The 56773-nt window shown below is 57.5% G+C and carries 54 protein-coding genes (1 of these 54 running past the window's edge); 30 read left to right on the top strand and 24 right to left on the bottom strand.

All coding sequences use genetic code 11. The features are described 5' to 3' along the window. Positions 1 to 203 precede the first annotated feature (203 nt). Positions 204 to 467 (bottom strand): 30S ribosomal protein S20, encoded by a 264-nt coding sequence (rpsT, locus tag FNL37_RS13250; protein ID WP_013441347.1) that lies wholly within the window; start codon positions 465 to 467, stop codon positions 204 to 206. Between the two features lie 332 nt (positions 468 to 799). On the opposite strand from rpsT, the gene murJ reads away from it, so the two are divergent. The 6 genes from murJ to msrB all read left to right on the top strand — a co-directional run bounded on the left by murJ (position 800) and on the right by msrB (position 7724). Continuing rightward, on the top strand, positions 800 to 2338 hold the full coding sequence (gene murJ, locus FNL37_RS13255; protein ID WP_159356449.1) for a murein biosynthesis integral membrane protein MurJ: 1539 nt from the start codon (positions 800 to 802) through the stop codon (positions 2336 to 2338). Next, a complete protein-coding gene (locus FNL37_RS13260; RefSeq protein ID WP_159356450.1) occupies positions 2338 to 3246 on the top strand; it encodes a bifunctional riboflavin kinase/FAD synthetase in 909 nt (302 codons plus the stop codon). Before murJ ends, FNL37_RS13260 begins: the two co-directional genes overlap by 1 nt. A gap of 73 nt (positions 3247 to 3319) precedes the next feature. Beyond that, complete coding sequence (gene ileS, locus FNL37_RS13265) at positions 3320 to 6127, top strand: isoleucine--tRNA ligase (protein WP_159356451.1); 2808 nt, start codon at positions 3320 to 3322, stop codon at positions 6125 to 6127. Beyond that, positions 6120 to 6575 (top strand): signal peptidase II, encoded by a 456-nt coding sequence (gene lspA / locus FNL37_RS13270; protein ID WP_049821862.1) that lies wholly within the window; start codon positions 6120 to 6122, stop codon positions 6573 to 6575. The genes ileS and lspA overlap by 8 nt, the downstream gene beginning before the upstream one ends. 52 nt (positions 6576 to 6627) lie before the next feature. Then, the gene (locus FNL37_RS13275) at positions 6628 to 7263 is read left to right on the top strand and encodes a sulfite oxidase-like oxidoreductase (protein WP_013441353.1); all 636 of its coding nucleotides are present in this window, start codon (positions 6628 to 6630) and stop codon (positions 7261 to 7263) included. Further along, entirely contained in the window at positions 7239 to 7724 is a 486-nt protein-coding gene (gene msrB / locus FNL37_RS13280; protein WP_015829414.1) for a peptide-methionine (R)-S-oxide reductase MsrB, read from the top strand. Before FNL37_RS13275 ends, msrB begins: the two co-directional genes overlap by 25 nt. A gap of 53 nt (positions 7725 to 7777) precedes the next feature. Here msrB and FNL37_RS13285 read toward each other — a convergent pair whose 3' ends face one another. Continuing rightward, positions 7778 to 8713, bottom strand: coding sequence for a DUF808 domain-containing protein (locus tag FNL37_RS13285; RefSeq protein WP_159356452.1), 936 nt, complete (start codon positions 8711 to 8713; stop codon positions 7778 to 7780). A 108-nt stretch (positions 8714 to 8821) separates the two neighbouring features. Continuing rightward, positions 8822 to 9880 (bottom strand): NAD(P)-dependent alcohol dehydrogenase, encoded by a 1059-nt coding sequence (locus FNL37_RS13290; protein WP_159356453.1) that lies wholly within the window; start codon positions 9878 to 9880, stop codon positions 8822 to 8824. A gap of 129 nt (positions 9881 to 10009) precedes the next feature. Between FNL37_RS13290 and FNL37_RS13295 the strand changes: the two genes are divergently transcribed. Next, positions 10010 to 10348: a hypothetical protein gene (locus FNL37_RS13295; protein WP_159356454.1), complete on the top strand. Its 339-nt coding sequence runs from the start codon at positions 10010 to 10012 to the stop codon at positions 10346 to 10348. Between the two features lie 83 nt (positions 10349 to 10431). Then, entirely contained in the window at positions 10432 to 11007 is a 576-nt protein-coding gene (locus FNL37_RS13300; RefSeq protein ID WP_244948300.1) for a hypothetical protein, read from the top strand. Positions 11008 to 11096: 89 nt separating this feature from the next. Here the strand turns inward: FNL37_RS13300 and FNL37_RS13305 are convergent, their stop codons facing one another. The 7 genes from FNL37_RS13305 to FNL37_RS13330 all read right to left on the bottom strand — a co-directional run bounded on the left by FNL37_RS13305 (position 11097) and on the right by FNL37_RS13330 (position 17907). Further along, complete coding sequence (locus FNL37_RS13305; RefSeq protein WP_159356456.1) at positions 11097 to 12563, bottom strand: catalase; 1467 nt, start codon at positions 12561 to 12563, stop codon at positions 11097 to 11099. 232 nt (positions 12564 to 12795) lie between these two features. Then, entirely contained in the window at positions 12796 to 12906 is a 111-nt protein-coding gene (gene cydX / locus FNL37_RS13310; RefSeq protein ID WP_015829420.1) for a cytochrome bd-I oxidase subunit CydX, read from the bottom strand. 12 nt (positions 12907 to 12918) lie between these two features. Next, positions 12919 to 14067, bottom strand: a complete 1149-nt coding sequence (gene cydB / locus FNL37_RS13315) for a cytochrome d ubiquinol oxidase subunit II (protein ID WP_159356457.1) — start codon at positions 14065 to 14067, stop codon at positions 12919 to 12921. A 9-nt stretch (positions 14068 to 14076) separates the two neighbouring features. Then, on the bottom strand, positions 14077 to 15645 hold the full coding sequence (locus tag FNL37_RS13320; RefSeq protein WP_159356458.1) for a cytochrome ubiquinol oxidase subunit I: 1569 nt from the start codon (positions 15643 to 15645) through the stop codon (positions 14077 to 14079). Between the two features lie 10 nt (positions 15646 to 15655). Further along, a complete protein-coding gene (gene cydP, locus FNL37_RS14165) occupies positions 15656 to 15859 on the bottom strand; it encodes a cytochrome oxidase putative small subunit CydP (protein ID WP_015829423.1) in 204 nt (67 codons plus the stop codon). A 127-nt stretch (positions 15860 to 15986) separates the two neighbouring features. After that, the gene (locus FNL37_RS13325; protein ID WP_041361972.1) at positions 15987 to 16532 is read right to left on the bottom strand and encodes a response regulator transcription factor; all 546 of its coding nucleotides are present in this window, start codon (positions 16530 to 16532) and stop codon (positions 15987 to 15989) included. Next, positions 16525 to 17907: an ATP-binding protein gene (locus FNL37_RS13330; RefSeq protein ID WP_159356459.1), complete on the bottom strand. Its 1383-nt coding sequence runs from the start codon at positions 17905 to 17907 to the stop codon at positions 16525 to 16527. Before FNL37_RS13330 ends, FNL37_RS13325 begins: the two co-directional genes overlap by 8 nt. 116 nt (positions 17908 to 18023) lie before the next feature. On the opposite strand from FNL37_RS13330, the gene FNL37_RS13335 reads away from it, so the two are divergent. The 4 genes from FNL37_RS13335 (at position 18024) to FNL37_RS13350 (ending at position 24501) form a co-directional block, all read left to right on the top strand. Continuing rightward, entirely contained in the window at positions 18024 to 20327 is a 2304-nt protein-coding gene (locus FNL37_RS13335; RefSeq protein ID WP_244948301.1) for a TonB-dependent receptor, read from the top strand. Positions 20328 to 20339: 12 nt separating this feature from the next. Beyond that, positions 20340 to 21602, top strand: a complete 1263-nt coding sequence (locus FNL37_RS13340) for a sialidase family protein (RefSeq protein WP_159356460.1) — start codon at positions 20340 to 20342, stop codon at positions 21600 to 21602. Then, on the top strand, positions 21599 to 22129 hold the full coding sequence (locus FNL37_RS13345) for a thioredoxin domain-containing protein (RefSeq protein ID WP_159356461.1): 531 nt from the start codon (positions 21599 to 21601) through the stop codon (positions 22127 to 22129). The genes FNL37_RS13340 and FNL37_RS13345 overlap by 4 nt, the downstream gene beginning before the upstream one ends. 272 nt (positions 22130 to 22401) lie before the next feature. Beyond that, positions 22402 to 24501: a TonB-dependent receptor gene (locus tag FNL37_RS13350; protein ID WP_170291291.1), complete on the top strand. Its 2100-nt coding sequence runs from the start codon at positions 22402 to 22404 to the stop codon at positions 24499 to 24501. Between the two features lie 97 nt (positions 24502 to 24598). On the opposite strand, the gene FNL37_RS13355 is transcribed toward FNL37_RS13350, so the two are convergent. Both FNL37_RS13355 and FNL37_RS13360 read right to left on the bottom strand, forming a co-directional pair. Further along, positions 24599 to 25873, bottom strand: a complete 1275-nt coding sequence (locus tag FNL37_RS13355) for an HD-GYP domain-containing protein (protein WP_159356463.1) — start codon at positions 25871 to 25873, stop codon at positions 24599 to 24601. Beyond that, entirely contained in the window at positions 25870 to 28824 is a 2955-nt protein-coding gene (locus tag FNL37_RS13360) for an EAL domain-containing protein (RefSeq protein ID WP_159356464.1), read from the bottom strand. The genes FNL37_RS13355 and FNL37_RS13360 overlap by 4 nt, the downstream gene beginning before the upstream one ends. A gap of 300 nt (positions 28825 to 29124) precedes the next feature. Here FNL37_RS13360 and clpB point away from each other — a divergent pair, with 300 nt between their 5' ends. Continuing rightward, the gene (gene clpB, locus FNL37_RS13365; RefSeq protein ID WP_015829432.1) at positions 29125 to 31710 is read left to right on the top strand and encodes an ATP-dependent chaperone ClpB; all 2586 of its coding nucleotides are present in this window, start codon (positions 29125 to 29127) and stop codon (positions 31708 to 31710) included. Between the two features lie 105 nt (positions 31711 to 31815). Here the strand turns inward: clpB and FNL37_RS13370 are convergent, their stop codons facing one another. Then, positions 31816 to 32664: an SDR family oxidoreductase gene (locus FNL37_RS13370; RefSeq protein WP_159356465.1), complete on the bottom strand. Its 849-nt coding sequence runs from the start codon at positions 32662 to 32664 to the stop codon at positions 31816 to 31818. Between the two features lie 92 nt (positions 32665 to 32756). Here FNL37_RS13370 and FNL37_RS13375 point away from each other — a divergent pair, with 92 nt between their 5' ends. The 6 genes from FNL37_RS13375 (at position 32757) to FNL37_RS13400 (ending at position 37871) form a co-directional block, all read left to right on the top strand. Then, a complete protein-coding gene (locus FNL37_RS13375) occupies positions 32757 to 33152 on the top strand; it encodes a winged helix-turn-helix transcriptional regulator (protein ID WP_159356466.1) in 396 nt (131 codons plus the stop codon). A gap of 187 nt (positions 33153 to 33339) precedes the next feature. Continuing rightward, entirely contained in the window at positions 33340 to 34284 is a 945-nt protein-coding gene (locus FNL37_RS13380; RefSeq protein ID WP_244948303.1) for a lytic transglycosylase domain-containing protein, read from the top strand. A gap of 93 nt (positions 34285 to 34377) precedes the next feature. Then, positions 34378 to 34896, top strand: a complete 519-nt coding sequence (locus FNL37_RS13385; RefSeq protein ID WP_244948304.1) for a hypothetical protein — start codon at positions 34378 to 34380, stop codon at positions 34894 to 34896. Positions 34897 to 34993: 97 nt separating this feature from the next. Continuing rightward, a complete protein-coding gene (locus FNL37_RS13390; RefSeq protein WP_159356469.1) occupies positions 34994 to 35413 on the top strand; it encodes a secondary thiamine-phosphate synthase enzyme YjbQ in 420 nt (139 codons plus the stop codon). After that, positions 35413 to 36603 (top strand): iron-containing alcohol dehydrogenase, encoded by a 1191-nt coding sequence (locus FNL37_RS13395; protein WP_159356470.1) that lies wholly within the window; start codon positions 35413 to 35415, stop codon positions 36601 to 36603. The genes FNL37_RS13390 and FNL37_RS13395 overlap by 1 nt, the downstream gene beginning before the upstream one ends. Positions 36604 to 36659: 56 nt before the next feature. Next, entirely contained in the window at positions 36660 to 37871 is a 1212-nt protein-coding gene (locus FNL37_RS13400) for a glycosyltransferase family 4 protein (RefSeq protein WP_159356471.1), read from the top strand. Between the two features lie 29 nt (positions 37872 to 37900). On the opposite strand, the gene FNL37_RS13405 is transcribed toward FNL37_RS13400, so the two are convergent. After that, on the bottom strand, positions 37901 to 39166 hold the full coding sequence (locus tag FNL37_RS13405; RefSeq protein WP_159356472.1) for a murein hydrolase activator EnvC family protein: 1266 nt from the start codon (positions 39164 to 39166) through the stop codon (positions 37901 to 37903). Beyond that, on the bottom strand, positions 39159 to 40715 hold the full coding sequence (gene gpmI / locus FNL37_RS13410; RefSeq protein WP_159356473.1) for a 2,3-bisphosphoglycerate-independent phosphoglycerate mutase: 1557 nt from the start codon (positions 40713 to 40715) through the stop codon (positions 39159 to 39161). Before gpmI ends, FNL37_RS13405 begins: the two co-directional genes overlap by 8 nt. Positions 40716 to 40933: 218 nt before the next feature. On the opposite strand from gpmI, the gene FNL37_RS13415 reads away from it, so the two are divergent. The 5 genes from FNL37_RS13415 to FNL37_RS13435 all read left to right on the top strand — a co-directional run bounded on the left by FNL37_RS13415 (position 40934) and on the right by FNL37_RS13435 (position 43612). After that, a complete protein-coding gene (locus FNL37_RS13415; protein WP_013441382.1) occupies positions 40934 to 41338 on the top strand; it encodes a rhodanese-like domain-containing protein in 405 nt (134 codons plus the stop codon). A gap of 3 nt (positions 41339 to 41341) precedes the next feature. Further along, positions 41342 to 41605, top strand: a complete 264-nt coding sequence (grxC, locus tag FNL37_RS13420; protein WP_015829440.1) for a glutaredoxin 3 — start codon at positions 41342 to 41344, stop codon at positions 41603 to 41605. Between the two features lie 99 nt (positions 41606 to 41704). Beyond that, positions 41705 to 42187 (top strand): protein-export chaperone SecB, encoded by a 483-nt coding sequence (secB, locus tag FNL37_RS13425; RefSeq protein ID WP_013441384.1) that lies wholly within the window; start codon positions 41705 to 41707, stop codon positions 42185 to 42187. Continuing rightward, a complete protein-coding gene (locus tag FNL37_RS13430; protein WP_159356474.1) occupies positions 42168 to 42623 on the top strand; it encodes an SH3 domain-containing protein in 456 nt (151 codons plus the stop codon). The genes secB and FNL37_RS13430 overlap by 20 nt, the downstream gene beginning before the upstream one ends. After that, complete coding sequence (locus FNL37_RS13435) at positions 42623 to 43612, top strand: NAD(P)H-dependent glycerol-3-phosphate dehydrogenase (protein ID WP_013441386.1); 990 nt, start codon at positions 42623 to 42625, stop codon at positions 43610 to 43612. The genes FNL37_RS13430 and FNL37_RS13435 overlap by 1 nt, the downstream gene beginning before the upstream one ends. A 96-nt stretch (positions 43613 to 43708) precedes the next feature. Here FNL37_RS13435 and trmL read toward each other — a convergent pair whose 3' ends face one another. After that, on the bottom strand, positions 43709 to 44173 hold the full coding sequence (trmL, locus tag FNL37_RS13440) for a tRNA (uridine(34)/cytosine(34)/5-carboxymethylaminomethyluridine(34)-2'-O)-methyltransferase TrmL (protein ID WP_159356475.1): 465 nt from the start codon (positions 44171 to 44173) through the stop codon (positions 43709 to 43711). A 96-nt stretch (positions 44174 to 44269) separates the two neighbouring features. Beyond that, positions 44270 to 44953, bottom strand: a complete 684-nt coding sequence (locus FNL37_RS13445) for a ComFC family protein (protein WP_159356476.1) — start codon at positions 44951 to 44953, stop codon at positions 44270 to 44272. 66 nt (positions 44954 to 45019) lie between these two features. Between FNL37_RS13445 and FNL37_RS13450 the strand changes: the two genes are divergently transcribed. From FNL37_RS13450 to bioD, 6 genes are read left to right on the top strand one after another with little or no spacing between them, the layout of a single operon-like run. Then, positions 45020 to 45421 carry a hypothetical protein gene (locus FNL37_RS13450; RefSeq protein WP_013441393.1) on the top strand — a complete coding sequence of 134 codons (402 nt, stop codon included), beginning with the start codon at positions 45020 to 45022 and terminating at the stop codon, positions 45419 to 45421. Then, positions 45414 to 46406 (top strand): biotin synthase BioB, encoded by a 993-nt coding sequence (bioB, locus tag FNL37_RS13455; protein ID WP_013441394.1) that lies wholly within the window; start codon positions 45414 to 45416, stop codon positions 46404 to 46406. The genes FNL37_RS13450 and bioB overlap by 8 nt, the downstream gene beginning before the upstream one ends. Positions 46407 to 46408: 2 nt before the next feature. Continuing rightward, positions 46409 to 47581: an 8-amino-7-oxononanoate synthase gene (gene bioF / locus FNL37_RS13460; RefSeq protein ID WP_159356477.1), complete on the top strand. Its 1173-nt coding sequence runs from the start codon at positions 46409 to 46411 to the stop codon at positions 47579 to 47581. After that, positions 47578 to 48411, top strand: a complete 834-nt coding sequence (gene bioH / locus FNL37_RS13465; RefSeq protein WP_159356478.1) for a pimeloyl-ACP methyl ester esterase BioH — start codon at positions 47578 to 47580, stop codon at positions 48409 to 48411. The genes bioF and bioH overlap by 4 nt, the downstream gene beginning before the upstream one ends. Further along, complete coding sequence (gene bioC, locus FNL37_RS13470; protein ID WP_159356479.1) at positions 48408 to 49298, top strand: malonyl-ACP O-methyltransferase BioC; 891 nt, start codon at positions 48408 to 48410, stop codon at positions 49296 to 49298. The genes bioH and bioC overlap by 4 nt, the downstream gene beginning before the upstream one ends. 17 nt (positions 49299 to 49315) lie before the next feature. Further along, entirely contained in the window at positions 49316 to 50044 is a 729-nt protein-coding gene (gene bioD / locus FNL37_RS13475) for a dethiobiotin synthase (protein ID WP_159356480.1), read from the top strand. Positions 50045 to 50092: 48 nt separating this feature from the next. Here bioD and FNL37_RS13480 read toward each other — a convergent pair whose 3' ends face one another. From FNL37_RS13480 to adk, 7 genes are all read right to left on the bottom strand, one after another. Then, positions 50093 to 50413, bottom strand: a complete 321-nt coding sequence (locus FNL37_RS13480) for a hypothetical protein (protein ID WP_159356481.1) — start codon at positions 50411 to 50413, stop codon at positions 50093 to 50095. 55 nt (positions 50414 to 50468) lie between these two features. Next, positions 50469 to 51131, bottom strand: a complete 663-nt coding sequence (gene nadD / locus FNL37_RS13485; RefSeq protein WP_159356482.1) for a nicotinate-nucleotide adenylyltransferase — start codon at positions 51129 to 51131, stop codon at positions 50469 to 50471. Positions 51132 to 51158: 27 nt separating this feature from the next. Further along, positions 51159 to 52415, bottom strand: a complete 1257-nt coding sequence (locus tag FNL37_RS13490) for a glutamate-5-semialdehyde dehydrogenase (RefSeq protein ID WP_159356483.1) — start codon at positions 52413 to 52415, stop codon at positions 51159 to 51161. Positions 52416 to 52448: 33 nt separating this feature from the next. After that, positions 52449 to 53477 carry a DNA polymerase III subunit delta gene (gene holA / locus FNL37_RS13495; protein ID WP_159356484.1) on the bottom strand — a complete coding sequence of 343 codons (1029 nt, stop codon included), beginning with the start codon at positions 53475 to 53477 and terminating at the stop codon, positions 52449 to 52451. After that, entirely contained in the window at positions 53477 to 54025 is a 549-nt protein-coding gene (locus FNL37_RS13500) for an LPS-assembly lipoprotein LptE (protein ID WP_342353789.1), read from the bottom strand. The genes holA and FNL37_RS13500 overlap by 1 nt, the downstream gene beginning before the upstream one ends. A gap of 3 nt (positions 54026 to 54028) precedes the next feature. After that, a complete protein-coding gene (gene leuS, locus FNL37_RS13505; protein WP_159356485.1) occupies positions 54029 to 56509 on the bottom strand; it encodes a leucine--tRNA ligase in 2481 nt (826 codons plus the stop codon). Between the two features lie 158 nt (positions 56510 to 56667). Next, positions 56668 to 56773, bottom strand: the 3' portion of a protein-coding gene (adk, locus tag FNL37_RS13510) for an adenylate kinase (protein ID WP_013441405.1). 548 nt of this gene lie beyond the right edge of the window; the window shows 106 of its 654 coding nt (coding positions 549-654); its start codon lies beyond the right edge, outside the window — the gene reads right to left on this strand; the stop codon is at positions 56668 to 56670.

Consider the following 56773-nt stretch of genomic DNA (forward strand, 5'->3'; position numbering starts at 1 on the left):
ATTTGTTTTGTTGCGCTTGTTTTTTTGAGATCGTTTCGGGCTTCGTTGCTCGCAGAATATCCTGAAGTCGAATGCGGGTGTATTGGATTGGCGCCATTGAAAAGGATGGCGGGTGATCTGAGTGTGGGGTTCGGGCGCTAACACCCAATAAAAAAGCCGAACATCTGTTCGGCTTTTTTGCTTGCAGCTATGTAGCTTGAATACTATGCCATGGCCTTGATAGAGGCAGACAGGCGGCTCTTATGGCGAGCGGCCTTGTTCTTATGGATGATATTCTTGTCCGCGATACGATCAATCACGCTTACATTTTCGATGTAAGCAGTTTGTGCGGCAGCTTTGTCACCTGCTTCAACCGCTTTGATGATCTTTTTGATCGCGGTGCGCAAAGTGGAACGTAAGCTGGCGTTGTGGGCGCGTTGCTTAACTGCCTGACGGGCACGTTTTCTCGCCTGTGCGCTATTAGCCATGGATAATCCTAATCAAGTTTGTAAATTCGAAGCCGAGCATATTAGCCGTTTTTTTGCCATCGTGCAAGTTGTCTCGCGCATGTTGCGCTTTAGGCTTGCCATGTGGGCATGCTAAAATCATGCGCTTGTATTCATGGCGTTAGGTATGCTGCTGCTATCGGTGTGCCGATGCATTCATTGCCGGGTTTGCGCCTTGGTTTAGACCCCGATGTCCATGAGTGATTTTGCAGGTGTTGGACTTAAAGAGTGGCTTCGCAGGCCACGCGCATTTTATAGATGGCTCCGCGCCAACCCACGGCGGTGGCAGAATATTAATTGAAAATACTGGCGTAATGAACCTCTTAAAAGCTCTGGCTACTGTCGGCAGCATGACCTTTGTCTCGCGCATCCTCGGTTTTGTGCGCGATACGCTGATTGCTCGTGTATTTGGCGCAGGTATATACACCGACGCTTTTTTTGTTGCCTTCAAAATCCCCAATCTGTTGCGTCGCCTGTTTGCCGAGGGCGCGTTTTCGCAGGCGTTTGTGCCTGTGCTGGCCGAATACAAAAACCGGCGCGGCCACGAAGAAACCCGTCTTCTGGTGGATCATGTCGCCACCTTGCTCGGGCTGGCCCTTATCATCGTGACGATATTGGGCATGCTGGCAGCGCCCTGGGTGGTGTATATCAGTGCACCCGGCTTTGAATCCGAGCCGGATAAATTCGCCATGACCGTGGCGCTATTGCGCGTGACGTTTCCGTATATCTTCTTTATCTCGCTGGTCTCGCTGGCGGGCGGCGTGCTGAATACCTATAGCAAGTTTTCCGTACCTGCCTTTACGCCAGTCTGGCTCAATATCACCTTCATTGTGGCCGCGCTGTTTTTTGCGCCTTACTTTGATCCCCCCGTCATGGTACTGGGGTGGGCGGTATTTGCTGGCGGTGTGTTGCAGCTGGTGTATCAAGTGCCATACTTGCGCCAGATCGGTCTCCTGCCCCGAATACGACTCGGGTTGGGTGACGAGGGAGTCTGGCGTATTTTGCGTTTGATGGGCCCGGCGGTGTTTGGTGTGTCGATCGCACAGATTTCCTTGCTCATCAACACCATCTTCGCTTCCTTTCTGCAGACTGGCAGTGTCTCCTGGCTATATTACGCAGATCGCCTGATGGAGTTTCCGACCGGCATTCTTGGCGTTGCGCTGGGGACCATCCTGCTGCCCAGCCTGTCCAAAAGCTTTGCTGACAAGGCCGATGGCGAATACTCGCAATTGCTCGACTGGGGGCTACGCCTGACGTTTATTCTGGCTTTGCCCGCGGCGGTGGCATTGGCGGTGATTGCCGTGCCGCTGGTGGCGAGCCTGTTCCACTATGGCGCGTTTTCCGAACAGGATGTATGGATGACACGGCAGGCCTTGATGGCATACAGCCTGGGGCTGCTTGGCCTGATTCTGGTCAAGGTGCTGGCGCCTGCGTTTTACTCGCGGCAGGACATTAAAACCCCAGTGAAGATCGCCATTTTTACCCTGCTGGCGACGCAGGCGATGAATCTGCTGTTCATCGGTCCATTCAAGCATGCCGGGCTGGCACTGGCCATTGGGCTGGGCGCTTGCCTGAATGCCGGGCTGCTCTATTTTTACTTGCGCCGAGCCAATATCTACAAGCCGCAAGCTGGCTGGTGGATGTTCATGTTCAAGCTGCTGGTCGCGGTTTCCGTGATGGGCGGCGTGTTGTATGTCGCCATGGGCGACAACCAGCACTGGATGCACCTCAAGTTGCTGGCCAAGCTGACTTCCGTGACTATGCTGGTAGCGTTGGGGGCGGTTTCTTATTTTGCTGCGCTCTGGCTGATGGGCATACGGCCCAAGGACTTCATGCGGCGGGTGGCTATCTGATGCGGGTATTCCGACATTTTCCTGCAAGCGGAGAGCGCCCCCCGGCAGCGCTGGCGATAGGCAATTTTGATGGCGTACACCTTGGCCATCAGGCCTTGTTGCGCCAGCTGGTGCAAGTGGCGGCGGCGCGAGGTTTGCAACCTGTGGTGATGACCTTTGAGCCACATCCGCGTGAATTTTTTACGCCTTTACAAGCGCCAGCGCGCCTGACTTCGCTGCGGGAGAAGCTCGAACACTTTATCGAGGCCGGTGTGGCAGATGTCTATGTTTGCCATTTCAATCAGCGCTTCGCCGCGCTGGAGGCTTCTGCCTTCATGCAGGATATTCTGCGTGGGCAATTGAATGCCGAAGCCATACTGGTGGGCGATGACTTCCGCTTTGGTGCGCGGCGCCAGGGTGGGCTGGACGATCTGCGCCAGGCCGGCTTTGCACTGGAAAGCGTGCCAGAGATTCAACTGGATGGCGATCGCATTTCCAGCACGCGCGTGCGTCAGGCGCTGCATGACGGCGACTTGCCCCTGGCGAGTGCCTTGCTGGGACGTTACTACAGCATCAGCGGCAAGGTGGTACATGGTCGCAAATTGGGGCGCCAGCTGGGATTTCCCACTGCAAACATACACATGCGGCACGAACGGCCTGCACTGACCGGGGTATATGCGGTAAAATTGGATGGTTTGCCGGGTGTGGCCAATCTTGGCGTGCGCCCGACCATTGCCGGAACCCCGCGCCTGAGTCTTGAGGTCCATTTGCTGGATTACAGCGGCGACCTTTACGACCGCCATGTCCATGTCAGCTTTCTGAAAAAGCTGCGTGATGAAATGAAGTTCCCCGGGCTGGATGCGCTCAAGCTGCAAATAGCGCTGGATAGTGCCCAGGCCCGCACCTTTTTTGCAAGCCAGGGTGGCTGATCAGGGTGCCTGATTTTTTATAATACCGTTTCACTTTTGCAAACCATACGGCTCAACTTAAAGATACGCGTTCATGACCGACGAAACCAAATACCCGCTTAACTTGCCGGAAACCAGCTTCCCCATGCGTGGCGATCTCGCCAAGCGTGAGCCAGGCTGGCTGAAAGCCTGGCAGGATAAAAAACTTTACCAGCGCATCCGCAAGGCACGTCAGGGCAAGCAGAAATTCATCCTGCATGATGGCCCGCCTTATGCCAACGGGGATATTCATATCGGTCATGCCGTCAACAAAATCCTGAAGGACATCATCGTCAAATCCAAGACCCTGAGCGGTTTTGATGCGCCCTATGTGCCGGGCTGGGATTGCCACGGCCTGCCTATCGAGCTGATGGTGGAAAAACAGCACGGCAAGAATATTGATCCTGCCCGTTTCCGCGAGTTATGCCGCGAATATGCCAAGGAACAGATCGAGCGCCAGAAGAAGGATTTCATCCGTCTGGGCGTGCTGGGCGATTGGGATCATCCTTACCTGACCATGGATTTCAAAACCGAGGCCGACATCATGCGCGCCTTGGGCGAGATCTATCAGAATGGTTACCTGTATCAGGGCAGCAAGCCCGTGCACTGGTGTGTGGACTGCGGCTCTGCGTTGGCCGAAGCCGAAGTGGAGTACGAGGATGTCAATTCGCCAGCCATTGATGTGGGGTTTCGCTTTGTTGACAACGCTGCGCTGAGTGCCGTTTTTGATACGCCATTGGACGGTGAGGTGTATGCCGTCATCTGGACGACAACCCCCTGGACCCTGCCTGCCAATCAGGCAGTGAGCGTGCATCCGGAGCTGGACTATGATGTGATCCGCACCAGCAAGGGCCTTGTGGTGTTAGCGCATGCCCTGGCTGAGGCTACGCTCAAGCGTTATGGCGAAGAAGACGCGACTACGCTGGGCAGTTGCAAAGGCTCAAGCCTGATGGGCTTCATGCTGCAGCACCCTTTCGATAATCGCCAGGTGCCGGTGATCACGGGGGAGCATGTCACCACTGATGCTGGTACCGGCCTCGTGCATACGGCAGCTGCCCATGGTAACGACGACTGGCTGGTGATGCGCGCCCATTACCCTAACGAAAAGCCATTGGTGCTTATCGGTGGCGATGGCAAATTCTTCACTAGTGACTTGGTGGAATTGGAGGCCATTCGCGGCCTCACTCGTCAGGAAGCCAACAAGGTCATCCTCGCCAAGTTGCAGGAAAACGGCGTGCTGTTTGCCAGCGCCCGACTGAATCACAGCTTCCCGCATTGCTGGCGCCACAAGACGCCGCTGATGCAACTGGCGACGCACCAATGGTTTATCGGCATGAATGCCCAGGACAAGAGCGGCACCAGCCTGCGTGAACATGCCAATCAGGCGGTCGATGCCACCGAGTTCTTCCCGACATGGGGTCGTGCGCGCCTGGAAGCCATGATCAAGAATCGTCCGGACTGGTGCGTGTCGCGTCAGCGCAACTGGGGCGTGCCCATGCCTCTGTTCGTGCACAAGGAAACCGGCGAACTGCATCCTGACACCATGCGCCTGCTGGAAACCGTCGCGCTGCAAGTGGAACAACAGGGCGTCGAAGCCTGGTTCTCGCTGGATGGCGCTGCTTTCCTCGCCCAGCATGCGCCGGACAATGCCGGGCAATACAAAAAAGTCACCGATACCCTGGACGTCTGGTTTGATTCTGGCGCCACGCATGCGGCCGTGCTGAAGCGGCGTGAAGAGCTGCGTAGCCCGGCTGATCTGTATCTGGAAGGCTCGGACCAGCATCGCGGCTGGTTCCAGTCCAGCCTGCTGACGGGGTGTGCCATCGATGGCCGCGCGCCGTATAACGCCTTGCTGACACATGGTTTTGTCGTGGATGGCGCTGGTCACAAGATGAGCAAATCCAAGGGCAATGTCGTCGCGCCGCAAAAGGTGATGGACACCTATGGCGCCGATATCCTGCGTCTGTGGGTGGCTTCCACCGATTACTCCGGCGAGCTGACCATCTCCGATGAAATCCTGAAGCGCGTGGCCGAAGGCTATCGTCGCATTCGCAATACCTTGCGCTTCCTGCTGGCAAATCTGGCTGACTTTGATGCCAGCAAGGATTTGCTGCCCGTGGATCAATGGCTGGAAATCGACCGCTACGCGCTGGTGCTGACCACGCAACTACAGGAATCCATCGTCAAGGATTACGACAAGTATGAGTTCCACCTCGCGGTGCAGAAATTTGTCGGCTTCTGCTCAGAAGACCTGGGCGGTTTCTATCTGGATATCCTGAAGGATCGTCTCTACACCACCGGCGCCAGTTCGCATGCACGCCGCGCCGCGCAGAGCGCGCTCTACCATATCACGCACGGGCTGATGCGCCTGATGGCGCCTATCCTCAGCTTTACCGCCGATGAAATCTGGCAGACGCTGGGCTTGAGCGCGGACGATAGCGTGTTTGAGGAAGAGTGGTACACGCTGCCTGCGCATGGCATGAGCGATGAGGATATCCGTGCCTGGGGAGACATCACACAGGTGCGTTCACTGGCCAACAAGGCGATTGAAGAAAAGCGCGCTGCTGGCCTGGTAGGCTCCTCGCTGCAGTCTGAGCTGGATATTTATGCCGATGGTGCCGTGCATGCCTCGCTGGCCCGCCTGGGCGATGATTTGCGTTTTGTGCTGATCACCTCGCGCGCGACCTTGCATCTGCGTCAAGGCGGCCCCGTTGAAATTCAGGTAGCGCCAAGCGCGTATGCCAAGTGCGATCGTTGCTGGCATTACCGCGCTGATGTCGGCGCGCATGCTGAGCATCCGACCCTCTGCGGCCGCTGCGTCAGCAATCTGTTTGGTGCCGGTGAGCCGCGTCAGCATGCGTAAATGGCTGGCGCTTAGCGCGGCGGTCATTGCGCTCGATCTCTACACCAAGCATCTGGTGGTCAAGGCATTTGCTTATGGCGAGCATCTGCCGATTACCTCGTTTTTTGATCTGGTGCGGTACCACAACGAAGGCGCGGCATTCAGCTTCCTCAGCCAGGCGGGCGGCTGGCAGCGTGTGTTTTTCAGCGCGATTGCCCTGATTGCATCGGGCATTATCCTGTTCATGCTGCGCCGCCATCCCACACAGAAACTTTTCTGTTTTGCGCTGGCCCTAGTATTAGGCGGGGCGCTGGGCAACCTGTATGACCGACTGACGCTGGGCTATGTGGTGGATTTCCTGTTCTTCCATTACCAGAGTTTCTATTGGCCCGCGTTTAATGTGGCCGATTCGGCGATCTGCGTGGGCGTCGCCCTGTTGATTCTGGACAGCTTCAAAAAGAAGTCCTGACCCTCTTTTCTAACCGACGGCCCCGGGCGGGCTAGTCCACAGGAGCCATCACATGCCGGATTGGGAAAAACTCATTGCTGCCAAAGTCGCCGTCGCCAAGCGCGGCTTGCAAAAGCCGGGCAAGGTCAGCGCCAACGCGCGCATTCCTGCCGGGCAGACCGAGGTCAGGAATTTCCCCGTGCTTGATCTGGGCATCCAGCCTGATATTCCCTTGAATGAGTGGTCATTGCGCGTTTTTGGCCTGGTGCAGCATGACATCACGCTGGATTGGGCTGCCTATCAGGCCATGCCGCAGATAGAAGACGTATCGGACTTTCACTGCGTTACCCGCTGGTCGCAACTGGATATGGAATGGGCTGGTATATCAGCCAGCGAACTGTTGCTGCGCGCTGGCCCCTTGCCTGAGGCTGGCTTTGTGACCTTGCATTGCTACGATGGCTACACCACCAACCTGCCGCTGGAAGCCCTGCTGGATGATGATGTGATCATTGCCCACAGCGTGTTTGGTCAGCCGCTGAGTATTGAGCATGGCGGGCCGGTGCGATTGGTCGTGCCCAAACGCTATGCCTGGAAGAGCCCCAAATGGCTGAAGGCTATTGAACTGCATGCGGAAGACCGTCCCGGTTTCTGGGAAGTGCGTGGATATCACAACGAGGCGGACCCATGGCTCGAACAGCGCTTCGGTTAAAACTGATCGAAACCCTGATGGCAAAACGTCAGGCTGATCGTGAGGAGAACATCATGGCAACTGTCATCAAAACCGATGAAGAATGGCGCGCCCAGCTGACGCCATTGCAATATGAAGTCACCCGCAAAGCCGCTACCGAGCGTCCTGGCACCGGTGAATATGCGTTTCGCTTTGAGCCCGGAGTGTATCGCTGTGTGTGCTGTGGTACGCCGTTGTTTGCTTCGGATACCAAGTTTGATGCGGGCTGTGGGTGGCCCAGCTATTTTGAGCCACTAGACCCGGCCAACGTGCGTGAGAAGCGCGACATCAGCCATGGCATGATACGCACCGAGGTGCTGTGCAATGTCTGCGATGCGCATCTCGGACATGTGTTTCCCGATGGCCCCAAGCCTACCGGGCTGCGCTATTGCATCAACTCTGCTTCGCTAAGCTTCGAGCCTTTGCAACCCGTTCAGGGCTGAGCATTCCTCAGTCCTGTTCGTGGTTTTCATAAGACCTGCCGCCTTCACGCAGATTACTTGCGGCGTATCAGCCGCTGAATAATAGTCACCACCAGCACGATCAATCCGCCTGCCACGATGCCGGTCAGGGCATCCAGTGCAATCGTCGCCAGCAAGGCAACCGCATTGCCTGCACTGGCACTGACCGTGCTTTGCACATCTGCCGCGAGGTGATGCAGCCAGGGTAAGCCATGCGCCAGTATGCCACCGCCCACCATGAACATCGCCGCGGTACCCACCACGGAAAGTGTGCGCATCAGCCATGGCGCCCCTGCCAACAGCAAGCGACCCAGGCTGCGGCTGAATGCGGCCCATAACGACGCTCCACGACGCTGTGCCAGATAAAGCCCGCCATCATCCAGTTTGACGATACCCGCCACCAGACCATACACGCCGACTGTCATGATGACCGCGATGCCGGTGAGCACCGAGATTTGCTTGGCAAGAGTGGTTCCAGCCACTGTCCCCAGCGTGATGACAATGATCTCTGCCGACAGGATAAAGTCGGTACGCACCGCACCCTTGATCTTGTCGCGTTCAAAACTCACCATATCAACAGCGGGGTCGCTCAGTGCCTGTGCTTGTGCAGCGTGTCGGGTTTTTTCTTCAGCACCGTGCAGGTATTTGTGCGCGATTTTTTCAAAGCCTTCAAAACACAAAAATGCGCCCCCCAGCATGAGCAGGGGCGTGATGGCCCAGGGCAAAAATGCGCTGATCAACAACGCCGTCGGCACCAGTATCAGCTTGTTGATGAAGGAGCCCTTGGCCACGGCCCACACCACGGGCAGTTCGCGGTCAGCTTTTACTCCGGCCACCTGCTGGGCATTGAGCGCCAGGTCATCGCCCAGTACCCCGGCGGTTTTCTTGGCAGCTACCTTGGTCATGACGGAAACGTCATCCAGGATGGTGGCAATGTCGTCGATCAGGGTGAGCAAGCTGCTACCGGCCATAATGTTGTCCTGTGTATCAATGGATCCGCCAGTGTACCTGAATGTCGGGCAGATAATAAAAAGCCCCCGGCGCATGGCGGCGGGGGCGGGCAATGCATCGCTTTTTTATCAGGCGGCCTGTTTCAGGCTGGCAAGATCAATCACAAAGCGGTATTTCACGTCACTCTTCAACATGCGTGCAAACGCATTCTCGATGTCCTGGATTTTGATCAACTCAATGTCCGAGGTGATATTGTGCTCGGCGCAGAAATCCAGCATCTCCTGGGTTTCGCGCAAACCGCCAATCAGGGAGCCTGCCAGCGAGCGACGCTTGAAGATCAGGTTGCCGACATTCGGTGTGGGGTGAGGGCTATCCGGCACGCCAACCAGGCAATGCGTGCCATCACGCTTCAGCAGCGCCGTGTATTGATCCAGATCATGCGGTGCGGCCACGGTGTTCAGAATGAAATCAAAACTCTGTGCGTGCTTGGCCATCTCTTCCGGGTTTTTGGAGATCACGACTTCATCCGCACCCAGGCGCTTGGCATCTTCCACCTTGCTGGCTGAGGTAGTGAACAGCACAGTGTGAGCGCCGAAGGCATGCGCAAACTTCACGGCCATGTGACCCAAGCCGCCGAGGCCGACCACACCGACCTTTTGACCCGGGCCGACCTTCCAGTTGCGCATGGGGGAATACGTAGTAATGCCAGCACACAGCAAAGGCGCGACTGCTGCCAGGTCCAGTTTTTCCGATACCTTGAGCACAAAACGCTGCTCCACCACGATCAGGTTGGAGTAACCGCCATAGGTGGATTGCCCGGGCATTTGCTTGTCCGGCGAGTTGTAGGTAAACACCGCGTGGTTACAGTATTGCTCCAGGCTGTCTTCACAATCCGGGCAGCTGCGGCACGAGTCCACCAGACAGCCCACACCGGCCAGATCCCCTGCCTTGAACTTGGTGACGGCGCTGCCGACCTTGGTCACGCGGCCAACAATCTCATGCCCCGGCACCATGGGGAAAGTTGAGTTACCCCATTCATCGCGTACCTGGTGCAAATCCGAGTGGCAAACGCCGCAAAACAGGATCTCGATTTCGACATCATTGGCACCTACCTCGCGACGTTCGAAATTAAAAGGGGCCAACGGCTTCTTGGGATCGTAAGCGGCATAACCAATTGCTTTTGCCATGGGGATAACCTCCGCAGAATTATTAGAAAACAGAACAGACTGTGCCGAACGGCACAACTTCATGTGGGACAGTATGCAATAGTCTGATGTTCCAATAAATGATGCAGTCTTGAAATCAGAATTCCGGAAATGGAAACAATCTTGGATGACATGTGCGAGTGCTGGACGTCTGCTTTGAAATCCATGCCACGCTTCTGTTTTTACATCGGCCTGCTGTTTTTGCAAACTGCGTGCGGCATTGAACCCCATATCAATTGTACGGATGCTAAAAAAGTGCATGTAGGCATGAGGCAGGCAGACGTGGTAAAGCTGCTGGGAGACCCTTACTTTGTCAGTCTCAGCAAAGACAACGTGGTGTTTGGCTGGCAGGACAAAGAGGATATACGGCTGGTGAAAAACAGTCTGCAAATCCACATCAACCCGCAAACCGGGCTTATCAACAACATCGAAGGGACATGTGCGCAATGATCAGGATAATCTGCATTTTGATGGCAGCCGCGTGCATTAGTCTTCAGTCCGCGCTGCCTGCGTTCGCGGAAACTGTGGTGGGAATGCCATTCAATGTAAAGGGTGAGCGTCTCGATGTGACGCCGCCAGCTGGCTGGAAAATCGTCTGGATGGAGGGCGACCCCAAAGGCGAGTATTTCGTGGAATACGCGCCGCCAGGAGAAGATGTCGAAACCTGGAAAACCGGGCATCTTTCCATTATCAGAAAACCCTATCCCTCTGCGCAGACCATGAAGGAAATTCGCGATGCCAAACTCAAGGTGGCGGACGTGGCATTGATAGGCATGGTCAAGCGCTTGTCTGGCTCATGTACGGGATATGAGGAGATCACCATGCGGACCACGACGGCCAACGGGCTTTATTCTGCACTCGGCGGCGGATATTGTGGCAAACCGTCCGAAAATGCCCCGCTGGGGGAAGGCGCTTTTGTCGCTTTTTACGAAAGCAAGAATTTCATTTACAAAGTGCAGTACAGCTGGCGTCCTCAATCCGAAGCCGAGAAGCAGAGCTCGCTATGGGCGATTGATGCCGCTCACGCCAAGCTCTATCGTGAGTCCATGAAGTCTGCCGTTCTCTGCGATGAGAGCAAAAAGACCTGCAAGACGCGTTATCTGCCCTGAGTGTATGTATGCCCCACCGTATGGGGGAGCAGCGAAAGTAAAAAAGCCCCGCATCCTTTCTGAATGCGGGGCTTTTTCATGGCGGAAAATTACGAAATAGCGGCAATCGCCTTTTTCACGCCAGCCGCATAAGCCGGGTCGGCTTTTTCAAACTGCGCAAGTACACGCGCCTGAATATCTGCATTGGCTTGCGACAAACCACCGGCAATGTTGTTGAACAACTGTTGCTGCTGATCGTCGTTCATCAAGCGGAAGAGTTCACCGGCCTGCGTGTAATAGTCTTCCTGGCTCTGGTCGTGGTAGCCAATCCATGCTTGCTCCAATACCGGCATCGGCGGTGGTGCAAATTCCGCTGCGGGTACTGGCGCACCTTCGGCTGCCCGATCATTCGGGTAGAAATTCGGCGAGCCGAGGAAGGCATTTTCATGACCATGTGCCGGGCAACCCATGCCTGCCATGGCGCCATCGCGCTGGTAGTGGTTAACCGGGCAACGCGGAGCATTGACGGGCAACTGGTTGGCGTTAACACCCACGCGGTAGCGATGCGCATCCTGATAAGCCAGCAAGCGGGCCTGCAACATTTTGTCCGGCGAGGCACCTACACCAGGCACCAGATTGCTGGGTGCGAAGGCAGCTTGCTCGGTTTCGGCAAAGTAGTTGCGCACATTGCGGTTCAACTCCAGCTGACCAATCTCGATCAAGGGGAAATCCTTGTGCGGCCAGACCTTGGTCAAGTCGAACGGGTTGATGTGATAACCCTTTGCTTCGGCTTCCGACATGATTTGCAACTTCACCGTCCAGCTGGGGAAATCACCGCGATCAATCGCATCCACCAGATCCTTCTGGGCACCAAACGCTGGCATCTTGGCGGCTTCTTCATTGGTCAGGGTTTTGATGCCCTGATTGGTCTTGAAGTGCCATTTGATCCAGTAGCGCTGACCATCCTTGTTCCAGAAGCTCAGCGTGTGCGAGCTGAAGCCGTGCACGTGGCGATACGAAGCCGGGATGCCACGGTCCGACATCAGGATGGTCATCTGATGCAAGGATTGCGGGTGATTGGCCCAGAATTCAAAGGCATTGGCCGGGTTGGGCAAATTGGTGCGCGGGTCTTTTTTCTGGCTGTGGATGAAGTCCGGAAACTTGATCGGGTCATTCAAAAAGAACACGGGCGTATTGTTGCCCACAATATCCAGGTTGCCTTGCGGTGTGTAGAACTTCACGGCAAAGCCGCGGGGATCACGCGCATAGTCACTGGAATCCTGGCCGCCACCTACGGTAGAGAAGCGCAAGAATACTTCGGTCTTTTGCCCCACATCCTGCAAGAAGCTGGCGATGGTGTAATCCTTGAGGCTCTTGCTCAAGGTGAAAGTACCGTAAGCACCGGTGCCGCGGGCATGCACTACGCGCTCGGGGATGCGCTCACGGTTGAAGTGTGCCAGCTTTTCGAAAAGGTAGTGATTGTCAAAGGTCAGTGGGCCACGTGCACCGACACTGATGCTGTTGTTGTCATCGGGTACCGGAGCCCCGGCCGAGGTGGTCAAGATGTCTTTGCTCATTACATTTCTCCTTATCTGGGTTGATAACCTGGCAGTGGCGCCTTGGTATGGGTGCCATAGTAATGAAACTTTATTGATATCTGAAGTTGATTGTTTTGATGTAATCAATAAGTAAAACTGATCAAATAAATCCTACCTGGCTGACTATAAAAAAATAAGGCGGTTTCTCCTAGAGAAACCGCCCACAGCGGAGATGAAACCAGTGATGAATTGAAACGGCAGGCCTGATTAGCTATTCAGTGTCCTGCTCTTCAAATGGTAGCTCCGATTCGAGCCACATGACATTGATGATGCCAAATGCCAGCGCCAGTCCGACGCCCAGTATCCAGGTGAAATACCACATGTGCGTGCTCCTTTAATAGGCAGTATGCGAGTTGTCGCGGATATGCTGTACCGTGATCTTGCCGCGCAGCACGCGGAATACCCAGGAGGTATAGATCAGGATCAGCGGCAGGAAGATCAGGGTCACCACAAACATGATGCCCAGTGTCTTCTTGCTGGAGACTGCATCCCACAAGGTCAGGCTGCTTACCGGATCGGTGCTGGAGGGCATGATGAACGGAAACATGGAGAAACCGGCCGTGAGGATAATCCCCGCCAGCGCCAGGCTGCTGAAGACAAAAGCGCAGCGCTCCCATTTTTTGGCCGCACTCAGCAGGGCCAGCGCAATGCCAGCGAAGCCGACGGTGGGTGCCAGCGTCATCCAGGGATAGGTGCTGTAATTGCTGAGCCAGGCCCCGGCCACTTTTTCTACCGTTTTGTGCAGTGGGTTGATGGCGCTATTTACGTCTGGAATCTGCAGCAGTCTGTAACCCTCAATCCCGGCCGCCAGCCACAGGCCAGCCAGCGCAAACAGAATCGCGCATGTGATGCCGCTGATACGGGCTGCGCGCGCTGCGCGTTTTTGCACTACACCTTCGGTACGCAGTTGCAGGTATATCGCACCGTGCATCAGCAGCATGGTCAGGCTGACCAGCCCGCAGAGCAGGGCAAACGGATTAAGCAATGCCCAGAAGCTGCCGGTGTAAAACGAACGCAGCGTGTCGTCGTAATGAAACGGCAGGCCCAGCAGCAGATTGCCAAAAGCCACGCCAAACACCAGCGATGGCACAAAGCCGCCGACGAACAAGGCCCAATCCCAGCCATTGCGCCATGCGGGGCTTTCCATCTTGCTGCGGTAATCAAAGCCTACCGGGCGGAAAAACAGGGCAAACAATACCAGCAGCAAAGCCACATACAGACCGGAGAAGGCTGCGGCATACACCAGCGGCCACGCCGCAAAAATGGCGCCACCTGCGGTGATCAGCCAGGTCTGGTTACCTTCCCATACCGGGCCCACCGAGTTGATGATGACACGACGCTCGTCGTCGGTTTTGCCCAGAAAGGGCAGCAAGGTGGTCACGCCCATGTCAAAGCCATCCATGATGGCAAAGCCAATCAGCAATACGCCCACAAACAGCCACCAGACCAGCTTGAGGGTTTGATAGTCGATGATTTCGCTCATGATTTTTCCTTAAGCAGCAGCACGCGAAGAAACTTCAAAGTGATAGCGACCGGTATGCAGGCTGGACGGCCCGAGACGCGCGTACTTGAACATCAGGAACAGTTCGATCAGCAACAGCAGGGTATAGAAACCGAGAAAGCCGGCAATGCTGAAATAAAGTTCGCCGGTGTTGAGCGATGACGTTGACAGATGCGTGGGCAGAATGCCGGAAATCGTCCATGGCTGACGGCCCATTTCCGCCACCACCCAGCCCATTTCGGCGGCAATCCATGGCACGGGGATCGCGACCACGGCCAGGCGCAGCAGCCAGGTCTTGCTGGCAATGGTGCGTTTGGCCGAGTAATAAAATGCAGCCCCCAGCATGAACAGCATTAGCACGCCCAGACCGACCATGATGCGGAAACTCCAGAACAGCGCAAATACATTCGGAATGGTATCGGCGGCCGCCAGCTTCACTTGCTCATCTGTCGCATCGACCACATTCGGTGTGTATTTCTTCAGCAGCAGGCCATGGCCCAGATCATCGCGCACGGCGTTAAAAGCGGCAACGGCTTCGGCGCTGGTATCGCCACTTTTCAGTTTCTGCAAGGCCGCGTATGCCACCATGCCGTTGCGGATACGGTCTTCGTTTTCGCGCTTGATATCCACCAGGCCTGTTACCGGCTCATCCAGCGAGCGGGTGGCGATGATGCCCATCACGTAGGGAATCTTGACCGCGTAATCGGTGCGTTCTTCTTTCTGGTTGGGCAGGCCAAACAGGGTGAAGGAGGCCGGTGGCGGTTCGGTATGCCATTCGGCTTCCACCGCGGCCAGTTTTACCTTTTGCACTTCGCCGGTGGCATAGCCGGATTCATCGCCCAGAATAATCACCGACAGGATGGAGGCAAGTCCAAAGCCGGAAGCGACCGCAATCGAGCGCAGGGCAAATGCGGTATCGCGCTTTTTCAGCAGATACCACGACGAAATGCCGAGCACAAACATGGCGGCGGTGGTGTACCCCGCTGCCACGGTGTGCACAAACTTGACCTGGGCTACGGGGTTGAACAGCAGATGCGCGAAATTCGTCATCTCCATGCGCATGGTTTCAAAGTTGAATTCAGCCCCCACCGGGTTCTGCATCCAGCCATTGGCAATCAGGATCCACAGCGCGGAAAGATTGGAGCCAAGGGCCACCAGGAATGTCACGACCAGATGCTGCTTCTTGCTCAGGCGATCCCAGCCGAAGAAAAACAGGCCGACAAAGGTGGATTCGAGGAAGAAAGCCATCAGGCCTTCAATGGCGAGCGGCGCGCCGAAAATATCGCCGACGTAATGCGAGTAATACGCCCAGTTGGTACCAAACTGGAATTCCATGGTGATACCGGTGGTGACTCCCATGGCAAAGTTGATGCCGAACAGCTTGCCCCAGAACTTGGTCATGTCCCGGTAAACCTGCTTGCCAGTCATCACGTATACGGATTCCATGATCACCAGCATCCAGGAAAGCCCGAGCGTCAGGGGGACAAACAGGAAATGGTAGAGTGCGGTGGCGCCGAACTGCAGCCGCGAGAGGTCGACGACTTCTGCCGAGGGTAGCATGACATGACTCCTATTTTGAGGTGCTCATTATTATGCGGGTGACCGCTGCCTGCCTGTCCTGCTTGGCGATGGGGTGTGAAAAGCACGCCCACCAGAGCAGGTAAAGCAGTACTACTTTTGCGAGCAGGATCACCGTAATTTCGATGGCCAGACGACTATATCGGCGATGCGCCTTGAGCGATGTCAGATGCGATATCCAGCGATTATTCATCATTCGGCATAGTAGTTTGGCTGGGCTTATTATAATAGGCCTTATTTAAATATGGTTATTAATTTGGCTCTGATTTGGGCGATATAAAATAAATATATCAATACCTTATGTTTGATAGTTTTTGTGCGAATTACTGGCGCGTGGGGTGTTTGTTCAATTTGCGCTGCAGGGTGCGCCTGTGCATGTTAAGGCTGCGCGCCGTGGCTGAGATATTGCCGTCATGCTCTTTCAGCACGCGCTGTATGTGCTCCCACTCCATGCGGTCTACCGATAAGGGGTTGGCGGCGAGCGGAATGGTGTCATCCGCTTCTTTACGCTCCAGCGCCTGCAGGATTTCATCGGCATCGGCCGGCTTGGCAAGGTAGTAGGTCGCCCCCAGTTTGACCGCCTCAACCGCCGTGGCAATGCTGGCATAGCCGGTCAAGACCACTATGCGGGTTTCTTCATCCAGGGCTTTCAGCTGGCGGATAAGCGTCAGTCCGGAATCCCCGGGCATTTTCAGGTCAAGCACGGCATATTCGGGGGGATTGGCGGTCGCCATGCTCATGGCCTGCACCGCATCATGCGCCACACTGACGGCAAAGCCGCGCCTGGTCATGGCGCGGGCCAGCACGTGGGTAAAAGTTTCGTCATCGTCTACCAGCAGCAGGCTGGGGAGTTCGTCCATCTCACTCATGTGACAATCTCCGTAATGGCAGGCTGACGCTGGTGAGCGTGCCGCCCTGCTCGCGATTGCTGAATTGCAGGCTGCCCCCCAGGCGCTCAATCACGGATTTAGCCAGGAACACGCCCAGCCCCAGGCCGCCCACGCTTTCCCTGTCTGCGGAGGTGTGCATGCTGGATTCCAGATGCACGGCCGCCTTGGTGGTGAATCCCGGCTCCCCCAGCCTTGCCTGTGCCACGCTGTTGAGGCCGGGGCCATTATCAACAATCTGCAGCTCCAGCCAGTCGACTCGCCAGCGCGCATGCACGCTGATGCCATCCGGCGAGGCATCGCCCGCATTATCCAGCAGGTTGCAGATGGCCTGGCTCAAGGCCCGGTCGGCCACAATCTGTGGTGCAGGGTTGCTGCCTTGCTGATCCAGCGCTAGCGGAATGGCCGGGCGCATATCCTGCCAGCGGCTGAAGGTCTCCTGCAAAAACGCATCCAGCGGACGACTCAGCCCTGCCTCGGCACGCAACTCGCCCGCCGAGCCAGAGAGCGAGGACAAAATGCCCTTGCAGCGCGTGATTTCCTTACGCAACAGATCAAGTGATTCTGTCAGTTCGGCATTATCGGTATGGGTTTGCCGTAGCTCTTCGGTGACCACCGCCATGGTGGCAAGTGGTGTGCCCAGCTCGTGTGCAGCCCCGGCTGCCAGGGCGCCGAGCGCGAGCATGCGCTCACTTTCAAGTGCCTGTTCGCGGGCTTCTGCCATCAAGCGATCATACTCGCGCAGACTGCGTGCCATGCGCTCCACAAAAATGGCAATGACGCTGGCAGACACCACAAAGCCTGCCCACATGCCGACCAGATGCACGCTGAATCCGCTCTGGCTGGCGTGCATGTGCATCATGTGCATGTCCATATCCATCTGCGACATGTCCATGCCTGGCATCATGGCCGGCGTGGTCGAAGGTAGCGGCTGATACCAGAACATGAGGCCGCTGTAGCAGGCGATGGCCAGAGAGGCGACCAGCCAGACAAAGCGCGAGGGCAGGGCGACAGCCGCGACAATCAGCGGCAGCAGATACATCCAGACAAAGGGATTGGTATAGCCGCCTGCCTTGTAGAACAGCACACTGAGCACGCCCATATCCAGTAGCAGCTGCATCAGCAATTCAATGTCGGATACCGGCATGGGGTGACGCAAACGCCACCAGGTCATGCCATTCAGCATCAGCATCAGCAGCATGGCGCCCACCACGGTATGCATGGGCAGCGCCACATCGTAATACAGCATGGCAATGGCGGCGGCGGCGCCCAGCACCACGGTCATGACCAGTCGCAGCCTGAGCAGGCGGCGCAGATTGGTACGGGTGGCAAGCGAGGATGACGTGGACGCGAACATGCCGGGGATTCTAACCCAAGTTGGCGGCGCATCGCTGCGGCAAATTGCCACAGCGGGCTTGCTGTATGTGGGCCAGAGGACGATGGGTGCGACAACATGTCGCATGGTGGCGCCGTGTGGCAAACCCTACAATTTCGGACATGAAAACAACTGCCTGCATCATTCACTCACTTGTCTGCGGCGCCCTTGTCACTGGGGCAGGGCCTGCGCATGCCGACCATAACGAAACCGTGGTGCTGGATCCGCTGGAAGTGACGGCCACGCGCAGTGCCACTGAAAGCAACCAGCGCGTGCCCGCGGTCATCGAAAGCGTCACCGCGCAACAGATTGCCGAGACCACTAACGCCGCCACGGCCGCTGAAACCATCAAATACCTGCCCAGCCTGCAGGTGCGCGAGCGCTATATTGGCGACCGCAATGGCATTATCGCCAGCCGCACGGCGGGTACCTTATCCAGTGCGCAAACGCTGCTGTATGCCGATGGCATCCTGCTGTCCAACCTGCTCGGCAACTCCTTTGCCTATCCGCCGCGCTGGGGCATGGTGTCGCCGGAGGAAATCCAGCAGGTGGATGTCATGTATGGGCCGTATTCCTCGCTGTATGCGGGCAACTCCATGGGCGGCGTGGTGAATATCCAGACGCGCATGCCGCAGAAGTTTGAAGCGCATGCCAACATGCAATGGTTCACGCAGCGCTTCGATCTTTATGGTACCAAGCAAAACAACGAGGGCAAGCATGCCAGCGCTTCTGTCGGTAACCGCATCAACGACCTTTCTTTCTGGCTGGGGGTGGATCATCTGGATACCTGGGGCCAGCCCATGCAGTTTGCCGTGGCAACGGCCACCACGGCTGGTGCCGGTACTGCGGTGACTGGCGCCTATCGCGATGTCAGTGAAAAGGGCGTCTCCCGCCTGGTGTTTGGCGCCTATGGCATAGACCACTCGGTGCAGGACAACCTCAAGCTCAAGCTGGCGTATGACATCAGCCCCAGTTTGCAGGCGCGCTATACCGTGGGCTTGTGGCAGCTGGATTCCGATACCCGGGTGGACAGTTATTTGCGCACCGCCAGCGGCGCCGCGTTTTACAACGGCAATGTCAGTATCGGCGGCAATACCTACAGTGTGCGTGGCCTCAACCCCACCGCCGCCAACAGCGTGCATCTGATGCAGGCCTTGCAGTTGCAATCCAAAGCGGATGGCAGCTGGCAATGGCAGCTCGGCCTTTCCGATTACCGCTACAACCGCGATGAAAGCCGTACCTCAACCGCCAACAACCCCACCCTGAGCAGTGTGGGCACGGTGCAGGACATGCAAGGGACCGGCTGGACCGCGGCCGACGCCCAGGGCACCCTGAGTCGCGGTGCACATCAGGTGGATGTGGGCTATCACATTGATCACTATGCCCTGCGCAGCGTGACGGATAACGCCAGCGACTGGAGCAGCGCCACTACCACTACACGCAATAGTGCTTCGCGTGGCGATACCATGACCCAGGGGCTGTATGTGCAGGATGCCTGGCGCTTTGCCCCCCGCTGGAAACTGACAGCCGGCGGCCGCTATGAGGACTGGCGGGCATGGAATGGGCAGAATCAGGCGACCGTGGGCGGCAGCCTGCAAACCAGCGCTTACGCAGACAAGCAGGAGCATGCTTTTTCGCCCAAGCTGGCCCTGAGCTTTGAGCCTGCGCCTGCCTGGAGTTTCAACGCCGCCCTGGGGCGTGCCTATCGCTTTCCTACCGTGAGCGAGCTGTTCCAGAGCATTACCAGTGGCAGCAATCTGGTGCAGGGCAATCCTGACTTGCAGCCGGAGCGGGTGCTTTCAGCGGAGCTTTCTGCCGAGCGGCGCTTTGCCAAGGGCTATCTGCGTGCCACGCTGTTTCAGGAAAACAAGCACGATGCCTTGATCTCGCAAACCGTTACTAACGGGGTTAGTGCCTGTGGCAGCGCTACTTGCAGCTTTATCCAGAATGTGGACCTGGTGCGTACCCGTGGCATTGAACTGGCCACGCAATGGCAGGATGTCTTTGTACATGGGCTGGACCTGGGTGGCAGCCTGACCATGACCGAAGCGGAAATTCTGCGCAATAGCGCCAACCCTGATACCGAAGGCAATCGCCCGCCGCGCATCCCCAATGCCGTCGCCAAGGCAGTGGCGACCTATCATCAGGGGCAGGCGCTGACCTATAGCCTGGCATTGCGCTACAGCGGTCGCCAATACACCTACCTGGATAACAGCGACAGCAACCCCGATACCTATGGCGGCGCCAGTCATTTCTTTTTTGTGGATGTGCGCATGGCCTATAAATTTGCTGACCGCTGGACAGCGGCGCTGGGCGTCGATAATCTCAACAACGACAAGGCCTATGTGTTTCATCCCTACCCGCAACGCACGGCCTTTGCCCAACTCAAGTTTGATTACTGATAACGGATTTGCATGCGCATGCTGATGGTTTTACCGGCAATCTGCCGGGCGATGGTATTGTTTTTGCTGGGTTTGCCAGCACTGCTGGCGGCTAGTCTTGCCCTTGCCCACGAAGGGCACGATCACGGCGCTGCGGCAGCGCCCCTCGCCATATCCCTGGTCTTCGATGCGCAAGGGACCTTATGGCGCGCCTCGGTAAAAGACGGTCATGTGCTGGTGGATAGCTCGCCCGATAAGGGCCAGCATTTTGATACGCCGCGCGTGGTGAATCCTGACGCGCAAAAAATCGGCGTGGATGGCGATGCCAAACCCAAGCTCGCCATCGGTAGCGCAGGCCAGCTCTATGTCACCTGGACGCAAGCCCTGCAAAAACCCTATACCGGCTATATCTGGTTTGCCCGCTCGGTGGATGACGGCAAGCACTTTGAGCCACCGTTTATCGTGCATCAGGACCGCGCCGAGATTACTCACCGCTTTGATGCGCTGGCCGTCAGCCGTGTGCCGGGGCAGGCCCAGGATCGGCTCTACGTCGGATGGGTGGACAAGCGTGATCTGCTGGCGGCGCAGGCCGCAGGTCAGCCCTATGCGGGCGCCGCGATCTATTACGCGGTATCGGACGATGGCGGCGCCAGTTTTGCTGCCGAGCGCAAGCTGGCTGACAGCAGTTGCGAATGTTGCCGCATTGCGCTGGTGACCCCGGATGACGGTTCGGGCGACGCCGTGGCGCTATGGCGCCATGTGTTCGAGGGTGGCGTGCGCGACCATGCCATCGCCAGATTCAATACCAAGCCCGTCGCTGCGGATGCCATCAAACGCGCCAGCTTTGGCAACTGGCAGATAGACGCCTGCCCACACCATGGCCCGGCGCTGGCGCAAGGCGGCGACTGGGGCTGGCACATGGCCTGGTTTGACGGTGGTACGCATAACCGCGAAAAAATGCCCGGCCTGTTTTACGCCCGCATGGACGGCGAAGCCTGGGTGTCTTCTCCCGCCAAACGCATAGGCGATGGCAGCAAGCAGGCTGGGCATCCGGCGCTGATCAGCCGCGGTGATGCGGTATGGCTGGCCTGGCGCGAGATGGAGGCCGATGGTAGCCGCCTTTACCTGATGCGCTCGGACGATGGAGGCCGCAGCTGGGGCCAGGCCGAGCCCATGCTCAGCACCGCCGGCAGTGCCGATTACCCCATGCTGCTCATGCGCGGCACCCAGGTCTATCTGGCCTGGAATACCGCACGCGATGGCCTGCTCTTGAAGGCGCTGGAGACGGCGCCGTGAGCGTGCGTGACCTGGCTGCCATCTGTGGCCGTGCTGCGCGTGGCATGGCGCGGGAGATTGCCCTGATCGGCTTGCTGATGGTGGTATCCGTGGTCGGCAGCCGCTGGGCCATGGCCGCCGACTTTCAGCCCTGGCAAGGGGAGAGCCGCCGGGCGCTTGAGCAGCAATACGCCCGCAAACCCTTTATTCTGGCCTTGTGGTCACTCGATTGTGCCTATTGTGCCGAGGACTTGCGCACGCTGGGCGCCTGGGTCAGGCAGCATCCGCACGTCACCCTGGTTACGGTCAATACCGATATCGGTCAGGCGACGGAAGCCGCAACATTCATCGATGGGCTGGCCTTGCCAGCCCATGCCCGCTGGCAGTTTGCCGGGAACGATGCCGATCGCCTGCGCTACCAACTGGACCCCGCCTGGTATGGCGAGCTGCCGCGCACCTATTTTTACGATGCCCGGCATCAGGTGCAAGCCATCAGTGGGCGGCCAGCCAAAGACTGGCTGGACAACTGGGGCCGCAGCCTGCCCTAGCGGACTCATGGCTACGCGGATATTCATGCGTGGCGCACTTCTTATCCCGAGTTTCCTGATTTCCGCTTTGTCTCCCATCTGAATTGTCTCCCATCTGAATCACTGGCGTTTCTGACAGGCCCGTCCCGTCTGCGCGTGCGACATCATGTCGCATTTTCAATTTCCCCTGCTTCGCTAGAATGCCTGCGCAACATGAGCCTGCGCAACATGAGCCTGCGCCTGCAGGCATGCGATATGAGAAAGACAGGGAGCCTATGAAACAAGCAATCCGCATGAAACATCTGCCATACGCGGTGGCTGTCGCCATCAGCGTGATGAACTGCAACAGCCTGTACGCCGAAGAAGCGACAGTGAAACTGCCCGAGGTGGTAGTCGATGCCAAAAAAGACAGCGAGCCTGTGCGGGCGCGCCCGCTCAATAGTGCAGATATGGTCGAAGTGCTGGCAGCTGAAGGCAGCCTGCAGTTTTACCAGTCGGGTGGAGTGTCGGCCTTGCCGGTGATACGCGGACTCAATGATGACCGCATCAAAATTCTGGTGGATGGCGCCGAGGTGACTGCTGCCTGTGGCAATCACATGAACTCTCCCTTGTCGTATGTTGCCCCGGCCACCGTGGCGAATGCCAGCGTGCTAGCGGGTATCACCCCCGTCAGCCAGGGTGGTGACAGCATCGCAGGGACTATCCTGCTGACGTCGCCCGCTCCGGTGTTCGCCGGGAATGGCGAGACGCTGGTGACCCAGGGCCGTTTCTCCAGCCTCTATCGCAGCAATAACAATGCCTTCAGCACCGCCCTCAGCGCCTCTGTTGCCAATGACAGCCTGAGCCTGGGCTTTACCGGCACCATAGACCGTGCGGGCAGTTACGAAGATGGCCGCGGCAACAAGGTACGCTCCACCCAGTTTGACCGCCGCACGCAAACGGTCAACGTTGCGGCCCGCGGCGAAGACCAGCTGCTGACCGTCAAGCTCACCCATCAGGATGTGCCGTTCCAGGGCTATGTGAATCAATACATGGACCTGATCAATAACCAGTCTGACGCCATCAATATCGGCTATAGCCGCACGTTTGCCTGGGGCGATCTGGATACCCGCATCTACTGGCAGAATGTGAATCACGAGATGGGCTTTTTCTCGAACGAGAAGACCGGCACCATGCCCATGAAAACCAAAGGCGAGGACATGGGCTATAGCATCAAGGCCACGGTGCCGCTGGATGCCATTCATACCCTGCGCATTGGCAACGAAGCCCACCGCCAGAAGCTGGATGACTTCTGGCCTGCTGTGCCTGGCAGCATGATGATGGGCCCGCAGACCTATGTGAATATCAACAATGGTCGTCGCGATCGCGTGGCCGTGTATGCCGAGGTGGCCTCCAGCTGGAGCAATCAGTGGAGCTCGCTGCTGGGCCTGCGCGAGGATGTGGTCCATACCAGCACCGGCGAGGTGCAATCCTACGGCGGCATGATGAACGCCACCGACAATGCGGCAGCCCAGGTTTTCAATGCAAGCAATCGCTCGCGTACCGATCAGAACATCGACGTCACTGCCATGGCGACCTATATCGCCAGCAACACCGCCAGTGTCGATTTCGGCTATGCCCGCAAAAACCGCGCGCCCAGTCTGTATGAACGCTATTCCTGGGGCCGCGGCACCATGGCCATGACCATGATAGGCTGGTTTGGCGATGCCAATGGCTATGTGGGAGACCCCGACCTCAAGCCGGAAACGGCCAATACCATTAGTGCTACGCTTAATCTGCACGATGCTGCCCAGGCCCAATGGCAAGTGAAGCTCACGCCGTATTACACCTACGTGCAGGATTATATTGGGGTGAATCGCATCGGCACCTTCAACCTGGCCAGCGGCGTGCCGCGTGCACTACTGCAATTCCAGAATCAGGATGCCCAGTTTTACGGGGTGGAAGCGGCCTTCAAGCGCAGCCTGTGGGATAACGCACGCTTTGGCCAAGGCCGTATCAGCGGCTCGCTGGGCTGGACGCGTGGCGAGCGCGTCAGCAATGGCGACGATCTCTATAACATCATGCCGTTGCAGTTCAAAGCCTCGCTGGAGCAGCGCATCGGCGCCTGGAGCAATGCCGTGGACCTGCAACTGGTGGACAGCAAAACCGCAGTCGATAGCGTACGCTTTGAGTCCAAAACGGCAGGCTACACCCTGGTGAACCTGCGCACTGGCTATCAATGGAAAAAGGCGCGGCTGGATCTCGGCGTCACCAATCTGTTCGACAAGTTCTACTACCTGCCCTTGGGCGGGGCCGATTATGCCAACTGGAATGCCAATGGCGGGCAGGGGGCAATTGGCCCTGTGGCTGGCATGGGGCGCTCGGTGAATGTGGGCTTGAGCGTGGATTTTTAACGAAAGTCAGGCCAGCATCTGGCCAACAAAAAACGGAGGCGAGTGAGTGACACTCGCCGCCGTTTTTTACACTTGCAGATTCGCCTTGAGCGCAGGGTTAACTTGCGATCTGGTTATCCTTGCTGATGAAATAACTCAGGCGCTTGCGCGGTTTGAGGAAGTGCATCGCGTCCTCTGGTAACTGCGAAGGCTTGAGGCAGAGGCTGATATTTATGCTGGGGTCGTCGCGCAGGTCGATCAGCTGGCTTTCTTCAGTCGATGAAGCCGGGTCATGCACCATGACAAAGGGGCGCAGCGGCTTGTCCATGTTGACTGACACCACAATGCCATGCAGGCCGGTGGAAAGCTGCACCACGCTGCCTGGCGGATACACACCCAGGCATTTGATCAGGCGCTTCAGCAGGCTTTCATCGAACTTGCTGCGCTGGTGGGCAAACATATAGGCCAGTGCTTCATACGGGGTGAGGGCTTTGTTTGTCAGCGCCGGGTTGCACAAGTTGTCGTAGACATTGACGATGGCCAGCAGGCGCGCCAGCAGCGATATGTCGTTCATCTTCAGGCGCTTGGGATAGCCGCTGCCGTCGGCATATTCGTGATGATGCAGGATCAGCTCGACTACTTCGGCCGACATGCCGCACTGTTTGGCAATGCGCGCGCCAATTTCACTATGCTGCTCCATGAAGGATTGCTCGGCCTTGGTTAGCGGCTCGGTTTTCATCAGCAGGCGGTTGGGAATCTCGATCTTGCCGATGTCATGAAACAGTGCAGCCAGGCCCAGGGTGCGGGCAAGTTCTTCCGACATGTCCATGGATTTGGACAGCATCAGCGCCAGCGTCGTTACATTCAGCGGGTGGTTGAAATGCTCATCCCCCGAGCGGTTGCCGCTCATGGCATAAATCGCGATGTCGCTCTCGCCCAGCACCGAGTCCACCATGCCTTCTATCAAGGTGTTGGCCTGCTGCAGGGAGGTCTGGGTTTGCGTCAGGATATTGCGCGTCACCTGCTTGGCCACATTGGCGGCTGCCAGGAATTTCTTTTCGCTTTCATCCAGCGCATGTTGCAGTTCTTGCAGGCGCAAGCCCGGGTCTGGCTGATGCCTGTCATGGGAAACAGGCTCCATGGGCGGCTCCACCAGCGGCCCTCGCGGCGAGAGGATGGGCTCTGGCATGGGCAGGGGGTCGCAATCACTGCGGTTGGGGTCGTAACGCAGGCGTTTGAGGCCAACCTTTTTGATGGTGGCGATCTGCTCTTCATCCTTGAGCTTGAAGTTGCTGAAGGTGAAGGGGTGGTCCATCCAGCCGAGATCCAGGTGGACATACAGTCCGACCCTCAGCTGGTTAACATCGATAAAGTGATTTTGTTGCGGGTTCATTTTTTATTGTTGAGTTGTTCTGCTCGCAAGAGCGCAGTGAATTCGCTGGCAGTGATCGGGCGGCTGTACAGATAGCCCTGACCCTGCTGGCACCCTATTTTCTTTAAAAAGCTCGCCTGTTGCCGTGTTTCTACCCCCTCGGCAATCACGGTAAAGCCCAGGCTCTGCGCCATGGCATTGATGGCGGTGGCAATGGCCGCGTCATCGCTGTTATTGGGCAGGTCGCGCACAAACGACTGGTCAATCTTGATCTTGTCCAGCGGCAAACGCTTGAGGTGGGAGAGCGACGAATAGCCCGTGCCAAAGTCGTCAATCGCCAGCCGCACCCCCAGATGCTTGATGCGATCAAACACATCAATCACATACTCCGTGTTGTGCATGACGGTGCTCTCGGTAATCTCCAGCTCCAGCAGATGCGATTCGCAATCGGTTTCCACCAGAATGCCGTACACGGTATCGGCAAAATTGCTGCGCTGTATCTGCACGCCGGAGACATTGACCGACACCCAGTCGATATCAAATCCCTGGTCGTGCCACTCCTTCACCTGCATGGCCGATTGCCGCAGCACCCATTCGCCGATGGGGATGATTAGCCCGGTTTCTTCCGCCAGCGGGATGAACTTGGCGGGCGATACCACACCCAGCTCCGGGTGTATCCAGCGGATCAGCGACTCGGCGCCGATAATGCGGCCGGTTTCCAGCGAGACCTGGGCCTGGTAATACACTTCAAACTGATCCCGTGCCAGCGCGCGGCGCAGCTGGTTTTCCAGGGTAAAGCGTTCCACCGCGTTCTGGCTCAGGTCGGCGGAGTAGAAGCAATGGTTGTTCTTGCCCTTGTTTTTCACCTGATACATGGCGATGTCGGCAGCCTTGATCAGGCCATCCACATCCAGGCTGTCGTCCGGGTAAACCGAAATGCCGACGCTGGCGCTGATGAACAGCTCGCGGCCATCAATCAGGAATTCATTCTGCAGGCTGCTGATGATCTTCTTGGCGACCTTGGCGGCATCTTCGCGTTCGCGCAGCACATCCATCATCACAATAAATTCATCGCCGCCCAGCCGGGCGACCGCATCGCTGTCGCGCACCGCAGCGCGTATGCGTTGCGACACCTCAAACAGCAGCTTGTCACCCATCTGATGGCCCAGAGTATCGTTGATCGCCTTGAAGCGATCCAGATCGACAAACAGCAGGGCAATCTCGTTCTGCTCGCGCTCGGCATATTTGATGGCATGGTCCAGCAGCTCATGCATCAGGCGGCGGTTGGGCAGGCCGGTGAGCGGATCGCGATTCACCAGCTCATTGAGCCGGCTTTGCGAATGCTTGATTTCACTGATGTCGGCAAACACGCCCACATAGTTGATCACCTTGCCTTCCTCATTGTTAACGGCGGTGAGCGTCACCCATTCGGCATATTGTTCGTTGTTCTTGCGCTGGTTCCAGAATTCGCCACGCCAGCGGCCTTCGCGCGTCAGGGCTTTCCATATCTCGCGGTGCGGCTCGGGTTTTTTCAGGTCGGCTTCCAGCACATTGGGGATATTCCCCAGCACATCATCCTCGGTATAGCCGGTGATGTCGGTAAAGCCCTGGTTGATGGCGATGGTGCGCAGCTCATCATCGGTGATGAAAATGCCTTCAGCCGTGCTTTCAAAGGCGATCTTGGCCTGATGCAAGCGGTGGTCGGAAGATTCGCGCTGAATCGCCACGCCGAAGGAGCGGCCGATGGACATCAGCGCCCCCAGCTCCTGCGAGGTGACGGTCGAGGCCGCATGATCGCGTTCTATCATGATCACACCCCACCAGTGGGCATGCACGAAAATCGGGATGATGACGAAAGACTGGCTATCGTGATTCAGCAGAAAGCGGCGTTCGTCAGGCGGGAAGTCATCGGCATTGCCAAAAATCGGGCTGCCCTGTTGCAGGATGTTGAGCCAGCGGCTGCAACCATCGCGCAGATAATCAATGCAGTGGTAACCATCGCTCAGTGGCTTGAAGCCAGGCGCATTCCAGTGATGCAGCAGTTCGGAAATAGGCGCTTCGGCTTCGATATCGCTGCTGTTTTTCAGCAAGGCTGCCCGGCTGGCATGGGAAGCCAGCCCCAGCAGTTCCAGCACGCCGACGGCGACTTTTTGCCAGGATTCCGAGGAGTGCAGCAGCCAGTCGCAGGAGATCAGCGCATCGAGGATGGCGCTGCGCTGTCGCAGCTGGCTCTCCACCTGCTTGCGGTCGGTGATGTCGCGCCCCAGGGTGACAATGCCATGGCGACTGCCGTCATCATGAAACAGTGGCACCTTGATCACATCCAGCACCCGGTCACCGCCGGGCAGCGGTACGGTTTCTTCTTCCCGCAGCAGCTGGCCGGTTTCCCAGACATATTCATCCGCCGCCTGCCAGTGCTGCATGAAGTCACGCAGATTGGGGTGCGTGAGATCGGCCAGTTCACGGTCGGTCTTGCCCTGGGTGTTGACGCCGTTGAGATGCAGCAGCGAAAGCCCGCTGGTATTGGCATGCAGCCAGCGGCCCGCACCATCTTTCAGGCAGATGTAGTCGGGGCTGGCATCAATCAGCTTGCGCAGCAGATTGAGCATGCTGCGCAGCTCGTATTCGCTGGCAAAGCGTTCGGTGACATCCTGCATGTAAAGCACATAGTCGGCGCCTGCGGTCGCTGGCTCCAGCGTTGCGATCTGCACACAAAAACTTTTGAGCGCATTGCCCACGGCATGCTGCAGGGTGAATTTGAGATTGTTTTTCTGTAGCTCGGCCAGCACGCGCTGACCTATGCTGGCAGGAAGTTTGGCGCGCGACGGGGATTTGAGGCTGAGAATCTGGAGGGCGTATGGGCTGGCGTAGCGAATATGCAGCTTGGCATCAAAAGCAATAACAGCGACTCCATCCATGGCGTGGAGTAGCTGATGAATCAGATCGGACTCTGTCTGTGCGGTCAGTGCCATACCAGAGATACGTAAATCGAGATCATGACAGGCTGGCCCGCTGCACGGCGGCGCGTAATACAGACATACTTCTTCCCCCGGATTGGTCTAAGTTTGCTGCATGACATTCATTTTTAATCAAGCCGTTAAGGCCCTAAATGTCGAATTCTCATGAAGCTTATGGCGCTAAGTTACCACGAGGTCTGTCAGATGAAAACCTTTTATGCTTAAGGATATATCGGCCGGGTGCAGGTAAAACTTGAAATATGGAAAAACCCTCCCATCTATAGGGTATTCAAAATACATGACGAGGAGCAGGAAATGCGTATAGACAAGCTGACAACCAAATTTCAGCAAGCCCTGAGCGATGCGCAAAGTCTGGCTGTCGGCAACGATAATCCCAGCATAGAAGCGCAACACTTGTTGGCAGCGCTGATCAATCAGGAAGATGGCGGCACCCTGTCGCTACTGTCCCGGGCAGGGGTCAATACTGGCAACCTGAAAGGCAGTTTGCAAAAAGCCATCGAGAGCTTGCCCAAGATGGAAGAAAGCACGGGCGAAGTGACCGTGTCGCGTGAGCTGAACAATCTCTTGAACCTGACCGACAAGCACGCGCAAAAACGCGGCGATGCCTATATCGCCAGTGAGATGTTTTTGCTGGCGCTGGCCGAGGACAAGGGTGACACCGGCAAACTGCTGAAACAGGCCGGACTCAATAAATCCGCGCTGGAAGCGGCTATCAACGCCGTGCGCGGTGGGGATCAGGTGAATAGCCAGGAGTCGGAAGGCAATCGCGAGGCGCTGAAGAAATACACCATGGACCTGACCGAGCGTGCGCGCGCTGGCAAACTGGATCCGGTGATCGGGCGTGACGATGAAATCCGCCGTGCGATTCAGGTGCTGCAACGCCGCACCAAAAACAACCCGGTGCTGATCGGCGAGCCTGGCGTGGGTAAAACCGCCATTGTAGAAGGCCTGGCACAGCGCATTGTGAATGGCGAGGTGCCGGAATCGCTGAAGAACAAGCGCGTGCTGTCGCTGGATATGGCGGCATTACTGGCAGGCGCCAAATACCGCGGCGATTTTGAAGAGCGCCTGAAATCCGTGCTGAAAGAGCTGGCACAGGATGAAGGCCAGACCATCGTCTTTATTGATGAAATCCACACCATGGTTGGTGCGGGCAAGGCCGATGGCGCCATGGATGCCGGCAATATGCTGAAGCCTGCGCTGGCACGCGGTGAACTGCACTGCGTGGGCGCCACCACGCTGGACGAATATCGCCAGTACATAGAAAAAGATGCCGCGCTGGAGCGTCGTTTCCAGAAGGTGCTGGTGGATGAGCCCAGTGTGGAGGCGACCATTGCCATCTTGCGCGGCCTGCAGGAGAAATACGAGCTGCACCACGGCGTGGAGATTACCGATCCGGCGATTGTGGCGGCGGCTGAACTCTCGCAGCGCTACATCACCGACCGCTTTTTGCCAGACAAGGCGATTGACCTGATCGACGAAGCGGCCTCGCGCATCAAGATGGAAATCGACTCCAAGCCGGAGGTGATGGACAAACTGGACCGCCGCCTGATTCAGCTCAAGATTGAGCGCGAAGCCGTGCGCAAGGAAAAGGACGAAGCTTCGCAAAAACGCTTTGACCTGATTGAAGACGAGATCAAGCGCCTGGAGCGGGAATATGCCGATCTGGACGATATCTGGAAATCGGAAAAAGCCCAGGTCCAAGGCTCGGCCCATATCAAGGAAGCCATTGAAAAGCTGAAGCAGCAGATGGAAGAAGCCAAGCGCGAAGGCGACTGGCAGCGTGTGTCGGAAATGCAGTACGGCAAGTTGCCGCAGCTGGAAGCTCAGCTCAACAAGGCGGCGTCCGAAGAATTGAATGGCGTGCCGGTGAAAAACCGCCTGCTACGCACCCAGGTAGGCGCCGAGGAAATTGCCGAGGTGGTGAGCCGTGCGACCGGGATCCCCGTGTCCAAGATGCTGCAGGGTGAGCGCGACAAATTGCTGACCATGGAAGACAAGCTGCACGAGCGCGTGGTCGGCCAGGATGAGGCCGTGCGACTGGTGGCCGATGCCATCCGCCGCTCTCGCTCTGGTTTGTCGGACCCGAACCGGCCTTATGGCTCATTCCTGTTCCTGGGCCCGACGGGCGTCGGCAAGACCGAGCTATGCAAGGCGCTTGCCAACTTCCTGTTTGATTCGGAAGAGCATCTGGTGCGCATCGACATGAGCGAGTTCATGGAGAAGCATTCGGTATCGCGCCTGATTGGCGCGCCTCCCGGCTATGTGGGCTACGAAGAAGGTGGCACGCTGACCGAGGCGGTGCGGCGCAAACCTTATAGCGTGATCCTGCTGGATGAGGTGGAAAAGGCGCACCCGGATGTATTCAATGTGCTGCTGCAGGTGCTGGACGATGGTCGCCTGACCGATGGCCAGGGCCGTACTGTCGACTTCAAGAATACCGTCATCATCATGACCTCCAATCTGGGCAGCCAGATGATACAGAGCATGAGCGGCGACGATTATCAGGTGGTGAAGCTGGCGGTGATGGGCGAAGTCAAAACCCATTTCCGTCCGGAGTTCATCAACCGTATCGATGAAGTGGTGGTGTTCCACTCCCTGGGTGAAGCGCATGTGAAGTCGATTGCCGGCATCCAGTTGCAAAGCCTGGCAAAACGCCTGAATGCAATGGACATGCAGTTGGAAGTCACACCGTCTGCGCTGGCAGAGATTGCCGCTGCTGGCTTTGATCCGGTGTATGGTGCCCGTCCGCTCAAGCGTGCCATCCAGTCCGAGATCGAGAATCCGCTGGCGCGGGAAATCCTCAGTGGCAATTTTGCCGCCAAGGATACGATCAAGGTCGAGTACAAGGGTGGCAAGATGTTGTTCAGCAAGGCCTGAGTGCGATAAACCGTGGGTTTGCAACGGTGAGTTGAACCGCAGGCAGTAGAACGAAAAAAGCCGACGTCATGTCGGCTTTTTTCTTGCGCGCTATGTTCAGGCGAATTACAGCGCGGCAGCGATAGCAGTCGCCAGTGGCGTCGTTGGTCGACCGATCAGCTGGCTCAGCTGATGGCTGTCATCAAACAGCGCACCCTTGGAGGCACCCGTATCCGAATCTGCCAGCAGATCGGCGAGAAAGTCGGGCAGTCCGGCATCCAGCAGCGCTTTGGCATAGTCGGCCTGAGGCAGGTTCTCATACGCGATGGCCTTGCCTGAAAGGCGTGTCAGCTCGGCGGCAAATTCCGTCAGGGTATATGCCGTATCGCCTGCGAGTTCGTAAACCTTGCCAGCCTGGTTGGGTGTGCGTAATACAGCGGCGGCCGCTGCGGCGTAATCACTGCGCGTAGCCGAGGCGATTTTGCCGTCGCCTGCGCTGCCCAGCAGCACGCCGTATTGCAGCGCAGGTGGAATGCTGGCGGTGTAGTTTTCGGTATACCAGCCATTACGCAAAATCGCATATGGCAAGCCGGAGGCCTTGAGCGCCTGTTCGGTGGCCACGTGCTCGGCGGCGAGGCCCAGCGGAGAAGTGTCGGCGTGCAGCAGGCTGGTGTAGGCCAGCAGGCTGACATTGGCGCGCTTGGCGGCGGCAATCACATTCTGGTGTTGCGGCAGGCGCTGGCCGACTTCGCTGGATGAAATCAGCAGAATCTGGGTGGCACCGGCAAAGGCGGCATCCAGCGTTGCTGGTTGGGTATAGTCTGCTTGACGCACAACGACGCCGCGGGCGGCGAGGTCGGCCACCTTGGCGGGGGTGCGGACGGCGGCAATAATCTGGTTGGCAGGTACCGAGGTTAACAGCTCCTCAATAACCAGTCGGCCGAGTTGGCCGGAAGCTCCGGTAATCACGATCATGGTAAAACTCCTGTTGGCTTGAAATCAAAGAAAAGGCACAATAACAAACAAGCTAACTTTTAGTAAGTACTTACAGAAAGGTAAGTGTCAGCATGGTGAATCAGGAAACACGACAGGACGAATCGCTTGCCGCATTGATGGAGCGTGGCAACGTGTTTGCCGCGCAATGCCCCTCGCGCGAGGTGCTGAAGCATGTCACCAGTCGCTGGGGTGTGCTGGTGCTGGTGGCCTTGCTGGGCGGTACGCATCGCTTCAGCGATTTGCGCCGCAAAATAGGCGGCGTCAGCGAGCGCATGCTGGCGCAAACCCTGCAATGGCTGGAGCAGGATGGCTTTGTGTTGCGCACCTCTTACCCGGTGGTGCCGCCGCATGTGGAATACAGCCTGACCCCGCTGGGGCAGGAGGTGGGCTTGCGCGTGGAAGCGCTGGCCGACTGGATACAGGAAAAATTGCCGAATATCCTGGCCGCACAACAAGCCGATGCATAGCGCGATGCCGGCCTTTATGCATGGCAATGGCGTAGAATGCTGCAAGCCTTGAGGCGCACTCAAGACTTGCGTTGGCAAGCCGTTCAAGTAGAGCATGCGGCGCATTGGTGTTGGCGGATGTACTGTTCAAATCATGATGGGGTAACGTAAATCAGGCATGGGTAAATTCCCGATGATCTTGGTGTGGATGCTAGGTTTCAGCAGCTTGCCCGCTGGCATCGCCATGGCCGCTGAAAGTGCGTCGTCTGCCAGCCAGACGCAGCAGGCGCGCGCAATGGACGACATTCTGGATAATGAGCCGCCCGTCATTCGCCAGCTGCTGCAGGATGCCAGCCGCCTTGAAACCAGTCTGGACGAGGTGGAAGGTGAATGGCAGGCTGCTCGGTTGTATTGCCAGGCCTCGCGCATGGGCAGTGCCGAGGCGCAATATCGGCTCGGCATGCTGTATGCCTTTGGCAAGGGTGTGCCGCAGAGCCAGGCGCTGGGCGCCTCGCTATTCACTCTGGCATCGAGCCAGGGGCATTTTCAGGCGCAACGCATGCTGGAGACGATTGCGCTTACCTCCAGTGAATTGCCTCCCTGTGTATTGGCCGATGTCGCGCCGGACAAAGCGCCGTTGGACAGTTACGCCGGCAGTGATGCCGGCAGTGATGCCGCCCGTATCGAACAGCACATTGCCAGCCTGCCTGCCAACAAGCGCTGGCTGGTGGGCTTGGTGGATACCCTGGCGCGCTGGCATCAGGTGGACCCCAAGCTGATACTGTCGATTATTGCCGTGGAATCCAATTTCAAGCTGTCTGCCCGCTCTTCCAAGGAGGCCATGGGGCTGATGCAGCTGATCCCCGATACTGCCGAGCGTTTCAATGTGCGTAACGCTTACGATGCCAGCCAGAATATACGTGGCGGCATTGCCTACATGCGCTGGTTGCTGGCTTACTTCAAGGGCGATGTGCGTCTGGCGGTGGCTGGCTACAATGCGGGGGAGCGTGCAGTGGATCGCTATCGTGGCGTTCCGCCCTATGCCGAAACCCGTGCTTACGTAAAGCGAGTAATGGAGTTATACCCGCGCCTGCATCATCCCTATGACGAGCGCGTGGTGGACCCTACGCGCGTGATCATGAAGCAGGGGTAATATCGGCGCTGAAACATTTCACAAGCCCGTGCGTTGGCGATGAATTTTTGAATCGCCGGGCAGTCGAAACACCAATCACTAATTGTTCTGGAGATGAACGTGCAAACAATCAAACAGCTCTGGCTGGCCAGTATGTTAATGCTGCTGGCAGCGTGCGCTACCACCGGCCAGCAGGAACCGCAGGTCAAGCGGATTTCCCCCGAGGAGCTGGAACGCCTGATGCCGAAGCCGGTGCCGAATATCAGTCTGGAAGAGCTGGTGCAGCTTTCCAAAACGACCCCGCCTGATGAGCTGATCGCCAAAATCAAGGCCAGCAATTCGCAGTATGACCTTACGCCCTCGCAATCGGTGGAGCTGAGCAAGCAGGGCGTCAGCCCCAAGGTGCTGGACTATATTTACCAAACCCGTGAAGCCGCCTTGCGCGAAGGCTTTGCCGATGAAATCAACAAGCGTGAAAAAGCCAAGCGCGAAGAACAGGAACGTTTGCGCCGCGAATACCAGCTGCGTTATCAACCCTACTATGACCCTTGGTGGGGCTATAGCTACGGCCCCGGCCCTTACTGGCGTCGTCCTTTCTACGGCCCGAGTTTCCGGTACGGTTACGGCTGGTAATCCTTGCTAGCCGGGCAGGATGAACACAGCGCAGCCGCATTGCCCTGTGTACGTCTTGTCCGGCTTATAATTCTGCTTGATCTCATGGGAGAAGCAGATGCAACAATCATCCACGCACATCACCGTGCGCACGCAGGGCAAGCGCCTGTATGACATCACCCCGCAAGTCACCGACTGGGTCGCCGATACCGGCCTGCAGTCCGGCTTGCTCACGCTTTATATTCAGCACACCTCGGCCAGTATTCTGGTGAATGAAAATTACGACAGCGATGTGCTGGTGGACATGGAAGCCTTTTTTGCCCGCCTCGTGCCTGAGGGCGATCCATTATTCATTCACACCGCCGAAGGGCCGGATGATATGCCGGCTCACGTCCGCAGTGCGCTGACACAGACCAGTATCTCCATTCCCATCCTCAACGGCGCGCTCGCGCTCGGTACCTGGCAAGGCATCTTTCTGTATGAGCATCGCCGCATGTCGCATACGCGCAAAGTGCTGTTGCACGCGATAGGCGAGTAATGCAGATTCCCGCGTTCAATTTTGGCCAGATGCCGCGCATCGTGTTTGGTGCGGGCACCCGGCACCAATTGCCTGCATTGGCGGCTGAGTTCGGCTCACGCATCCTCATCCTTACCGGTGCGCGCTCGTTTACCGCGAGCGATGATTGGCCGGTGCTGCAAACCGCATTGCGCCATGCCGGCTTGTCCTTTGAGCATGCCGTGGTTGATGGCGAGCCCTCGCCGCAACTGGCCGATGCGCTGGCAAGCCAATATCGTGCTGCAGGCATTGAAGTCGTCATTGGCATAGGCGGCGGCAGTGTGCTGGATGCCGCCAAAGCGGTGGCGGGGTTGCTGCGCATCCCCAATAGCGTGATGGATTTTCTGGAAGGCGTCGGGCCGGAATTGCCTTATCGCGGCCCGGAAGTCCCGTTCATTGCCGTTCCCACGACAGCAGGCACGGGCTCGGAAGCCACCCGCAACGCCGTGCTTTCGCAACATGGCGAAGGTGGTTACAAGAAGTCATTCCGGCACGAGCGGCTGGTGGCGAACTATGCCGTGATAGACCCCGATCTGTTGGCGTCCTGCCTGCCTTCCCTGATCGCGGCCAATGGCATGGATGCCCTGACGCAATTGCTGGAGTCGTATGTTTCTACCCGCGCCAACCCGCTCACCGATGCCTTGGCCATGTCTGGCCTGCGGGCGGTGCGCGACAGCTTGTTGCCATGGTTTCGTGGCGAGGGCGATCTGGCGAGCCATCGTAGCAATATGGCGTATGCCGCCCTGTTATCCGGCATTACCCTGGCGCAGGTGGGGCTGGGTTCGGTGCATGGATTGGCGGCACCGCTAGGGGCATTTTTCCCGATGCCGCATGGCGTGGTTTGCGGCACGCTGGTGGCGGAATGCACGCGCGTCAATATCGCCTGTTTGCAAGAGCGGGCTCCGGGCAGCGACTTTCTCTGGCGGTATGCCCATGTGGGTAAAGTGCTGGCGAATGATATGCGGCTTGCTGAGGTCGATGGCCTGCATGCCCTGGTCGAGCGGCTGGAATTCCTCACCCGTGAAATGGCATTGCCCGTGCTCTCCAGCATGGGCATGCAGGCATCGGATATTCCTCGCGTGGTGGCCAACTGTCGTGGCAGCAGCATGAAAACCAACCCCGTCGTGCTGAGCGATGACGAGGTGGCGGGTATTTTGCAGGCCCGCTTATAACATTCACTTCATCGTAACGTCATGCGTTTGTCATCTACCCCGGCAACCATGGCGGCATGGATGATCAAACAACAATAGTGCGTCCCGCCATCGGGCAAGCCCGGCGCCTGGTACTGGTCACGGAAACCTGGCCGCCGGAAATCAATGGTGTAGCCATGACCTTGTCGCGGCTGGTGCAGGGCATTTCAGACCTTGGCTGGCAGGTGCGGCTGGTGCGGCCGCGCCAGAAGTCGGATGGCGAAGATTCTGCTGGTCACATGCTGGTGCCCGGTTTGCCTATCCCTGGCTATAGCGGTTTGCGCTTTGGCATGCCCATGGTGGAAAAACTGCGCCAGGCCTGGAAAAAAGAGCGGCCGGATGTGGTGCATATTGCCACCGAAGGTCCGCTGGGCTGGGCCGCCCTCAAGGTGGCACGCAATATGGGTATCCCCGTCACCTCCAGTTTTCATACCAACTTTCATCGCTACTGCAAGCACTACGGCATGAGCTGGCTGCGTGGCGTGGTGACGCGTCATCTGCGTCAGTTTCACAATCAGTCGGCGCTGACCATGGTGCCAAACGACACCCTGCGCCAGATGCTGCTGCAGGAAAACTATCGCAATGTGGCGGTGCTGGGTCGCGGTGTGGATAGCAGTCTGTTTTCACCTGCCCGCCGCAGCCCGGCCTTGCGCGCCGAGTGGGGACTGGCGCCGGATGATCTGGCGGTGATCTATGTTGGTCGGCTGGCGGCGGAGAAGAATCTGGCGCTGGTGATCAAGGCATTTGATGCCATACAGAAAGTGAATCCGACCGCCCGCATGGTCTGGGTGGGCAGTGGTCCGGAGGCACGCAAGCTGATGCGCCGCTATCCGCAGCATATTTTCTGCGGGGCAAAATCGGGCGAGGAGCTGGCGGAACACTATGCATCCGGCGATGTTTTCCTGTTCCCCAGCATGACCGAAACCTTTGGCAATGTGTTGACCGAAGCCATGGCCAGCGGCCTGGCAGTGGTGGCGTATGACTATGCTGCGGCTGAAATCTTCATACAGCCGGGTCTGAATGGCGTCAGGGTGCCATTTGGCGATAGCGCCGGGTTTATCCAGGCGGCGACGGCGCTGGTCGCTGACCCTGCGTTAATGCGGCAATACGGCGGCGCGGCCGCGAGCGCGGTGGCGCAGTGTTCCTGGCAAAGTGTGTGCCGTTTGTTTGATGGGTATTTGCAGGCGCAAATTCCTGCGCAGAATGTTCCAGAAGGCGTTGCCAGCCCCAGTCTGACGCCGCAGCTTTAAGTTGCCGGGTGTGCCTGACTGGCTAGTGACTAGCGCACCACGCTCCAGCTTAAAGGATCAAACGGCTTGCTCTGGTAACGCAGCTCGAAGTACAAGCCGGAGGCCTCGTTACCACCACTGTTGCCCACCGATGCAATGGTATCCCCGCCCTTGACCGTGTCGCCCACCTGCTTCAGCAAGGCCTGATTGTTGCCATACAGGCTCATATAGCTATTGCCGTGGTCCACGATGATGAGATTGCCGAAGCCACGCAGCCAGTCGGCAAACACAACGCGGCCGCTGGCGACGGACTTCACTTCGCTACCTTCGACCGATTTGATGAACAGGCCTTTCCACGAGACGCCGGTATCCTCACGCGAACTGCCGAAGCGGTTAGTGATGTCGCCACGCACGGGCAGATTCAGTTTGCCTTTGAGCGCGGCAAAATTACCGCCTTCAAACGCATTGGTCGGCAGGTCTTCATTGCGCGCGATCACTTGCGGCGATGAAGGGGTAGTAGCCTTGTCTGTGGCCGCAGGCTTCTGCGGTTTGCGTTTCGGTGGCATGGCGGCCAGCCGCGCCAGTTTTTCCACCAGCTGCGACAAGCGCTGCTCATCACGCTTCATTTTGTCGATCTGACCGCGCTGACTGTTGATCTTGGCGGCCAGGCTCTGCAGCACCTTGTTGCGCTGATTTTTTTGCGCTTGCAAGGCTGCGCGTTCTGCTTCCTGGGAGGCTTTCAGATCTGTCAGTTTTTGCAGGCTGGCAGCGGTTTCTTCATTCAGCCGGGTGAGTTTGTCCAGGTTGCGCTGCATGCCGGAAATCAGCTCGGCGCGGGCCTGGGCAACGTAGCGATAGTATTGCCATTGCCGCGCGGCCTCGGCTGGGTTTTCCTGTTGCAGAAAAAGCTGGGTGTATCCCGGCTGGCCGTGCAGGTATTGCTTGTAAAGCTGCGAGGAAAGCATGCGCTGCTGCTTTTGCAGCTCGCTGTCTACGCCATTTTGCTGTTGCTGCAGGGCTTGTAATTGCGTGCTCGTCTGCTGTTGCTGCTGTTGCAGCTCGTACAGCTTGCGATTGGTATTGCTGATAGCCTGCTCGCTCTCTTTCAGCGCATCGCTGGCGTCGGCATGGGCTTCCTTGGTGTCGTCGAGTTCTTTTTTCAGCGATTCGATCTTGTCATGCAGCTCGCTCAGCTCGGCCTTGGATTTTTCCACCTTGGGCGCTGCCACGCTGATGCCTGGAGCCAGGCTGAGCGCGCACAGCAAGACGAGCCCGAGTGCAGATGCATCGGGCCACAAACGCAGGTAATCACGCATTCGTCGGGGCGGTGAAATGAACGAGGGGGTGCCCGGTCATTTCCGCGGGTTGCGGCAGCCCCATCATCTTGAGCAGGGTGGGTGCGATATCCGACAGCGCACCCGTGGCCGACATGGTGGCCTCGCGACCCACATACAGCAGAGGTACCAGATTGGTAGTGTGCTGCGTGTGTGGCTGGTGATTGGTGTAATCCTGCATCTGCTCGACATTGCCGTGGTCGGCGGTGACGATGACTTCGCCACCGATGGATTGCATGGCCTTGATCACGCGGGCAACGCAGGTGTCCAGCGTCTCCACCGCCTTGATGGCGGCATCCAGCTTGCCGCTGTGGCCTACCATGTCGCAATTGGCAAAGTTGCAGATAATCGCGCTGTACTGGCGGCTCAAGATAGCGGCTTCCAGTTTGTCGGTGACTTCAAACGCGCTCATTTCCGGTTGCAGGTCATAGGTGGCGACCTTGGGGGAAGGCACCAGAATGCGGTCTTCGCCGGGGAACACCAGTTCTTCGCCGCCATTAAAGAAGAAGGTGACGTGCGGGTATTTCTCGGTTTCGGCGATACGCAGCTGGGTCAGGCCCTGGCTTGCCAGGTATTCGCCAAAGGTATTGCGCACTTCCATAGGCGGGAAGATGGGCACAGCACGCACTTCGTTCTTGTCGTACATGGTCAGCGTGAAGTAGGCGCTGAATTGCGGGATGTGATGACGCTCAAAACCATCGAATTCGGGGGAGAGCAGGGCGTGGGTCAGCTGACGCGCACGGTCTGAGCGGAAGTTCATAAAGACCACCATGTCGCCATCTTCCATGCGCAAGGGTGCGCTGCCGGGGGCAGTGATGGCGGTTGCTTTCACGAACTCGTCGTTCTCGCCGCGGGCATATGCGGCGCTCAGCGCTTCTTGTGGCGAGCTGGCGGTGAATTCGCCTATGCCTTCCGTCACCAGACGGTAGGCCGGAGCCACGCGCTCCCAGCGCTTGTCGCGGTCCATGGCGTAGTAGCGACCACATACCGAGGCGACTGTGCCTGCACCAATCTCGGCAAGTGCGGCTTCCAGTTTTTGCAGGTAGGGGCCGGCGCTGATGGGCGGCGTATCGCGGCCATCAAGGAAGGCATGCACGTAGATGCGGTCCAGTCCCTGTTGTGCCGCCATGCGCACCATGGCGTGGATATGGTCCTGATGGCTGTGTACGCCGCCATCCGATAGCAGGCCAAAAATATGCAGGGCTTTGCCTTGCTGCTTGACCTGCTGTACGGCATTGACCAGGGCGGGCATGGTATAAAACTCGCCGCTGGCAATGGCATTGTTGATGCGTTCAAATTCCTGGAACACTACGCGACCTGCGCCAATGTTGAGGTGGCCGACTTCCGAATTGCCCATCTGACCGTCTGGCAAACCGACATAGTGCTCGGAAGCATTGATCAGCGTGTGCGGATATTGGCTCCATAGCGCATCCCAGTTAGGGGTGTTGGCCTGGGCGATGGCGTTGTCCTTGATTTCTTCGCGATAACCAAAACCATCGAGTATGAGCAGTATGACCGGGGTGACCTTCATTGGGGATTGTTTTCCAGCTGATTGAACACGAGCCTTGTATTTTAGAGATTTTTTGCCAATAAATCTGCAAGTAAATGTCAGGCGCGGTCAGCCCTTGTTGCTGACGATGAGGTTGCGCTCTTGAAATTCCGCCGATTGGCAGCATAGTCATTCAATGTCATTGGGAATTCGGTACAATCGGCAGGCATTTTTCGGGCTATTCTTTTGAGGGCTTCACATTGAAATTTCTGATCAATAACGCAATTTATATCGGCCTGGCTGTCGGCTCTGGCCTCATGCTGTTGTGGCCCATGCTGCGACGCGGCGCCAAGAGCGTCAGCCCCAGCGAGGCGGTGCTGCTGATTAACCGTAACCAGGCCATTGTGCTGGATGTGCGCGACGATGCCGAATTTGCCGCCGGACACCTGCAGGATGCCCGCCATATTCCGCTGGCCAAGCTGGATGAACGGCTGGCGGAGCTGCAAAAGTTTCGCGAAAAGCCGGTGATCGTGCATTGCCAGAGTGGGGTGCGGTCCAGCAAGGCAGCTGCCACGCTGCGTAAACATGAATTCACCCAGGTGTATGAACTGGATGGCGGCGTGAATGCCTGGACCCAGGCCAAGCTGCCTTTGGTAAAGGGATAAGCCATGCCCAAAATCACCATGTATACCACGGCATATTGCCCTTATTGCATGCGTGCCGAACAGCTGCTGGACGCCAAGGGCGTTACCGTGGAGAAGATTCGTGTGGACCTTGACCCTGCCGAGCGCGAGACCATGATGACACGCACCGGACGCCGGACAGTGCCACAGATTTACATCGACGATTTTCACGTCGGTGGCTTCGACGATTTGCGCGCCCTGGACCTCAAGGGCGGGCTCGATCCGTTGTTATTCAAAAACACGCCATAAGCAGTTAGAATGGCATGAGAGATGCGGGGCCTGCCCCGCTTTTTATTATTCATTAACGATAGGGACAAGGGAGCGCCTTTGCTCCCATTAGGAAACATCATGGCCGAAGAACAAGCAGTAGCTCAGGATCAAGACAATCAACCTGGTTTCAGCATTGAAAAAATCTACGTGAAGGATATCTCCCTCGAGATCCCTAACGCACCTCAGGTATTCATTCAGCGCGAAGCCCCACAAGTGGGCATTGAGCTGAGCAACAGCGCCAGTGCCGTGGAAGATGGCATCTATCAGGTGCTGACCACCGTGACAGTGACCTCCAAGGTGGAAGACAAGACCGTATTCCTGATCGAAGTGGCACAAGCCGGTATTTTCCAGATTCGCAATGTTCCTCAAGAAAACCTGGAAATCATCCTGAGCGTGACTTGCCCGAACATTCTGTTCCCTTACCTGCGCGAAGCGGTTTCCGATATTTCCACCCGCGCTGGTTTCCCACCAGTACTGCTGAATCCGATTAACTTCGAAGCCCTGTACGCCCAACAAAAGCAGGAACAGGCTGCGCAAGCGAATGGTTCAACGACCCACTAAGGTTTTACTTTCCATTGCCATGATTCTGGCGTTGGCGCCCTCGGTGGCTTCAGCGCTGGAATACCGTTCTGTCGCGGTTCCGCGCGCCATCCTTTACGATGCTCCTTCCGGTCAGGGTAAAAAGCTCTATGTCATCTGGCAGGGTTACCCGCTGGAGGTGATCGTCAACCTTGGTGACTGGATCAAGGTGCGCGATAACCGTGGCGGCCTCAACTGGATAGAAGCCAAGCAACTGGCGACCAAGCGTACCGTGATCGTAATTGCGACACAGGCCTCCATTCAGCAATCTGCCGACGCCGCCTCGAGTGTGGTGGGAACGGTAGAAAAGGATGTAGTGCTGGATATGCTCGAAATGAGCGGCAACGGCTGGATCAAGGTGCGTCATCGTGACGGGCTGGTAGGGTATCTGCCCACAACCGCCGTCTGGGGATATTAATGAAAGTTACCGTATTGGGGGCGGGCGCCTGGGGAACGGCGCTTGCCATGCAAATCAGCATACAGCACCCCGTGGTGCTGTGGGCACATAACCCGGAGCATGTCTCCGGCATGAAACGGGCGCGTGCCAATCCGCGCTATCTCGGCGATTTCAAGTTTAATGACAACCTGAGCATTGAAGGGGATCTTGGCCGTGCGGTAGCCCATTCTGATCTCGTGCTGTCTGTCGTGCCTACCGCAGCCTTTCGAACTACGCTGCAAGCCCTGAAAGCGCTTGATTGCAAGTTGCCGGTGGTGTGGGCTAACAAAGGCCTGGAACCGGAAACGGCCAAGCTGCCACATGAGGTGGCAATGGACGAACTGGGTCCGCAACATCCATGGGGTGCGCTTTCCGGCCCCAGCTTTGCTGCGGAATTGGTACGTGGTTTGCCTACCGCAGTGACATTGGCCGCCAATGATGCCGATTTCGCTCGCGAAGCCGCGAGCGTCATGCACGGCGGCAGTTTCCGGGTGTATTCCAGCGATGACGTGGTGGGCGCATCCGTAGGTGGTGCTTTGAAAAACGTCATGGCGATTGCCGCAGGCATCAGCGATGGCATGGACTTTGGCAATAATGCCCGTGCTGCGCTCATCACCCGTGGACTTGCCGAGATGACGCGTTTCGGCGTAAGCCTGGGCGCCAAAAAAGAAACGTTTATGGGCCTGGCCGGGGCTGGTGACCTGATACTGACCTGTACCGGCCAATATTCGCGTAACCGCGAAGTGGGCTTGCAACTGGCTTCAGGCCGCAAGCTGCCCGAGATTCTGCAAAGCCTGGGTCATGTGGCAGAAGGCGTGAACACCACGCGTGAAGTGGTGCGACGTGCCAAACTGATGGGCGTGGATATGCCTCTTACCGCCGAGGTTGATCAGGTGCTGTCGCATGGCAAATCGCCACGTGTCGCGGTGGAAAGCCTGCTGAGCCGGGAGCAGAAACCGGAGTCGGTTTGAGGCAGGGGCGGGCGAGATAAATTTTGAGTCAAAAAAAAACAGGCTGGCATTTCGCCAGCCTGTTTTTTTTATACAGATGACAAACCGCAAACGCGCTTAAACGGCGCCGGCAAAATCGTGTTGCCGCCAGGCCTCGTACAGCAGCACCGCTGCGGAGTTTGATAAATTCAGGCTGCGGTTATTCGGCATCATAGGCAGGCGGACGCGGTGCTCCGGGGTGAATTGATCCCGTATTTCTTCCGGGAGCCCACGGGTTTCCGGCCCGAAGACAAACACATCGCCCTCCTGAAAGGCAATGGTGCTATGACGCGTGCTGCCCTTGGTGGTCAACGCAAACATGCGGCGCCCCGCCAGCGCGGCGCAACAGGCTTCCCAATTCTCATGCACCTGCATATTGGCATACTCGTGATAGTCCAGGCCGGCCCGTTTTAATTGTTTGTCTTCCAGGCTGAAGCCCAGCGGTTTTACCAGATGCAGGCGCGTGCCGGTATTGGCACACAGGCGGATGATGTTGCCGGTATTGGGCGGGATTTCCGGTTGATAAAGCACGATGTCGAACATGATGAGTACACGCTAATAAGTGAACGGCATTTTACACGAGCCCGCATATTCAGCTGCGGAAGTGGATTGTGATGGACAGAAATGAATTTGTTTTGCTTATCTTGGTAGTGTCCGCGCTATCACCCAGCATTCCACTTCGGCTGCACCTGCTTTTTTAATGGCTTTGGCCAATGCCTGCAAACTGGCGCCAGTCGTCATCACGTCATCCAATAGCACCACGCGCTCACCAGCTAGCGAAGCATGGCAGGCAAACGCGCCTTTCATGTTGCTGGCGCGCGCTTTCAGCGGCAGGCTGGCTTGTGGCGGCGTGAACTTGATGCGTTCGCAGCTGCTGTAATCCAGCGCTATATCCAAAGCCTTGCTGATAATGCGGGCGACTTCCAGTGACTGGTTGTAGCCGCGTTCCCGCAGGCGCAGCGGGTGCAGCGGCATGGGGATCAGGCGGTCAGGTCGTGGTCGCGCGCTCACTGACTCCGACAACAGATGGCCGAATACGCGGGCCATATGCAGCATGTCGCGGTATTTGTAGCCTTGCAGCATGGCATCCAGCGGAAAGTCATAGCGGAGCAGGGCATGGGTATGGTCGAACGCCGGTGGCGAGGTCAGGCAATGGCCGCACAGCAAGCTCTGGCTGGAGGGCAGAGCGCATTGCGGACAGCAGGGAGCTTTGTGCCAGGGCAGGTCCTGTTGGCAGGACGCGCACAATCCCAGATCACCGCCGTCGGCTGCGGTGCACAACAAACACTCCTGCGTCAGCATATGACTAAAAAATGAGCACATGTTTTAAAGGTGACTGGCATTTAATCGACAAGTATAATGGCGGACACGACATAGCGAGGTATATACATGGCTACCAAAGTGATTACCGTCAAGCAGCAGATTCGGGCTGCGCAGATGTTTACCTTCTTTTCCATCATCGCGGTGCTTTTGTTGCCAGCGATTATCCCGATGCTGTTGTGGCTGGCGGCTTCCATCTTTGTATACGCGGCGGCGGCCAATCATCCCAATCCCAAGATCTGTGATTACATCCGTTTCTCTGGATACCGCTTTTACGGCGTGGTCGGCACGCTGGTCGTGATTCTGAATTTTAGTCCCCAACTGGCAAAAATGGCAGGCGGCTGGCCACATTTGATGGGGTTTATCTGGTTGGGATGTTTCCTGGTGGTGGTGCCTTTGGGCGTGCGGGATTTGTTGCGCGCGAAGAATGATTCCTGGCAAGAAATGAATGTAGAGGTAGACAATGCTTGAAGTTGCAGTGGATGCGAACAGCATCAAGAAAAATACACCGGTCGTCGAGGCTGAAAAACGCTGGACGGTCGCCCAGATTGTCGAGCTGTTTGAAATGCCCTTCAGTGATCTGATTCACCGGGCACAAACCGTGCACCGCCAGAATTTTGACCCGAATGCCGTGCAAGTCAGCACGCTGCTGTCGATCAAGACCGGTGGCTGTTCGGAAGATTGCGGCTACTGTCCGCAAGCGGCCCGCTACCACACCGATGTTGAAAACGAACCTCTGATGGCGCTGGACGCCGTGCTGGAAGCCGCCAAGGCCGCCAAGGAAAATGGCGCCAGCCGTTTCTGCATGGGCGCTGCCTGGCGCAGTCCCAAACAGCGTGACCTTGAGCCTGTGCTCAAGATGATCGCCGAAGTGAAAGCCATGGGGCTGGAAACCTGCGCTACTTTAGGCATGCTGAAAGACGGTCAGGCCGAACAGCTGAAAGATGCCGGTCTGGATTACTACAACCACAATCTGGATACCGCGCCCGAGTTTTATGGCGATGTGATCACCACTCGTACATATCAGGACCGGCTGGACACGCTGGATCGTGTGCGCGATGCCGATATCAATGTCTGCTGCGGCGGCATTATCGGCATGGGCGAAAGCCGCGTGCAGCGCGCCGGTTTGCTGGCGCAACTGGCCAATATGGAACGTCCACCGGAAAGCGTGCCGATCAACCTGCTGACCCAGGTTGAAGGTACCCCGCTGCATGGCACCGATGAGCTCGATCCTTTCGAGTTTGTGCGCACCATCGCCGCTGCCCGCATTACCATGCCTGGCAGTTATGTGCGTCTGTCTGCAGGCCGTCAAAGCATGCATGAGGGTATCCAGGCGCTGTGCTTTATTGCGGGTGCCAATTCCATTTTCTACGGCGAAAAGCTGCTGACGACCGGTAATCCTGAAGCCGAGGCCGATCGCGCACTGTTCGCCAAGCTGGGCCTGCATCCCGCCTGATCATGACCTTGCTGGACGAGCTGGCTGCTGAACTGGCAGAGCGTACCTCTGCTGGTTTGCGGCGCCAACGACGGGTTATCCAAGGCCCGCAAGCCGCCGAGGTAGTGGCAAACGGTAAGCGCTTGCTATCGTTTGCCAGTAATGACTACCTAGGGTTGGCCAATCACCCACGCCTGATCTCCGCCATGCAGCAGGCCACCCAAGCGGTAGGTGTTGGCAGTGGTGCCTCCCACCTGATTACCGGCCATCACGCCTTGCATGAAGAACTGGAGCAGGCGCTGGCCCGCTTTGTGGGGTTGCCTGCCGCGCTACTTTTCTCCACTGGTTACATGGCCAATATGGGTGTCGTCGCTGCGCTGATGGGGCGTGATGACGCCGTGTTTGCCGACAAGCTCAACCATGCCTCGCTGAATGATGCCGTGGTGTTATCGCGTGCTGAATTCAAACGCTACCCGCATCAGGATCTGGCCGCCCTTGAATTGCTGCTGGCATCCAGCCGCGCACGGCGCAAGCTGGTACTTGTCGATGCGGTGTTCAGCATGGATGGCGATATTGCGCCGGTGCCGGAAATTCTTGCCCTGTGCGAACGCTACGATGCCTGGCTGATGCTGGACGATGCGCACGGCTTTGGCGTGCTGGGCGAGCACGGTGCGGGCATCCTTGAGCACTTCAATATCACCTCGCCCCGCATCATTTACATGGCAACCCTGGGCAAGGCGGCGGGTGTGGCGGGTGCATTTGTGGCAGGTGAGCCGGTGCTGATCGATTATCTGCTGCAGCAGGCGCGTACCTATATCTATACCACGGCCAGTCCGGCGCCACTGGCTGCCGCGCTGCTGGAGGCCTTGAACGTCATCCACGACGAGCCACAGCGCCGCGCGCATTTGCGGCATCTCATGTCTGTCCTTAAAACCCATACGCCTCGTCGCTGGCAATGGATGCCCTCGGCAACAGCCATACAGCCTTTGCTTGTTGGCAGTAATGATGAGGTATTGCGCCTCAGTGAGTATTTGCTCACGCGCGGGCTGCTGGTACCTGCCATCAGGCCGCCTACTGTTCCCAAGGGCACCGCTCGCTTGAGAGTTTCGCTCTCGGCAGCGCATAGTGAGCAGGATGTACATACCTTGATAAACGCTCTGCGTGAAGCAGAGGTGGTACTGGAGTCTGCCGCATGAGCCTGCATATTGAAATTAAGGGTGCTGGTCATCCGCTGGTGCTGATCCATGGCTGGGGCATGCATGGTGGCGTCTGGCAGCCGCTGATCAAAAAACTCAGCCAGCATTACCAGCTTCATATTGTGGATCTGCCTGGCATGGGCCACAGCCGTCCGCTGGAGCCCGCGCATCTGCATGCCATTGCTGAGGCATTGGCGGCGCAGTTGCCAACGCATGCCGATATCTGCGGCTGGTCCATGGGCGGTCTGGTAGCCATGCGTCTGGCCCTCACGCATCCTGAGGTGGTACGGCGCATGATACTGATCGGCAGTTCGCCGCGCTTTGTCAATGCGGACTCCGACAATGCGACGTCTGAAGATGCCAAAGCTGACCCTTGGTCGTACGGCATTGCCGCGGACGTGTTTCATCAATTCGCCAGCCAGGTGAATGCGGATTACCATGCGACGCTGATCAAGTTCCTGACGCTGCAATGCATGGGTTCCAGCGACGCCCGCGCCACGGTCAAACAACTACGCTCGACGTTTTCCGAGCGACCGGTGCCAACGGCGGGTTCATTGCAGAAAGCACTGCATATCCTGCTGGAAAACGACCTGCGTCACGAGATTCTGCATTTGCACAAACCCGTGCTACTGATTCACGGGGATCGCGATACCCTGGCGCCGGTGCAAGCGGCCCACTGGCTGTCGCAACATTTGCCATTTGGGCGCCTGCGCGTCATTGCTGGCGCTGGGCACGCGCCGTTTCTCTCACACCCTGAGCAGTTTGTGCACGCGATCGACGAGTTTCTTGAGCCGGGCAAAGCGGGCCATCCGTTGGAGCGCCAGCCATGACCACCGACGCTTATCTGATAGACAAAGCCCGTGTGCGCCGCTCGTTTGACCGCGCCGCGGGCACCTATGATGCGGCGGCCCTGCTGCAACGCGAAGTGCGCGAGCGCATGCTGGAACGGCTGGATCTGGTTAAGCTCGCCCCGCAGGCTGTGCTGGATGCAGGCTGTGGCACGGGGCACGCCAGTGCGGCCTTATCTGCGCGTTACCGCCAGAGCCAGGTGATCTCGCTGGACATTGCCATGGGCATGCTTAAAAAAACCATGGCGGCGCGCTCGCTGGTGCAGCGGCTGTTTGGCTTTGACCGGCGTCATGCGGTGTGTGCGGATATTGAGCGCCTGCCCCTGGCCGCCGCCAGCATCGACCTGGTGTGGTCCAATATGGCGATTCAATGGTGCAATGATCTTGATCAGGCGTTTGGCGAGATACAGCGCGTGTTGAAGCCGGAAGGGCTACTGATGTTCAGCACGCTGGGGCCGGACACCCTGAAAGAACTGCGCGCAGCGACACGCCAGGACGACACCCATGTCACCGTCAGCCGCTTCATCGATATGCATGATATTGGCGATGCCCTGGTGCGGGCGGGTTTTAATGCGCCGGTGCTGGATGTGGAGTATTTCGAGCTGACCTATGATGACGTCATGGGCGTGATGCGCGACCTCAAGGCCATAGGCGCTCATAATGCTGCCGAAGGTCGCCACCGCGGCTTGCAGGGGCGGGGCTTCCTGCAGCAGGTGCAGGCACGCTATGAATCTTTCCGGCGCGATGGCAAGCTGCCTGCCACCTATGAGGTAATCTACGGCCATGCCTGGAAACCCCAGGCCCGAGTGGCGCTGCCAGATGGGCTGTCGCCTGTGCAGTTTCGTCCACGCGCATCCTCTTCCACATAAACGTCCTGATTCACCAGATGCAGAATCCTCTCAATAACAGCAAGGCCTGGTTTGTGACCGGCACCGATACCGGCGTCGGTAAAACCTTGATCTCCAGTGCGCTAGTGCATGGCTTTGCTGCGCAAGGCCTGCGGTCGGTTGGCATGAAGCCGGTGGCCGCGGGCTGCGAGTGGCGCGATGGCGAGCTGCACAATGACGATGTCGCCATGTTACGCGCCGCCAGCAATCTGCCCTTGGCGCGCGAGCGCATCAATCCCTATGCCTTTATGCCGCCTGTTGCGCCACATATCGCGGCGCAACAGGCGAATAGCCCGATCGTGCTTGATGTGCTGTTGCAGAACTTTCATGGCTTGCAGGCTGAGGCGGAGCGTGTGATTGTGGAAGGGGTGGGCGGCTTTTGCGTGCCGCTGGGCGATACCTTGGATACGGCGGACCTTGCGGTGGCGCTGGGCTTGCCCGTCATCCTGGTGGTGGGTTTGCGACTCGGCTGCCTGAACCATGCCTTGCTGACGCAGGAGGCGATATTGTCGCGTGGTCTGCGCCTGCATGGCTGGGTGGGCAACCACATTGATCCCGGCATGGCGATGCCGCTAGAAAATATCGCTGCCTTGCAGCAACGACTACAGGCACCTTGTCTGGGGATTGTGCCGTGGCAGGCTGGTGCTAGTTCTGATTTAGTGACGTCGCATCAGCCGGATTTTCGGCGAGTCGCTTCTCTGCTCAATCTCTCAACACTTACGGATTAGACTAGCTAAAAACTTTGGCATGCTCTTAAAGCCCTGCTTGAATTACATCTAGACTCGGCGAAGTTGATAGATTTTTAATACTGAGAAACCAATGGTTATTAGGCTGAATGCATAAATTAAGCCTATTAGCTCGCCTGCCTGAGGCTTTATGAACGAGTTCAGTCTTTGGGTAAGAAAAATTGCCGCGAAGGTAGCGGGGTAAGAGGTCTTTCCATCTAGAGACTCTTTGTATCCCAGGTAAGAAAGGGAAGCAAGAAGGGCAATGCTGGCTAAAATAATTGGTTTGGTTGGATCAATCACTGCCAACACACTGATGCACAAACCCAATCCAATAGATAGCGCCAATTTCCATAGTGCGATGCTCGACATGCAGCCTCCTTTTTTCTTTATCTGACTATATTTGATTTTTTTAAACAGGTCAGACTTAGCCGTTATCCCGATAAAGCTTGTGCTGGTTGATGTATGCCAGCACATTGTCCGGTAGCAGATAGCGCACACTCAAGCCTTGCTCAAGCGTGGCGCGTATATGGGTGGCTGAAATATCCAGCGCGGTGATGTCCTGCAGGTAAATATGCCCGGCGGGTTTCTGGTGCAAGCGGGCGGTGTCGTGGGTCTGGCGTTTGCCGAGCAGGCTGCGCAGTTCGGGGCTGAGGTCAGCATGGATTTCGGCCGGGCCGGGCCGATAGGCCACGACCAGGTGACAATACTCCAGCAGTTCTTGCCAGCGATGCCAGCTGGATAAACCCAAAAAGGCATCGCTGCCCAGCAGCCAGCATAGTGACACTTGCTCGCCCAGCTCGGTTCTCAGCGATATCAGGGAGTCAATGGTGTAGGAGTGCCCGGAGCGTTCCAGCTCGCGTGTATCTAATACAAAGCGTGGATTGCCCGCGATGCCCAGCTGGACCATGGCGACGCGATGCGCCGAACTCACCTCGGGCTCCGCACGGTGCGGCGGATGCGCGGCAGGCATAAAGCGCACCTGCTCCAGGCCGATGGCATCGGCCAGCTCCTCCGCCATGCGTAAATGTCCCAGATGCAGCGGGTTGAAGGTGCCGCCCAGAATGCCAATGACTGCGGGGGATTTCATGGGCGGGGTTTCATGCTGGATGGAGGATCAGGCCCTGACCTGGCCGTCGCCGAACACCACGTATTTGAGTGAGGTCAGCCCCTCAAGACCCACAGGGCCACGGGCATGCAGCTTGTCGGTCGAGATGCCGATTTCGGCTCCCAGCCCATATTCAAAGCCATCGGCAAAGCGTGGTGATGCATTGACCATGACGCTGCTGGAATCCACTTCACGCAGGAACTGCCGCGCACGGGTGTAGTTTTCCGTGACAATGGCTTCGGTATGCTGCGAGGAATACTGGTTGATATGGGCAATGGCCTCATCCACATCCGCGACTACCTTGCATGAAATGATCGCGGCCAGGTATTCGGTGTAGTAATCCTCTTCGGTCGCGGCCTTGGCTTCAGGCACAAGCGCACGCGTTTCATCGCAGCCGCGGATTTCCACACCTTTGGCGAGCAGCATGGCGGCCAGCCTTGGGAGGGCTTCAGCTGCAATGCCGCGCGCGACCAGCAGGGATTCCGCCGTGTTGCAGGTGCCCAGGCGCTGGGTCTTGGCGTTTTCCAGTATGCGCACGGCCTTGTCGAGGTCGGCGCTGTCATCCACATAGACATGGCAATTGCCATCCAGATGCTTGATGACAGGAATGCGCGCTTCGTTGGAGATGCGCTCAATCAGCCCCTTGCCACCGCGTGGCACAATCACATCCACGTATTCTTTCATGGTGATCAACTCGCCTACGGCGGCACGGTCCGTGGTTTCCACCACTTGCACGGCCGCGGCAGGCAGGCCAGCCGCATGCAGGCCTTCGTGCACCAGTTTGGCCAGGGCGCGATTGCACTCAATGGCTTCGGAGCCACCGCGCAGGATGGCGGCATTGCCAGACTTGATGCACAGTCCGGCAGCATCCACCGTCACATTTGGGCGGGCCTCATAAATGATGCCGATGACGCCCAGCGGCACGCGCATGCGTCCGATCTGGATGCCAGAAGGGCGGTATTTGAAGTCGGTCATTTCGCCGATAGGGTCGGGCAGGGAGGCGATCTGCTCCAGGCCCTCTGCCATGGTAGCGATGGATTTTTCGCTCAAGGCCAGGCGATCCAGCATGGCGGCTTCCATGCCATTGGCCTTGGCGCGATCCAGATCCGCCTGGTTGGCGGCCAGCAGGGCAGCCTGATGGCGCCGTATGGCCTGGGCGATGGTGACTAGCGCCAGGTTTTTGGTGTTGGTATCGGCACGGGCCATGGCACGTGATGCCTGCCGTGCCTGCTGACCTACCTGTTGCATGTAATGTTTGATATCCATGGTGTCCTCTATGCTGCCTGATGCAGCATGTTCTTATGTGCGCCGTGCTGCGCGGCTGCTTACTTTTGCCAGGCCGAAGCACAGGCGTGATATTTCCAGCCAGGCATCCTGACGGATCAGGCCCTTGGCAGTTTTGTCGATCTCGGCCAGCTTGTGCAGGGCGGCTTGCAGTTGCCGCAGGCTCAGTCTCGCCAGCGCTCGTCGGGTCAGGGCCTGCCGGTCGCCGTAAATGCGCGCTTGCTGCATGGCCTGATTCAGATTCTCGCCGCGCGTTTCGGCTTCTTTCACGCGTACCAGCGGCCTCAGCACCCACAGCAGCGGATTCATGACCGCGATAGGCTGCACGCCCTCATCGCGCAAGCCTTGCAGTATCCGCACCGTGCGTTCGGTATCACCGGCCAGTACGGCTTCGCCAAGTTGAAACGCATCGTAGCGCGATACATTCAAGACGGCATCGCGTACGACTTCAGCAGCAAGTGGTCCCGCCGGATACAGGAGCCCCAGTTTCTGGATTTCCTGATGTGCCGCCAGGAGATTGCCTTCCACCTGATGCGCCAGAAACTCCAGTGTGGCCTGATCGGTCTCTTGCTGCTGCAAGGCCAGCCTGCGCGCAATCCATTGCGGTAGCTGAGCAGCCTCCACTTCCTGCAAGGTCAGGGTGACTGCCGCATTTTCAAGGGCGCTGAACCAGGCACTGTTCTTTCCATCGCGATCCAGCTTGGGCAGGATGATGATGGTGACCGCATCGGGCAGCGGTTTGGCTGCCATGGCCTGCAATGCCTTGCCGCCATCGGTGCCAGGCTTGCCGGAGGGAATGTGCAATTCCAGTATGCGCTGGCTGGCAAACAGCGAAATCGACTGACCAAATGCGGCAATCTGCTGCCAGTTGAAATTGCGCTCCACGGTCAGGCTGGTGCGTTCATCAAAGCCCAGTGCACGTGCCTTGGCACGTATGGCATCCAGACACTCGCGCTGGGCCAAAGGTTCGTCGCCGGTCAGCACATAGATGGGCTCCAGGCCCTTTTCAAGATGCTTGGCGAGTTGCTCTGCCGGTAAACGCATCAGAGCTTGGGTGCTTGCAGATTGCCTGGTTTTTGCACAATCAGGCGGCGCAGCAGTTCGCGGGCAGCCTCGGCGCGCATGTCGTCATACAGGCGTTGCTCTTCGCCCTGCTTGGCCAGCAATTCGGCATCGCTGTAGGAGTAATCGCGGCGTTGTTCAATCATTTGCTCCTTGCCCCACAATTCGCTGTCCGGGTCTTTCAGGCGGAAATAGACGCGATAGTAGAGATCAAATTCTCGTACCAGACCGGTACCGCTCAGGGACAGAATGCGCTTTTCCGTTTTTTCGCCCACCATCTCCAGCATCAGCTCGGCGTTTTCCTTATCCGGCACGATGGTCACGCCGTTGACGGCCAGGGCTTTTTTCAGAGGCCTGTCTATGCTGGTATTGACGCCTGTCATGTACAGGTTCTTGAATGCCAGGTCGGCGGTGCCGCGCATCTGAAAGCCGCAGCCGGCCAGCACCATACTGATCAGCAAGAGCAGTATGGAGAGGCCGGAAAATCCGGAGCCAATGAAAGGGTTAACGCCGTTACGCATTCTGTGCATGGACTATCCCACTACAATGTTGACGAGTTTGTTCGGTACCACAATGATCTTGCGTACAGTGCCTTCGGCCAGGTGTTTTTGCAAGCTTTCATGTTGCAGGGCCAGTTGCTCGATGCTGGCTTTGTCCAGCGTTTTGGGCACGGTCATGTTGCCACGCAGCTTGCCGTTCACCTGCAAGACCAGCGTGATGTCATCCTGCACCAGGGCAGCCTGATCGGCCACCGGCCATGCAGCATCGACAATCTGGCTACCGGGTTTAAGTTCGCTCCACAGGGCCTGACTGATATGCGGCACAATCGGCGACAGCAACAGGATGGCATGTTCCAGTACTTCCTGGCGCACGCTGCGCGTCACATCGTCTTGTCCTTCCAGCTTGGCATAGGCATTCATCAGCTCCATCACGGCGGCAATCGCGGTGTTGAAGGCATGACGGCGACCATAATCATCGCTGATTTTTTCGATGGTCAGGTGCAACTGGCGGCGCAGGGTTTTCAATTCTGCGTTCAGTTCGCCAGTCGATGTGGCGGCGCTATATGCCGACACTACGCCTTGTTCCACATGGGCGGCCACGGCAGCCCATACGCGTTTCAGGAAGCGGTGCGCGCCTTCCACGCCAGCGTCTGACCATTCCAGGCTTTGCTCGGGTGGGGCCGCAAACATCATGAACAGGCGGGCAGTATCAGCGCCGTATTGCTCAATCAGGGCTTGCGGATCCACCGTATTGCCCTTGGACTTCGACATCTTGCTGCCATCTTTCAGCACCATGCCTTGTGTCAGCAGCTTGTTGAACGGTTCGTCGTTCTTGAGCAGGCCGACATCGCGCATCAGCTTGTTGAAGAAGCGCGCATACAGCAAATGCAGAATGGCATGCTCAATCCCGCCTATGTATTGATCCACCGGCAGCCAGTAGTTGGCACGCTCGTCGACCATGGCCTTGTCCGCATCAAAGCTCGCATAGCGCGCGTAATACCATGAGGATTCGAAGAAGGTATCCAGCGTGTCCGTTTCGCGCGTGGCCTTGCCGCCACAAGTGGGGCAGGTGGTTTCGTAGAAGCCGGGGTCTTTCTTGATCGGCGAACCGACGCCATCCATCACCACATCTTCCGGCAATACTACCGGCAGCTGGTCGGCGGGCACGGGTACCTCGCCACAGCTGTCGCAGTGAATGATGGGGATAGGGCAACCCCAATAACGCTGACGTGAGATACCCCAGTCGCGCAGGCGGTATTGCGTGCGGCGCTTGCCAAGATTCTTGGCGCTGAGCGCGGCGGCAATGGCGGCGGAGGCGCTATCAAAATCCAGTCCGTCAAACTCGCCCGAGGCAAACAGCACGCCGTGCTCAGTATAGGCGGCGGTCAGTGGCAGGCTGAGTTCGCCGTCGACGGGGCGAATCACGGCTTTGACCGGCAGCTCATATTTGCCTGCAAATTCGAAGTCGCGCTCGTCATGGGCTGGCACGGCCATTACCGCGCCTTCGCCGTAGCTGATCAGCACGTAATTGGCGATCCACACCGGCAGCTTTTCGCCGGTCAAAGGGTGGGCAACAAACAAGCCAGTCGCCATGCCTTTTTTCTCGGCAGTAGCAAGGTCGGCTTCGGCCACGCTGCCCATCTTGCATTCAGCAATAAAGGCCTGCAGGGCAGGGTTGTTGGCCGCCGCCTGGGTAGCCAGTGCGTGCTCGGCGGCCACGGCCACATAGGTGGCGCCCATCAGTGTATCTGGGCGGGTGGTGTACACCTTGAGCGTTTCCGCGGTGGCATTGCCTGCCGCATCCAGGATGGGGAACTCGACTTCACAGCCGTAGCTCTTGCCTATCCAGTTGCGCTGCATGGTCTTCACCTGCTCAGGCCAGCCTTCCAGCTTGTCGAGGTCTGCCAGCAGCTCATCGGCATAGGCGGTAATCTTCATGAAGTACTGGGGGATGTCGCGCTTCTCAACAATCGCGCCGGAACGCCAGCCACGACCATCAATCACCTGCTCATTGGCAAGTACGGTCTGGTCTACCGGATCCCAGTTCACCGTGGCCGTTTTTTTGTAGATCAGGCCTTTCTTGAACAGCTCGGTAAACAGCCATTGTTCCCAGCGATAGTATTCCGGTTTGCAGGTGGCGATTTCGCGCTGCCAGTCTATGCCCAGGCCCAGCGATTTCAGCTGGGTTTTCATGTGCTCGATATTGCTATAGGTCCAGCCAGCTGGCGCCACGTTATTCTTGATCGCGGCATTTTCCGCAGGCAGGCCGAAAGCATCCCAGCCCATGGGCTGCATGACATTGAAGCCTTTCATGCGGTGAAAACGGCTTAATACGTCACCAATCGTGTAGTTGCGCACATGGCCCATGTGCAGGCGGCCGCTGGGGTAGGGGAACATCGACAGGCAATAGTATTTTGGCTTGTCGCTTTGCTCGCTGGCGGCAAATGTCTGATGTGTTTCCCAGTATTGCTGGGCCTGTTGTTCAATTTCGCGGAAAGGATACTGCTGCTGCATGAGGACGTGGGCTTTTGTAATGATTTATAAAGCTAAAATTATACCTTGAAGCCGTATGCCATGTCAGACTGCGGCGTAAAAACATGCGCCTGCATGCACCATGAAAAAAAGCCCGCGCAAGCGGGCTTTTTGCTGAAACGCAAGATGCAGTAAACAGCTTACTTCAAGGCATCAAAAATGCTGTCGCGTATCTTGTTCATGTCGCCCAGGCCATTGACCTTGACGTACTGCGGAGCGCCGCCGGTGCCAGACTTGGCCCAGTCG

This window comes from Methylovorus glucosotrophus (genome assembly GCF_009858335.1).
Classification (GTDB): Bacteria; Pseudomonadota; Gammaproteobacteria; order Burkholderiales; family Methylophilaceae; genus Methylovorus; species Methylovorus glucosotrophus.

Bases quoted from the DNA above. Each gene is read 5' to 3' on its own strand.
- rpsT (WP_013441347.1), bottom strand. From the start codon at position 467: ATGGCTAATAGCGCACAGGCGAGAAAACGTGCCCGTCAGGCAGTTAAG.
- murJ (WP_159356449.1), top strand. From the start codon at position 800: ATGAACCTCTTAAAAGCTCTGGCTACTGTCGGCAGCATGACCTTTGTC.
- FNL37_RS13260 (WP_159356450.1), top strand. From the start codon at position 2,338: ATGCGGGTATTCCGACATTTTCCTGCAAGCGGAGAGCGCCCCCCGGCA.
- ileS (WP_159356451.1), top strand. From the start codon at position 3,320: ATGACCGACGAAACCAAATACCCGCTTAACTTGCCGGAAACCAGCTTC.
- lspA (WP_049821862.1), top strand. From the start codon at position 6,120: ATGCGTAAATGGCTGGCGCTTAGCGCGGCGGTCATTGCGCTCGATCTC.
- FNL37_RS13275 (WP_013441353.1), top strand. From the start codon at position 6,628: ATGCCGGATTGGGAAAAACTCATTGCTGCCAAAGTCGCCGTCGCCAAG.
- msrB (WP_015829414.1), top strand. From the start codon at position 7,239: ATGGCTCGAACAGCGCTTCGGTTAAAACTGATCGAAACCCTGATGGCA.
- FNL37_RS13285 (WP_159356452.1), bottom strand. From the start codon at position 8,713: ATGGCCGGTAGCAGCTTGCTCACCCTGATCGACGACATTGCCACCATC.
- FNL37_RS13290 (WP_159356453.1), bottom strand. From the start codon at position 9,880: ATGGCAAAAGCAATTGGTTATGCCGCTTACGATCCCAAGAAGCCGTTG.
- FNL37_RS13295 (WP_159356454.1), top strand. From the start codon at position 10,010: ATGGAAACAATCTTGGATGACATGTGCGAGTGCTGGACGTCTGCTTTG.
- FNL37_RS13300 (WP_244948300.1), top strand. From the start codon at position 10,432: ATGCCATTCAATGTAAAGGGTGAGCGTCTCGATGTGACGCCGCCAGCT.
- FNL37_RS13305 (WP_159356456.1), bottom strand. From the start codon at position 12,563: ATGAGCAAAGACATCTTGACCACCTCGGCCGGGGCTCCGGTACCCGAT.
- cydX (WP_015829420.1), bottom strand. From the start codon at position 12,906: ATGTGGTATTTCACCTGGATACTGGGCGTCGGACTGGCGCTGGCATTT.
- cydB (WP_159356457.1), bottom strand. From the start codon at position 14,067: ATGAGCGAAATCATCGACTATCAAACCCTCAAGCTGGTCTGGTGGCTG.
- FNL37_RS13320 (WP_159356458.1), bottom strand. From the start codon at position 15,645: ATGCTACCCTCGGCAGAAGTCGTCGACCTCTCGCGGCTGCAGTTCGGC.
- cydP (WP_015829423.1), bottom strand. From the start codon at position 15,859: ATGATGAATAATCGCTGGATATCGCATCTGACATCGCTCAAGGCGCAT.
- FNL37_RS13325 (WP_041361972.1), bottom strand. From the start codon at position 16,532: ATGAGTGAGATGGACGAACTCCCCAGCCTGCTGCTGGTAGACGATGAC.
- FNL37_RS13330 (WP_159356459.1), bottom strand. From the start codon at position 17,907: ATGTTCGCGTCCACGTCATCCTCGCTTGCCACCCGTACCAATCTGCGC.
- FNL37_RS13340 (WP_159356460.1), top strand. From the start codon at position 20,340: ATGCGCATGCTGATGGTTTTACCGGCAATCTGCCGGGCGATGGTATTG.
- FNL37_RS13350 (WP_170291291.1), top strand. From the start codon at position 22,402: ATGAAACATCTGCCATACGCGGTGGCTGTCGCCATCAGCGTGATGAAC.
- FNL37_RS13355 (WP_159356463.1), bottom strand. From the start codon at position 25,873: ATGAACCCGCAACAAAATCACTTTATCGATGTTAACCAGCTGAGGGTC.
- FNL37_RS13360 (WP_159356464.1), bottom strand. From the start codon at position 28,824: ATGGCACTGACCGCACAGACAGAGTCCGATCTGATTCATCAGCTACTC.
- clpB (WP_015829432.1), top strand. From the start codon at position 29,125: ATGCGTATAGACAAGCTGACAACCAAATTTCAGCAAGCCCTGAGCGAT.
- FNL37_RS13370 (WP_159356465.1), bottom strand. From the start codon at position 32,664: ATGATCGTGATTACCGGAGCTTCCGGCCAACTCGGCCGACTGGTTATT.
- FNL37_RS13375 (WP_159356466.1), top strand. From the start codon at position 32,757: ATGGTGAATCAGGAAACACGACAGGACGAATCGCTTGCCGCATTGATG.
- FNL37_RS13380 (WP_244948303.1), top strand. From the start codon at position 33,340: ATGCTAGGTTTCAGCAGCTTGCCCGCTGGCATCGCCATGGCCGCTGAA.
- FNL37_RS13385 (WP_244948304.1), top strand. From the start codon at position 34,378: ATGAACGTGCAAACAATCAAACAGCTCTGGCTGGCCAGTATGTTAATG.
- FNL37_RS13390 (WP_159356469.1), top strand. From the start codon at position 34,994: ATGCAACAATCATCCACGCACATCACCGTGCGCACGCAGGGCAAGCGC.
- FNL37_RS13395 (WP_159356470.1), top strand. From the start codon at position 35,413: ATGCAGATTCCCGCGTTCAATTTTGGCCAGATGCCGCGCATCGTGTTT.
- FNL37_RS13400 (WP_159356471.1), top strand. From the start codon at position 36,660: ATGGATGATCAAACAACAATAGTGCGTCCCGCCATCGGGCAAGCCCGG.
- FNL37_RS13405 (WP_159356472.1), bottom strand. From the start codon at position 39,166: ATGCGTGATTACCTGCGTTTGTGGCCCGATGCATCTGCACTCGGGCTC.
- gpmI (WP_159356473.1), bottom strand. From the start codon at position 40,715: ATGAAGGTCACCCCGGTCATACTGCTCATACTCGATGGTTTTGGTTAT.
- grxC (WP_015829440.1), top strand. From the start codon at position 41,342: ATGCCCAAAATCACCATGTATACCACGGCATATTGCCCTTATTGCATG.
- secB (WP_013441384.1), top strand. From the start codon at position 41,705: ATGGCCGAAGAACAAGCAGTAGCTCAGGATCAAGACAATCAACCTGGT.
- FNL37_RS13430 (WP_159356474.1), top strand. From the start codon at position 42,168: ATGGTTCAACGACCCACTAAGGTTTTACTTTCCATTGCCATGATTCTG.
- FNL37_RS13435 (WP_013441386.1), top strand. From the start codon at position 42,623: ATGAAAGTTACCGTATTGGGGGCGGGCGCCTGGGGAACGGCGCTTGCC.
- trmL (WP_159356475.1), bottom strand. From the start codon at position 44,173: ATGTTCGACATCGTGCTTTATCAACCGGAAATCCCGCCCAATACCGGC.
- FNL37_RS13445 (WP_159356476.1), bottom strand. From the start codon at position 44,953: ATGTGCTCATTTTTTAGTCATATGCTGACGCAGGAGTGTTTGTTGTGC.
- FNL37_RS13450 (WP_013441393.1), top strand. From the start codon at position 45,020: ATGGCTACCAAAGTGATTACCGTCAAGCAGCAGATTCGGGCTGCGCAG.
- bioB (WP_013441394.1), top strand. From the start codon at position 45,414: ATGCTTGAAGTTGCAGTGGATGCGAACAGCATCAAGAAAAATACACCG.
- bioF (WP_159356477.1), top strand. From the start codon at position 46,409: ATGACCTTGCTGGACGAGCTGGCTGCTGAACTGGCAGAGCGTACCTCT.
- bioH (WP_159356478.1), top strand. From the start codon at position 47,578: ATGAGCCTGCATATTGAAATTAAGGGTGCTGGTCATCCGCTGGTGCTG.
- bioC (WP_159356479.1), top strand. From the start codon at position 48,408: ATGACCACCGACGCTTATCTGATAGACAAAGCCCGTGTGCGCCGCTCG.
- bioD (WP_159356480.1), top strand. From the start codon at position 49,316: ATGCAGAATCCTCTCAATAACAGCAAGGCCTGGTTTGTGACCGGCACC.
- FNL37_RS13480 (WP_159356481.1), bottom strand. From the start codon at position 50,413: ATGTCGAGCATCGCACTATGGAAATTGGCGCTATCTATTGGATTGGGT.
- nadD (WP_159356482.1), bottom strand. From the start codon at position 51,131: ATGAAATCCCCCGCAGTCATTGGCATTCTGGGCGGCACCTTCAACCCG.
- FNL37_RS13490 (WP_159356483.1), bottom strand. From the start codon at position 52,415: ATGGATATCAAACATTACATGCAACAGGTAGGTCAGCAGGCACGGCAG.
- holA (WP_159356484.1), bottom strand. From the start codon at position 53,477: ATGCGTTTACCGGCAGAGCAACTCGCCAAGCATCTTGAAAAGGGCCTG.
- FNL37_RS13500 (WP_342353789.1), bottom strand. From the start codon at position 54,025: ATGCACAGAATGCGTAACGGCGTTAACCCTTTCATTGGCTCCGGATTT.
- leuS (WP_159356485.1), bottom strand. From the start codon at position 56,509: ATGCAGCAGCAGTATCCTTTCCGCGAAATTGAACAACAGGCCCAGCAA.